Annotated in this window: 52 protein-coding genes and 1 pseudogene (1 of these 53 cut by a window edge); 31 read left to right on the forward strand and 22 right to left on the reverse strand. The window is 62.4% G+C overall.

Annotated features, from left to right (window positions below; translation table 11 throughout):
• Positions 1 to 33: 33 nt before the first annotated feature.
• Both glgB and HMPREF2785_RS10150 read right to left on the reverse strand, forming a co-directional pair.
• Positions 34 to 2,212: pseudogene (gene glgB / locus HMPREF2785_RS10145) on the reverse strand (1,4-alpha-glucan branching protein GlgB).
• Between the two features lie 8 nt (positions 2,213 to 2,220).
• Positions 2,221 to 4,242 (reverse strand): maltotransferase domain-containing protein, encoded by a 2,022-nt coding sequence (locus HMPREF2785_RS10150; protein ID WP_070615304.1) that lies wholly within the window; start codon positions 4,240 to 4,242, stop codon positions 2,221 to 2,223.
• A gap of 139 nt (positions 4,243 to 4,381) precedes the next feature.
• Between HMPREF2785_RS10150 and HMPREF2785_RS10155 the strand changes: the two genes are divergently transcribed.
• From HMPREF2785_RS10155 to HMPREF2785_RS10175, 5 genes are read left to right on the forward strand one after another with little or no spacing between them, the layout of a single operon-like run.
• The gene (locus HMPREF2785_RS10155) at positions 4,382 to 5,176 is read left to right on the forward strand and encodes an ABC transporter ATP-binding protein (protein WP_371440504.1); all 795 of its coding nucleotides are present in this window, start codon (positions 4,382 to 4,384) and stop codon (positions 5,174 to 5,176) included.
• Between the two features lie 18 nt (positions 5,177 to 5,194).
• On the forward strand, positions 5,195 to 6,070 hold the full coding sequence (locus tag HMPREF2785_RS10160) for an NUDIX hydrolase (protein ID WP_070615310.1): 876 nt from the start codon (positions 5,195 to 5,197) through the stop codon (positions 6,068 to 6,070).
• Complete coding sequence (locus tag HMPREF2785_RS10165) at positions 6,060 to 7,199, forward strand: THUMP-like domain-containing protein (protein ID WP_070615313.1); 1,140 nt, start codon at positions 6,060 to 6,062, stop codon at positions 7,197 to 7,199. The genes HMPREF2785_RS10160 and HMPREF2785_RS10165 overlap by 11 nt, the downstream gene beginning before the upstream one ends.
• Before the next feature lie 10 nt (positions 7,200 to 7,209).
• Positions 7,210 to 8,319 (forward strand): cysteine desulfurase family protein, encoded by a 1,110-nt coding sequence (locus HMPREF2785_RS10170; RefSeq protein WP_070615316.1) that lies wholly within the window; start codon positions 7,210 to 7,212, stop codon positions 8,317 to 8,319.
• Positions 8,320 to 8,377: 58 nt separating this feature from the next.
• A complete protein-coding gene (locus HMPREF2785_RS10175) occupies positions 8,378 to 9,424 on the forward strand; it encodes a glycoside hydrolase family 25 protein (RefSeq protein ID WP_070615319.1) in 1,047 nt (348 codons plus the stop codon).
• Here HMPREF2785_RS10175 and HMPREF2785_RS10180 read toward each other — a convergent pair.
• Entirely contained in the window at positions 9,421 to 10,035 is a 615-nt protein-coding gene (locus HMPREF2785_RS10180; protein WP_070820864.1) for an esterase/lipase family protein, read from the reverse strand. The two genes, HMPREF2785_RS10175 and HMPREF2785_RS10180, sit on opposite strands and share 4 nt — an antisense overlap.
• A 20-nt stretch (positions 10,036 to 10,055) precedes the next feature.
• On the opposite strand from HMPREF2785_RS10180, the gene HMPREF2785_RS10185 reads away from it, so the two are divergent.
• Together HMPREF2785_RS10185 and HMPREF2785_RS10190 are read left to right on the forward strand one after the other, a co-directional pair.
• Positions 10,056 to 11,273 (forward strand): alpha/beta hydrolase, encoded by a 1,218-nt coding sequence (locus HMPREF2785_RS10185; protein WP_070615325.1) that lies wholly within the window; start codon positions 10,056 to 10,058, stop codon positions 11,271 to 11,273.
• Positions 11,270 to 13,654: a bifunctional lysylphosphatidylglycerol flippase/synthetase MprF gene (locus HMPREF2785_RS10190; protein WP_070615328.1), complete on the forward strand. Its 2,385-nt coding sequence runs from the start codon at positions 11,270 to 11,272 to the stop codon at positions 13,652 to 13,654. The genes HMPREF2785_RS10185 and HMPREF2785_RS10190 overlap by 4 nt, the downstream gene beginning before the upstream one ends.
• Here HMPREF2785_RS10190 and HMPREF2785_RS10195 read toward each other — a convergent pair.
• From HMPREF2785_RS10195 to HMPREF2785_RS10230, 8 genes are all read right to left on the reverse strand, one after another.
• A complete protein-coding gene (locus HMPREF2785_RS10195) occupies positions 13,596 to 14,390 on the reverse strand; it encodes a spermidine synthase (protein WP_070615330.1) in 795 nt (264 codons plus the stop codon). The two genes, HMPREF2785_RS10190 and HMPREF2785_RS10195, sit on opposite strands and share 59 nt — an antisense overlap.
• 22 nt (positions 14,391 to 14,412) lie before the next feature.
• Positions 14,413 to 15,162: an ABC transporter permease gene (locus HMPREF2785_RS10200; protein ID WP_070615331.1), complete on the reverse strand. Its 750-nt coding sequence runs from the start codon at positions 15,160 to 15,162 to the stop codon at positions 14,413 to 14,415.
• Between the two features lie 3 nt (positions 15,163 to 15,165).
• Positions 15,166 to 15,912, reverse strand: coding sequence for an ABC transporter permease (locus HMPREF2785_RS10205; RefSeq protein WP_070569375.1), 747 nt, complete (start codon positions 15,910 to 15,912; stop codon positions 15,166 to 15,168).
• Complete coding sequence (locus HMPREF2785_RS10210; RefSeq protein ID WP_070615334.1) at positions 15,909 to 16,823, reverse strand: ABC transporter ATP-binding protein; 915 nt, start codon at positions 16,821 to 16,823, stop codon at positions 15,909 to 15,911. Before HMPREF2785_RS10210 ends, HMPREF2785_RS10205 begins: the two co-directional genes overlap by 4 nt.
• Positions 16,824 to 16,904: 81 nt before the next feature.
• Positions 16,905 to 17,585 (reverse strand): response regulator, encoded by a 681-nt coding sequence (locus HMPREF2785_RS10215; RefSeq protein ID WP_070569369.1) that lies wholly within the window; start codon positions 17,583 to 17,585, stop codon positions 16,905 to 16,907.
• Entirely contained in the window at positions 17,582 to 18,688 is a 1,107-nt protein-coding gene (locus HMPREF2785_RS10220; protein ID WP_083308073.1) for a sensor histidine kinase, read from the reverse strand. The genes HMPREF2785_RS10215 and HMPREF2785_RS10220 overlap by 4 nt, the downstream gene beginning before the upstream one ends.
• A 55-nt stretch (positions 18,689 to 18,743) precedes the next feature.
• Positions 18,744 to 19,031 (reverse strand): metal-sensitive transcriptional regulator, encoded by a 288-nt coding sequence (locus tag HMPREF2785_RS10225; protein ID WP_070569367.1) that lies wholly within the window; start codon positions 19,029 to 19,031, stop codon positions 18,744 to 18,746.
• Positions 19,032 to 19,062: 31 nt separating this feature from the next.
• Entirely contained in the window at positions 19,063 to 21,171 is a 2,109-nt protein-coding gene (locus tag HMPREF2785_RS10230) for a heavy metal translocating P-type ATPase (protein WP_083308072.1), read from the reverse strand.
• Positions 21,172 to 21,345: 174 nt separating this feature from the next.
• Here HMPREF2785_RS10230 and mnmA point away from each other — a divergent pair, with 174 nt between their 5' ends.
• The 3 genes from mnmA to HMPREF2785_RS10245 all read left to right on the forward strand — a co-directional run bounded on the left by mnmA (position 21,346) and on the right by HMPREF2785_RS10245 (position 24,969).
• Positions 21,346 to 22,431, forward strand: coding sequence for a tRNA 2-thiouridine(34) synthase MnmA (gene mnmA, locus HMPREF2785_RS10235; protein ID WP_070569423.1), 1,086 nt, complete (start codon positions 21,346 to 21,348; stop codon positions 22,429 to 22,431).
• A 127-nt stretch (positions 22,432 to 22,558) separates the two neighbouring features.
• A complete protein-coding gene (locus HMPREF2785_RS10240; protein ID WP_070569362.1) occupies positions 22,559 to 22,792 on the forward strand; it encodes a hypothetical protein in 234 nt (77 codons plus the stop codon).
• A 1,319-nt stretch (positions 22,793 to 24,111) separates the two neighbouring features.
• Complete coding sequence (locus tag HMPREF2785_RS10245; protein WP_070569360.1) at positions 24,112 to 24,969, forward strand: uroporphyrinogen decarboxylase/cobalamine-independent methonine synthase family protein; 858 nt, start codon at positions 24,112 to 24,114, stop codon at positions 24,967 to 24,969.
• A gap of 7 nt (positions 24,970 to 24,976) precedes the next feature.
• Here HMPREF2785_RS10245 and HMPREF2785_RS10250 read toward each other — a convergent pair whose 3' ends face one another.
• From HMPREF2785_RS10250 to HMPREF2785_RS12020, 3 genes are read right to left on the reverse strand one after another with little or no spacing between them, the layout of a single operon-like run.
• Complete coding sequence (locus HMPREF2785_RS10250; protein ID WP_070423028.1) at positions 24,977 to 25,651, reverse strand: 3'-5' exonuclease; 675 nt, start codon at positions 25,649 to 25,651, stop codon at positions 24,977 to 24,979.
• A 45-nt stretch (positions 25,652 to 25,696) separates the two neighbouring features.
• Positions 25,697 to 26,269, reverse strand: a complete 573-nt coding sequence (locus tag HMPREF2785_RS10255) for a Fic family protein (RefSeq protein ID WP_168163597.1) — start codon at positions 26,267 to 26,269, stop codon at positions 25,697 to 25,699.
• Between the two features lie 38 nt (positions 26,270 to 26,307).
• Complete coding sequence (locus HMPREF2785_RS12020) at positions 26,308 to 26,472, reverse strand: hypothetical protein (RefSeq protein WP_168163596.1); 165 nt, start codon at positions 26,470 to 26,472, stop codon at positions 26,308 to 26,310.
• A 128-nt stretch (positions 26,473 to 26,600) separates the two neighbouring features.
• On the opposite strand from HMPREF2785_RS12020, the gene ligA reads away from it, so the two are divergent.
• Complete coding sequence (gene ligA / locus HMPREF2785_RS10260) at positions 26,601 to 28,628, forward strand: NAD-dependent DNA ligase LigA (RefSeq protein ID WP_070615406.1); 2,028 nt, start codon at positions 26,601 to 26,603, stop codon at positions 28,626 to 28,628.
• Positions 28,629 to 28,670: 42 nt separating this feature from the next.
• Here the strand turns inward: ligA and HMPREF2785_RS10265 are convergent, their stop codons facing one another.
• Positions 28,671 to 29,336, reverse strand: coding sequence for an ACT domain-containing protein (locus HMPREF2785_RS10265; RefSeq protein ID WP_070615337.1), 666 nt, complete (start codon positions 29,334 to 29,336; stop codon positions 28,671 to 28,673).
• Positions 29,337 to 29,437: 101 nt separating this feature from the next.
• On the opposite strand from HMPREF2785_RS10265, the gene gatC reads away from it, so the two are divergent.
• The 6 genes from gatC (at position 29,438) to HMPREF2785_RS10295 (ending at position 34,817) form a co-directional block, all read left to right on the forward strand.
• A complete protein-coding gene (gene gatC / locus HMPREF2785_RS10270) occupies positions 29,438 to 29,737 on the forward strand; it encodes an Asp-tRNA(Asn)/Glu-tRNA(Gln) amidotransferase subunit GatC (RefSeq protein WP_070422994.1) in 300 nt (99 codons plus the stop codon).
• Positions 29,738 to 29,740: 3 nt separating this feature from the next.
• Positions 29,741 to 31,222, forward strand: coding sequence for an Asp-tRNA(Asn)/Glu-tRNA(Gln) amidotransferase subunit GatA (gene gatA / locus HMPREF2785_RS10275; RefSeq protein WP_070615340.1), 1,482 nt, complete (start codon positions 29,741 to 29,743; stop codon positions 31,220 to 31,222).
• A 22-nt stretch (positions 31,223 to 31,244) separates the two neighbouring features.
• Positions 31,245 to 32,531, forward strand: coding sequence for an MFS transporter (locus HMPREF2785_RS10280; RefSeq protein WP_246815356.1), 1,287 nt, complete (start codon positions 31,245 to 31,247; stop codon positions 32,529 to 32,531).
• A gap of 10 nt (positions 32,532 to 32,541) precedes the next feature.
• Entirely contained in the window at positions 32,542 to 33,573 is a 1,032-nt protein-coding gene (locus HMPREF2785_RS10285; RefSeq protein WP_070484362.1) for an ATP-dependent 6-phosphofructokinase, read from the forward strand.
• 18 nt (positions 33,574 to 33,591) lie between these two features.
• Positions 33,592 to 34,110, forward strand: coding sequence for a mismatch-specific DNA-glycosylase (locus tag HMPREF2785_RS10290; RefSeq protein WP_070422990.1), 519 nt, complete (start codon positions 33,592 to 33,594; stop codon positions 34,108 to 34,110).
• 125 nt (positions 34,111 to 34,235) lie between these two features.
• A complete protein-coding gene (locus tag HMPREF2785_RS10295) occupies positions 34,236 to 34,817 on the forward strand; it encodes a GNAT family N-acetyltransferase (RefSeq protein ID WP_070422989.1) in 582 nt (193 codons plus the stop codon).
• 10 nt (positions 34,818 to 34,827) lie between these two features.
• On the opposite strand, the gene nadC is transcribed toward HMPREF2785_RS10295, so the two are convergent.
• On the reverse strand, positions 34,828 to 35,703 hold the full coding sequence (gene nadC, locus HMPREF2785_RS10300) for a carboxylating nicotinate-nucleotide diphosphorylase (RefSeq protein ID WP_070422988.1): 876 nt from the start codon (positions 35,701 to 35,703) through the stop codon (positions 34,828 to 34,830).
• A 6-nt stretch (positions 35,704 to 35,709) separates the two neighbouring features.
• Positions 35,710 to 36,750 (reverse strand): quinolinate synthase NadA, encoded by a 1,041-nt coding sequence (gene nadA / locus HMPREF2785_RS10305; RefSeq protein WP_371325707.1) that lies wholly within the window; start codon positions 36,748 to 36,750, stop codon positions 35,710 to 35,712.
• 58 nt (positions 36,751 to 36,808) lie between these two features.
• On the opposite strand from nadA, the gene HMPREF2785_RS10310 reads away from it, so the two are divergent.
• Positions 36,809 to 37,060, forward strand: a complete 252-nt coding sequence (locus HMPREF2785_RS10310) for a hypothetical protein (RefSeq protein ID WP_141740860.1) — start codon at positions 36,809 to 36,811, stop codon at positions 37,058 to 37,060.
• Between the two features lie 75 nt (positions 37,061 to 37,135).
• Positions 37,136 to 38,140, forward strand: a complete 1,005-nt coding sequence (locus HMPREF2785_RS10315) for a bile acid:sodium symporter family protein (protein ID WP_070484268.1) — start codon at positions 37,136 to 37,138, stop codon at positions 38,138 to 38,140.
• 9 nt (positions 38,141 to 38,149) lie between these two features.
• On the opposite strand, the gene HMPREF2785_RS10320 is transcribed toward HMPREF2785_RS10315, so the two are convergent.
• On the reverse strand, positions 38,150 to 39,103 hold the full coding sequence (locus HMPREF2785_RS10320; protein WP_070484265.1) for a GNAT family N-acetyltransferase: 954 nt from the start codon (positions 39,101 to 39,103) through the stop codon (positions 38,150 to 38,152).
• A gap of 101 nt (positions 39,104 to 39,204) precedes the next feature.
• On the opposite strand from HMPREF2785_RS10320, the gene gatB reads away from it, so the two are divergent.
• The 3 genes from gatB (at position 39,205) to HMPREF2785_RS10335 (ending at position 41,493) form a co-directional block, all read left to right on the forward strand.
• A complete protein-coding gene (gatB, locus tag HMPREF2785_RS10325) occupies positions 39,205 to 40,707 on the forward strand; it encodes an Asp-tRNA(Asn)/Glu-tRNA(Gln) amidotransferase subunit GatB (protein ID WP_070484358.1) in 1,503 nt (500 codons plus the stop codon).
• A gap of 127 nt (positions 40,708 to 40,834) precedes the next feature.
• Positions 40,835 to 41,077, forward strand: coding sequence for a type II toxin-antitoxin system Phd/YefM family antitoxin (locus tag HMPREF2785_RS10330; RefSeq protein WP_070422983.1), 243 nt, complete (start codon positions 40,835 to 40,837; stop codon positions 41,075 to 41,077).
• Entirely contained in the window at positions 41,074 to 41,493 is a 420-nt protein-coding gene (locus tag HMPREF2785_RS10335) for a type II toxin-antitoxin system VapC family toxin (protein WP_070422982.1), read from the forward strand. Before HMPREF2785_RS10330 ends, HMPREF2785_RS10335 begins: the two co-directional genes overlap by 4 nt.
• Positions 41,494 to 41,561: 68 nt before the next feature.
• On the opposite strand, the gene HMPREF2785_RS10340 is transcribed toward HMPREF2785_RS10335, so the two are convergent.
• Positions 41,562 to 42,965: a YkvI family membrane protein gene (locus HMPREF2785_RS10340; RefSeq protein WP_070422981.1), complete on the reverse strand. Its 1,404-nt coding sequence runs from the start codon at positions 42,963 to 42,965 to the stop codon at positions 41,562 to 41,564.
• Positions 42,966 to 43,123: 158 nt separating this feature from the next.
• On the opposite strand from HMPREF2785_RS10340, the gene HMPREF2785_RS10345 reads away from it, so the two are divergent.
• Entirely contained in the window at positions 43,124 to 43,993 is an 870-nt protein-coding gene (locus tag HMPREF2785_RS10345; protein WP_070452316.1) for a DoxX family protein, read from the forward strand.
• 18 nt (positions 43,994 to 44,011) lie between these two features.
• Here HMPREF2785_RS10345 and ilvD read toward each other — a convergent pair whose 3' ends face one another.
• Together ilvD and HMPREF2785_RS10355 are read right to left on the reverse strand one after the other, a co-directional pair.
• A complete protein-coding gene (ilvD, locus tag HMPREF2785_RS10350) occupies positions 44,012 to 45,850 on the reverse strand; it encodes a dihydroxy-acid dehydratase (RefSeq protein WP_070484262.1) in 1,839 nt (612 codons plus the stop codon).
• Positions 45,851 to 45,853: 3 nt separating this feature from the next.
• On the reverse strand, positions 45,854 to 46,399 hold the full coding sequence (locus HMPREF2785_RS10355) for a PH domain-containing protein (RefSeq protein ID WP_070452319.1): 546 nt from the start codon (positions 46,397 to 46,399) through the stop codon (positions 45,854 to 45,856).
• A 326-nt stretch (positions 46,400 to 46,725) separates the two neighbouring features.
• On the opposite strand from HMPREF2785_RS10355, the gene HMPREF2785_RS10360 reads away from it, so the two are divergent.
• From HMPREF2785_RS10360 to ilvC, 3 genes are read left to right on the forward strand one after another with little or no spacing between them, the layout of a single operon-like run.
• Entirely contained in the window at positions 46,726 to 48,525 is a 1,800-nt protein-coding gene (locus HMPREF2785_RS10360) for an acetolactate synthase large subunit (protein WP_070484259.1), read from the forward strand.
• Between the two features lie 2 nt (positions 48,526 to 48,527).
• Positions 48,528 to 49,046 carry an acetolactate synthase small subunit gene (gene ilvN / locus HMPREF2785_RS10365; RefSeq protein ID WP_070615343.1) on the forward strand — a complete coding sequence of 173 codons (519 nt, stop codon included), beginning with the start codon at positions 48,528 to 48,530 and terminating at the stop codon, positions 49,044 to 49,046.
• Between the two features lie 55 nt (positions 49,047 to 49,101).
• The gene (gene ilvC / locus HMPREF2785_RS10370) at positions 49,102 to 50,139 is read left to right on the forward strand and encodes a ketol-acid reductoisomerase (protein ID WP_083279502.1); all 1,038 of its coding nucleotides are present in this window, start codon (positions 49,102 to 49,104) and stop codon (positions 50,137 to 50,139) included.
• 134 nt (positions 50,140 to 50,273) lie between these two features.
• Here the strand turns inward: ilvC and HMPREF2785_RS11870 are convergent, their stop codons facing one another.
• Complete coding sequence (locus HMPREF2785_RS11870) at positions 50,274 to 50,759, reverse strand: hypothetical protein (protein WP_070422974.1); 486 nt, start codon at positions 50,757 to 50,759, stop codon at positions 50,274 to 50,276.
• Positions 50,760 to 51,005: 246 nt separating this feature from the next.
• Between HMPREF2785_RS11870 and HMPREF2785_RS10380 the strand changes: the two genes are divergently transcribed.
• From HMPREF2785_RS10380 to HMPREF2785_RS10400, 5 genes are all read left to right on the forward strand, one after another.
• The gene (locus HMPREF2785_RS10380) at positions 51,006 to 51,917 is read left to right on the forward strand and encodes a cation diffusion facilitator family transporter (RefSeq protein ID WP_070615409.1); all 912 of its coding nucleotides are present in this window, start codon (positions 51,006 to 51,008) and stop codon (positions 51,915 to 51,917) included.
• Positions 51,918 to 51,938: 21 nt separating this feature from the next.
• Positions 51,939 to 53,705 (forward strand): DUF262 domain-containing protein, encoded by a 1,767-nt coding sequence (locus HMPREF2785_RS10385; protein WP_070615346.1) that lies wholly within the window; start codon positions 51,939 to 51,941, stop codon positions 53,703 to 53,705.
• Between the two features lie 34 nt (positions 53,706 to 53,739).
• Entirely contained in the window at positions 53,740 to 54,591 is an 852-nt protein-coding gene (locus HMPREF2785_RS10390; RefSeq protein WP_070615349.1) for a hypothetical protein, read from the forward strand.
• A gap of 66 nt (positions 54,592 to 54,657) precedes the next feature.
• Positions 54,658 to 55,674 carry a 3-isopropylmalate dehydrogenase gene (locus HMPREF2785_RS10395; protein WP_070422971.1) on the forward strand — a complete coding sequence of 339 codons (1,017 nt, stop codon included), beginning with the start codon at positions 54,658 to 54,660 and terminating at the stop codon, positions 55,672 to 55,674.
• Between the two features lie 10 nt (positions 55,675 to 55,684).
• Positions 55,685 to 56,483 carry the 5' portion of a cell wall-binding repeat 2 family protein gene (locus HMPREF2785_RS10400; protein ID WP_070615352.1) on the forward strand. The gene runs 695 nt beyond the window's last position, so only the first 799 of its 1,494 coding nucleotides appear in the window; its start codon is at positions 55,685 to 55,687; its stop codon lies off the right edge, out of view.

A 56,483-nucleotide genomic window follows, 5' to 3' on the forward strand; every position in this document is an offset into this window, starting at 1 on the left:
CAACCGCGGGGCAATGGACCAACTGTTCGGCACTTAGCGCCGGAGGACGTAGTACTGCACGCTCATGGCTGGGATGTGCAGTTCGATGGACTGGTCGAACCGGTCCCACTCGGTGGGTTCGGTGTACACGGTGCGCGGCAGTTCGTTGCCCGCGCCACCGTAGACTGATTCGTCGGTGTTGATCAGCATGTCCCATGCGCCTGCTTCGGGCAGGCCGAGGCGGTAGCTGGGCAAGGAGACGCCGGAGAGGTTGATCACGGCGAGGACTGGGGTGGCGTCGACGCCCCAGCGGACGTAGGCCAGCACGTTGTTTGAGGCGTCGTCGCCCTTGATCCACTGGAAGCCCATGGGGGTGTTGTCTTGGGAGTACAGGGCGGGGGTGTCGCGGTAGACCAGGTTGAGGTCGCGTACGAGGCGTTTGATGCCGGCGTGGTAGTCGCGGTGCAGGTCGTCCCAGTTGATGGAGTGAGCTTCGTCCCATTCGGTGGTTTGGCCCCATTCGCAGCCCATGAACATGAGTGGTTTGCCGGGGTGGGAGTACATGTAGCCGTAAAGGGCGCGTAAGCCCGCGGCTTTGTTCCAGTCGTCGCCAGGCATGCGCTGCCACAGGGAGCCTTTGCCGTGGACGACTTCGTCGTGGCTGAACGGTAGGACGTAGCGTTCGGAGAAGGCGTAGACGAGCGAGAAGGTGATTTCGTTGTGGTGGTGGGAGCGGTGGACGGGGTCGAGTGAGAAGTATTCGAGGGTGTCGTTCATCCAACCCATGTTCCACTTCATGGAGAATCCGAGGCCGTCGGCGTCGGTTTCGGCGGTCACGCCTGGCCATGCGGTGGATTCTTCGGCGATGGTGAGCACGCCGGGGTGTTCGCGGTGGACGGTGGCGTTCATTTCTTGGAGGAATTGGACGGCTTCCCAGTGTTCGCGGCCGCCGTGTTGGTTGGGGAGCCATTCGCCGGGTTCGCGGGAGTAGTCGAGGTAGAGCATGGAGGCGACGGCGTCGACGCGGATGCCGTCGAGGTGGAATTCTTCGAACCAGTACAGGGCGTTGGCGACGAGGAAGTTGCGGACTTCGCGGCGGCCGAAGTTGAACACGTAGGTGCCCCAGTCGCGTTGTTCGCCGCGTCGCCAGTCGGGGTGTTCGTAGAGGGGTGTGCCGTCGAAGCGTGCGAGGGCGAAGTCGTCTTTGGGGAAGTGGGCGGGCACCCAGTCGACGATGACGCCGATGCCGTTGGCGTGCAGTGTGTCGACGAGGCGGCGGAAGTCGTCGGGGCTTCCCCAGCGTGCGGTGGGGGCGTAGTAGCCGGTGACTTGGTAGCCCCAGGAGCCGCCGAAGGGGTGTTCGGCGACGGGGAGGAATTCGACGTGGGTGTAGCCGTTTTCGACGAGGTAGGGCACGAGTTCGTCGGTAAGTGTGGCGTAGGTTGCGCCTTGTTTCCAGGAGCCGATGTGGCATTTCGTAGATGCTCATGGCGGAGTTGGTGGCGTCGCGTCCGGCACGGGCGGTGATCCAGTCGTGGTCGCTCCATTCGAATTCGCTTTGCTTTGCGACGACTGACACCGTCTCGGGTGGTGTCAACGTGCGTTTGGCGAGCGGGTCGGCTTTGTCGATGCGTGTGCCGTCGGCGGTGTGGATGGCGAATTTGTAAGCGTCGCCGTCGCCGATGCCGGGGATGAAGATTTCCCAGACGCCGGAGACGCCGAGGCTGCGCATGGGGTACTGGCTGGGGTTCCAGGAGCAGAAGTTGCCGATGACGGCTACGCCGGTGGCGTTGGGTGCCCAGACGGCAAATGAGGTGCCGGTGACGACGCCGAGTGTGGTTTCGTAGGTGCGGACGTTTGCGCCGAGGACGTCCCAGAGGCGTTCGTGGCGGCCTTCGTTGATGAGGTGGATGTCGAGGGAGCCGAGGGTGGGTAGGAAGTTGTAGGCATCGGCGACGATGATGGGGGCTGCACCGGGGTAGGTGATGCGGTAGCGGTAGTCGGGGGTGTGGGTGTCGTCGAGGGTGGTGGCCCAGATGTCGTCGCCAAGCGGTTGCATGGGTTGGGACGCGTTGTGGATGAGCAGTTCGACGCGTTCGGCACCGATGAAGCGGGTGCGGATGATGGATCCGTCGCCGTGGGGGTGCCAGCCGTAGATGTCGTGGGGTGCGTTGTGGGTGCAGGCGAGGAGGCGTTGGCGGTCCCCGTCCGGGATGAGCAGGTTGGTGTTCATGGTGGTCCTTAGGGGCGGTAGTCGTGGTCTGAGATCTGACGGTACGCGAGTGCTTCTCGACGATCCGGCGCAACCTCGGGCAAACGCAGAATGTGCGCGACGTTTTTCTCGGGTGTGAGTTTGACGTAGTTGCCGGTTTCGGCGGTTGTCCAGGTGTATCGCTCGTTGGTGATCTGGTCGTGGACGTCGAAGGTGCCGGGGCTCAGTCCGATGGCGTCGGCGTCGATGTGCAGCAGGCCTTCTTGGGTGCCGGTGGGGTCCAGATTGACGACGACCAACACCGCGTTGCCGGAAATCGCATCGACCTTGGAGTAGGCGATGAGGTTGTCGTTGTCGATGCGGTGGAAGCGGATTTGGCGCAGTTGCTGCAGGGCGGGGTTGTCGCGACGGATCTGGTTGAGCAGCGTCAGGTACGGCTCGAGGGATTTGCCTTGTTTGAGCGCGGCGTCGAAGTCGCGGTGGCGCAGTTGGTATTTTTCGCTGTCGTGGTATTCCTCGCTGCCGGCGGCGACGGGGCGGTTTTCGTAGAGTTCGTAGCCGGAGTACACGCCCCACAAAGGGCTCATGGTGGCGGCGAGTGTGGCGCGCAGCGCAAAGGCTGCTGGCCCGCCTTCCTGCAGGGTCGCGTGGAGGATGTCGGGGGTGTTGACGAAGAGGTTGGGGCGGGAGACGTCGGCGACGTCGACAAGCAGTTGGGCGAAGTCGGTCAGTTCCGACTTGGTTACCTTCCAGGTGAAGTGGGTGTACGACTGGCTAAACCCTGCCTTGGATAGCCCGTACATGCGCGGTGGGCGGGTAAACGCCTCGGCGAGGAAGATGACGTCCGGGTCGGTTTCGTGGACCTTGGAAATGAGCCAGTGCCAGAAGTTCACCGGCTTCGTGTGGGGATTGTCTACACGGAAGGTGGTCACGCCGAGGTTGACCCAGTACATGAGCACCCGGTAGATCTCGGCGTAGAGGGCCTCGGGCGCGTTGTCGAAGTTCAGCGGGTAGATGTCCTGGTACTTCTTTGGCGGGTTTTCGGCATAGGCGATGGTGCCGTCGGCGAGCACGGTGAAAAACTCCGGGTGCTCTTTCGCCCACGGGTGATCGGGCGCAGCCTGCAGGGCGAAGTCGAGGGCGATCTCCAGACCCAACTCGTTGGCGTGGTCCATCATGTCCAAAAATTCGTCCTCGCCGCCCAGGTTTGGGTCGAAGGCGTCGTGGCCGCCGTATTTAGACCCGATGGCCCACGGGGAGCCGACGTCGCCGTCTTCGGGGGTGAGGGTGTTGTTGCGGCCTTTGCGGTTGACCTCGCCAATCGGGTGGATGGGCGGGAAATAGACGGTGTCGAACCCCATCGCCGCCACTCGGTCCAATTGCGCCGCGGTGGTGGCCCAGGTGCCGTGGATCGGGTTGCCCTTTTTATCCACACCGCCGGTGGAACGGGGAAACAGTTCGTACCAGGAGTTCACAAGTGCCTCGCGACGCTCCACAAGGATATCGGCGACGGGCCCGCGGGTGACCAATTCACGCAGCGGGTGTTCGGCGAGCACGTCGCGCACCTCCTGGGAGCACCCGGGGGTGAGGCGTTGGGAAAGGGGCAGGGTGTCGTCGATAAGCGATGCGCGCGCGGAGGCAAGCACCGGGGAAGCATGCTGAGCAATCGCGGCGTCGAACAATTCCACGCCATGCGCGATATCGTTGGCCAACTCCGCCTCCGACTGGCCGGCGGCGAGCTTCTTTTCCACCGCGTTGCGCCACGTGGCCATGACGTCGCTCCACGCATCCACCCGATAGCGCCACAGACCTTGCTCGTCCGGCACAAACACCGCATGGCAATAATCCGGCCGATAAAACTCGGCGTGCATCGGCACCTCGTACTGCGCACCCGACGGCGCGACAAGTACCAGCGTCGCAGCAATCGCATCGTGGCCCTCGCGCCACACCAACGCGGAAACCGGCACGACCTCACCAACAACCGCCTTCGACGGCAACGTGCGCCCAGAGACCTGGGGGCGGACGTCGTCGATGCCGAAGCGAGCAACCATCATCAAAACCTTCCGAGCGACCATTGATTCACCCGCCAGGGTAGCGCGGGGCAACCACACACGCGGGCCGAAATAGGCCAAGATGGGGGACGTGAATCAGACAGAGGAATTGGTGACAGATCCGGACCTGCTCATCGACATGCGCGACGTGTCCTTCATTCGCGGCGGACACACGCTCGTCGGCCCTGTCGATTGGCAGGTCGAGCTCGACGAGAGGTGGGTGGTCATCGGGCCGAACGGCGCCGGCAAAACCACCTTGATCCGGATGGCGTCGGCGCAGGAGTTTCCATCGGCAGGCCACGTGTTCATTCTCGGCGAGCGCGTCGGCGCCACCGATATGCGCGACTTGCGTGCCGCGATCGGTGTGACGTCCTCCGCGGTGGCGAACCGTGTGCCGGAGGACGAGAAGGTCGGCGACCTCGTAGTCTCCGCTGGTTACGCCATTTTGGGGCGTTGGCGCGAGGACTACGACGAGATGGATTACGACCAAGCCCTCGAAGTACTTGAGCAAGTCGGCGCGATGCACCTGATCGACCGTCGCTGGGGCACCCTGTCTGACGGCGAGAAGAAGCGCGTGCTCGTTGCGCGTGCCGTGATGACCAACCCGGAGCTGCTTATTCTCGACGAGCCCGCCGCCGGCATGGACCTCGGCGGCCGTGAGGACCTCCTGGCCTACCTGGGGGATCTGGCAATGGACCCCGATGCGCCGGCGATCGTCATGATCACCCACCACCTGGAGGAGATCCCGGACGGGTTTACCCACGCGATGCTGCTGGATGAAGGCGAGATTGTCGCCCAAGGGCTCATCGATGACGTGCTGGCGTCCGAGAACGTCTCGCGCGCCTACCACCAGCCGATCGAAGTGACGCGCGATGACGGGCGTTTCTTCGCACGCCGCGCCCGTTCAGCCCGCAGGGGTGCGCACCGGGCGTAGACCGCCGGGGTGGGAGCAATGCCGACGGAGAAGAAGCGCAACGAGGCCGTGTTGTCGCACGACGAGGCCGATTCGATTGACCCGAGCGAGAAGAGCGGGTTTTTCGGTGCGCGTTTATCTGCGACGGTAATTCTGCTGCGTAACAGCGCCGAGGGGATTGAGGTGTGGGTGCAGGAGCGTGTCCTGTCCATGCCGAATTACCCGGGGTTGACGGTGTTTCCGGGCGGCGGGGTGGATTCGCGTGATTTCCCGCCGCGTGCCTGGGACGATGGCGAGTTGTGGCTTGGGCGTTCCGCGATTTCGCTTGCTCGCCAGCTCGGGGTGACCAAATACAAGGCTCACGCGGTGTTGTTCGCGGCGGTGCGCGAGCTGTTCGAGGAGACTGGCACGCTGCTTGCGGTTGACGATGACGGCACGCTTCTCGACGACGCCCGCCCCTTCCACAACCACCGCCTCCGGCTCGAATCTCACGAGCTTTCCCTGACTGACGTGTTGCAGGAGAGCAACCTCAACGTGTGCGCGGACCTGCTCAAGCCGGTGGCGCGCTGGGTCGGGGTGTCCGAAAGCGGCAATTGGTTTGACACGTTTACCTTTGTCGCCGCTAATCCGGAGGGCCAAGAGCCGGATTCGGATACGTGGGAGGCAGACGACGCGAACTGGTTCCCACCACAGTTGATCCTTGACGGCTGGCGGCATGGTTTGGTGCGCCTTGCCCCTTCGACGTGGGCGCAGTTAAGCGAGCTGCGACGCTTTGACACTGTCGACGACGTCCTGCACGCCGCGGAAAGAGCAAGCCTCGCTCCCGTGATCGGTGACCCGGTCGACGATGCGCGATACGAAGAGTTCTTCACGTTCCGACCAGTAGACCGGATTGGAAAACGCTATGACATTTAGCGTCGCAGAGGCACGGTTCCTCGCAGCGAACGCTGACGCGATCTCCGCAGTCGAGCCCGAGATCGCCCTGACTAAGTCGAGCGTGTTCGCCGACCGTGCGGTGTTGGACCAACACTTTGGCGACTACGCCCGAGCCGTCAGCGCGCTTATCGCCGCCCGGCGCGCCGCAACCGGCAAGTTTCCTACCCATTGGCTTACCGATGCCGACGCCGCGCAGCAGGCCACCCCAGCACGCGTAGCGGGGGTACGTGCCGCGCGCATTGCCGAGGCGGGGGCGCAGATGGTGCACGACGTGACGTGTTCTGTCGGCTCGGAAGCTCCGGCGTTTCGTCAGCGTGGCATTGCGTGGATGGGCAGTGACCTGGATATGTCTCGTTTGATCATGGCGCGGCACAACCTTGGTCAGGAAGCGTGGCTAGCGCAGGCGGATGCGCTCAGGCCGGTGACGTCTGACGGGGTGGTGGTTGCTGATCCAGCGCGTCGCGCCGGGGGCCGCCGAATCACCGACCCAGCCCAGTTGCTTCCACCGCTGCCGGATTTGCTCGATGCGCACGCCGGCCGCGAGATGGCGGTGAAGTGCGCGCCAGGCATCGACTATTCGGGGTGGGATGGGCTGGTCAGCGTGGTGTCTGTCGACGGCGGCGTCAAAGAGGCGTGTTTGTATACGCCGGGGTTGGCGGGAGGGGTTCGTCGAGAAGCGGTGGTCCTGCGAGATGGCGAGGAGCGTGTCACCGATCTTGACGACGACACCGTCGACGTCACCGCCCCACAGCGCTACATCATCGACCCGGACGGGGCAGTGGTGCGCGCGGGCCTGGTGCGTGGGTGGGCTGCGCGTCACGGGCTGAGCATGCTCGACGAGCACATTGCGTATCTGACCGGCGAGCAGATCCCGGCAGGCTACAGTGGCTTTCCCTTCCTCGAAGCGGTGCCGCTGCGTGCCCTGAAGAAGGTGCTCGCCTCCCACGGTGCTGGCAGCGTGGAGATCCTCGTGCGCGGCGTTGATGTAGATCCGGACCAGTTGCGCAAGAAACTGAAGCTGCGCGGCAAGGCACAGATGGCGGTGGTGATCGCGCGGATTGGGGATCAGGCGGTGGCGCATGTGTGCGGGCCGCGCGTGCACGCCTAACCTTGGGCGCATGGTCTATTTCGATCACGCTGCTACAACTCCGATGCGCCAGTGTGCGATCGACGCGTGGGTGGAACACGCAGGCGCCCTCAACGCGGGAAGCCAACATGCTGCGGGGCGCAAGGCGAATGCCGTGCTTGCCGACGCCCGCGAGCGCATCGCGGGCGCCCTCGGCGCCGACCCCGTCGAGGTGGTGTTTACCGGCTCGGGCACAGAGGCCAACAACATTGGGGTGCGCGGGCTGTTTGATGCATCCGAGCTGGATCGGGTCGTTGCTACGCCTATCGAGCACCCCGCCGTGCTCGAAGTAGTCAAGTCTCTCGGCCAGACTGGGGCGGATGTGGAGTGGCTGCCGGTGGGGCGCGACGGACACGTGACGGACTTGAGTGCGTTGGATACGCCGGCGGCGGTTGCGACGATGATGTGGGCGAACAACGAAACCGGCGCGATCCAGCCGGTGGGTGAGGCGATCGAGCGCGCCACCGCCGTCGGCACGCCGGTGCACGTCGATGCGGTGCAAGCGGTCGGCCACGTGCCGGTGGATTTTCACGCGCTTGGCGCGACCACGCTTGCGGCCAGCGCTCACAAGTTTGGCGGCCCGCGCGGCACCGGCATTCTGCTAGCGAAACGCTCGCCCGCGCCGAAACCGGTGATTCTGGGCGGGGGGCAGGAGCGCGGGATCCGCTCCGGCACCGTCGACGTCGCATCGGCCGCCGCCACGGCGGTGGCGCTCGAGGAGGCGATCGCAGAACATACCGAGATTGAGCGCCTGCGGGACGCGCTCATTGAGGGGGTGAGGCAACGTGTGGATGGGGTGGTCGTCGCAACGCAAGAGCCCGCGCTGCCGGGGCACGCGCACTTCATGTTCCCCGGCGCGAACGCGGACGCGTTGATCATGTTGCTGGACGTGCAGGGTATTTCGGTGTCGGCGGGCTCGGCGTGCGCCAGTGGCGTGCTGCGCATGAGCCACGTGCTCGAGGCGATGGGGTACAGCGAGCGTGAGGCGATGGGGGCGTTGCGTGTGACGGTCGGGCGTACGAACACGGCGCAGGACGTGGAGGCGTTCCTCAACGCGATCCCGGACGTGGTGGCTAAGGCACGGGAGGCTGGCGCACTCTAACCCGCAACGCGCGTGTCGCGTGTGATGTGTGTGATTTGGGTGCACTAGTGTTGCCCGCATGCAGATGTCTCGCCGAATCCGTTCCGCAGCGGCCGCTGTCGCCGCCCTGCTGTTTGCCACAACCGTCACGCCGCTTGGTCAGGCCGACGCTCAGTCGATCCCGGGCGTGGTCTCCGGCGTCGATGTCGCGGGCCACCAGCGTCCGGGCGGTGCGGCCATCGACTGGCGCTCGGTGGGCACGATCGGCGGCCAGGACTTCGCCTTTGTCAAGGCATCTGAGGGCGAGGGCTGGAAGAACGAGTTTTACGACGAGGACGCCAAAGCCGCTGCCGACGCCGGCCTGAAGGTCGGCGCCTACCACTACGCGCGCCCCGCCGAGGACCCGGTCACGCAGGCGCGTTACTTCGCCTCCGTGATCAACCAGGGCCCGGCAACGCAGTTGCCGCCGGTGCTCGACCTTGAGGTCGACGAGGGCCTCGGCCCGGTCCAGCTTGCGGCGTGGACGCAGCGCTTTTTGTCTGAGGTGCAGGCGCAGACGGGCAAGAAGCCGATGATCTACACGTACCGCTACTTCTGGTACGAGCACATGAACGACACCTCTGCGTTCACGTCCTACCCGCTGTGGCTTGCCGCGTACCAGAATCAGCCCCCGGCGCCGGTTGGTGGTTGGGACAAGCTGTCGTTTTGGCAGCGCAGCGACTCCGGCCGTGTCGTCGGCATCAACACCCCGGTGGACATGAACCTGTTCAACGGCACGTCGGGCCAGTTGAACCAGTTCGCCGCGGGCAACTTGAACGCTGCTGGTGGCGTGTTGGAGCGTTTCCAGGCGCCTGATTCCGGCGAGTTAAAGGTGCTTGAGCAGGACAGCACCAAGCTGGTTATCGCGGTTCTTGCGCTGGCTGCCGGTGGTCTTGGTGTGCAGCAGTTCATCGACGCCGCACGTCTGGCGGGCTTCGACCTGACGGATGCGAACAACATCGCACGTCTGGTCCAGCAGCTCGCAGGCCAGGGCGAGCTGCCTATCGACGACCTGCGCACCATGATGGTCGGCAACTACCAGATCGGCGATCTGCTGATCTTGCTGGATAACGCGCTGAAGCACTAACAGCCCAGGGCGCGCATGATCGGCCCTGTTTGGGCCGGAAGCCTGTTGTGCGCAACCCCGTGGAGGTGCACCACGCGCCCCAAGCTTGACGACGACGCCGGCACCACCCGGTCCGCATCCGAGACAATCGAGACGACCTCAACGTTCGGGGGAACTACCGGCTGCGTGTCGTGCTCCTCGAGCCCGACGAAGGATTCCCCGATCACCCGGCGCACCAGCCACCTGGGCCACCATCCGCTGTCAGTGCCGCGCCAACACGCACCGAGACCGACCAATGTGTGGACGCGCTTGCGAACCTCCGGCACGGCCAGCGCCCGAAGGCCGACGAGCCCGCCGTAGGAGTGCCCGACGATGTCGACGCGTCTGGCCGTTTCGGGCAACGATGTGATGGTGTGGGCGATTTCGGCGGCGCAGTCGTCGAGAAGCAATGTGCCCCTTCGGCCAAAAGCAGGCGCGAGGAGACCAACCCCTTTCCGCTCCAACTCACGTGCAAGTTTGCGGAACGCAAAAGGTTCTCCGAGCGTGCCGTGCAACGCGACAACGACGTGTGGCTGGGAAGATGCTGTGGATGGATCCGGAAGGAACCTCGGGATATAGGACGCAAGCGCCATAGGGAGTAAACATACTCACTGTGGAAACACTTCGATCGATCCCGGTGGTTGGCGGCACAGCTGCTGTCGTCATCTACGTCGCGCTGGCGGTATGCGTAATTTTTGTCGCCGTGCTCGTTGGCCGTCGCCGCTTGAGGTGGGCAGTGCTCGGGGCTGCTGCGCTCATGGGCGTTGTGGTATTTGCGCTGACCGTGTGGCCGAAACCGTTCCCTGATAGCATTCCGCTGCGCGTCTACGCGTCGTGGGCGGTGGGCGTCTTCGCAGTAGTTGCGGCGATAGTCAGTCGGCGGCGGCTGCTCTTGGCCGTTGTTGCGGTGCCAGCGGTAGTTTTCGCATTCTTGGGCACTAACCTGCAATACCAGCAGTACCCAACGCTTGGATCGTTCCACCCCGTGCGCGTGACCGTAGCGATGAGCCTAGAGCAGTTCGAACGCACAGACACCGCCCCACAACTGCACGGCCGGGAAGTAGGAGCCCTTGTCACGGTGCCCGCCCCACCTGAACGGGATGCAGTCGTCTACGTGCCGCCCGCGTATTGGCACGGCGCCACACTACCGGTGCTGGTGCTGATGTCGGGAAGTCCAGGATCCCCAATGGGGTGGTTCACGGACGGGCAGGCGGCAGAAACCGCCGATGCGTACCAGCAGGAGCACGGAGGGGTTTCTCCGATCGTCGTCAGTGTTGATGCGACAGGCTCCGCGACGGGCAACCCCGCATGCGTCGACGGGCCGGACGCTGCCATGCACACCTACCTTTCCAGCGATATTCCTGCGCTATTGAAAGACACGTTCCGCGTCAATCCTGACCAGTCGACGTGGACGATCGGGGGACTGAGTTACGGCGGGACCTGCTCGCTACAAGTCGTGACCAACAGCCCTGAGGCATACGGGTCGTTTCTGGATTTCTCCGGGGAGCCCGAACCATCCCTTGGCAACCACGACAAGACGGTGAACGAGCTCTTCGGCGGCGATGAAGACGCCTTCAAAGCAATCAACCCCGCCGACCTGCTCGCAAACGCGAAGGGGACCGATACTTACCGCGGCATTGCGGGCCGGTTCGTCGCAGGAGAGAGTGACAAGATGGCAAGCACCGCGCTGCCTCACCTGAACGATCTTGCCCGCGCGGCGGGGATGGACACCACCTACACCGAACTACCCGGAGCGCATAGTTACCAAGTGTGGCGGGTAGCGCTGCGCGAGAGCTTCGAATTCGTCGCCCACCGGGGAGGACTGAAATGAAACACGTCCCAGTGACGCTGATCCTTGTCGCCTTCATGTGGGCGCTGTTTCCGTGGCGGGCGCATCTGGGTTACGACCTTCCCGCCGATGTGCATTTGTGGCACCTGATCACGGCGGGCTTGTCAACGCCAAATGTCGCCCAGGCAATCTATGCCACGCTCGCCGCGGTGTGCTTCGCCGTTCCCGCAGAGCATATCTTGGGTTCACGCAGGTTCGTTGTCGCCGCAGCCGCATCGCATGCGCTGGTGTTTCCGTTGGCGTGTGTGCTCGGCGCGATGGTTGAACAGGCAGGGTTTAACAGGTGGGGCGCCGACTTGGTTAACGAGACTTACCTCACCCCGTTGCCGTGGATAATTGGGCCGCTTGCGTTCGCCTCTGCGTCGATGGGTGTGTTGTGGCGTCGCAGGGTCCGTCTCGTACTTGTGGCGCTGACCGGCACGCTTGTGTTGTATTCGGGAACGCTGACCTCTGTTGCTGCGTTTACAGCAGTTGTGGTGGGCCTTGCCTGTGGCGTGCTCGCCGGAGCGCGTCAGTTCACGGCGGCGCGACCGACGCTGCGGGAGTCGCGTGTCCTCGTCGCAGTGTTACTCCTTGCTGTATCGGTCGGGCCCGTGCTGACTGCGCTCAACCCTGCGGCGCAGGGTCCTTTTGCGGCGGAAAGCCTCTTGATGTGGGAGCCTGCGGTGGCCGCGCGCGAGGTTCAGGAGCGTTGTGTGGATCCTTCCTCGCTTGCCTGCCGGGAGGCCATGGCCATTAACCAGCAAAGTGGGTTGGGGCCGCTGTTGCTCAATTTGGTGCCGGTGGTGCTTGCGGTGGTGCTTGCGCTTGGGCTGCGTCGCGGCCGGCGGCTGGCGTGGTGGGGTGCGACGGTGTTGTGTGCGGCGTCGTTGGTGGTTGTGGTGGCGCAGGTGCTCGACGTGCGCAGCGACGCGCTGACCACCGTGAACGCCGGTTTGGTGGTGTTGCCGTGGGTGCTCATGCTGGCGGTGTTGATTGCTCAGCAGGCGAAGTTCCGCGTTGGGTCGAACCTGCGTCCGATGCTTGTTCCAGGTATCGCAGTGCTCTTATCGACGACAACCGCGTGGGTGACCGGCGCCCTTATCTTGCGCGACGGATTCATCGGGGATGTCACCCTAAGCAGTGTCGTTGCGGAGCTTCCTGCACGTTTTATGCCCCCTGCAGTGGCCGTGCAGTTGGGACATCAGATTGTGCCGAATGCTCCGGCGGCGTGGGTGCTCTCCGAATGGGTTGGCGTGGTGTTCTGGGGTGCGTTGCTGTGGATGCTGTTTCGTGTGCTTTCTTCAGCGCCGTCTGCACCGATGCAGGAGGAGCGCGAGAGGGCACGGCGCATGCTCGAATCCGGGACAGGTGATCATCTTGCGTGGATGGGGCTGTGGGATGGCAACCGTTACTTTTTCGCAGGCGACAGCGGATACGTCGCGTACCGTGTGTCGCACAATGTTGCCGTGACGGTGGGTTCGCCTGTCGTGGCTGAGGGGGCGGACGAGACGACAGTCGCCGACGCATTTGAGCATTTCGCTGCGGATCAAGGGTGGCGCGTGGCGTGGTATTCGGTGCCGGAGACGTTCCACCGGCCTGGCTTCCGGACGGTCCACGTCGCAGAAGAATCGTTGTTGCACACCGATAATCTCGAGTTCAAGGGCAAGAAGTTTCAAAACATCCGCACCGCGCGCAACAGGGCGGCTAAGGAAGGCGTTCGCCCGGTGTGGACGACCTGGCGCGAGTGCACGCTTGAGATGCGCGAGCGCATTGCCGCGCTGTCGGAGCAGTGGGTGGCAGACAAGGCGTTGCCGGAGATGGGGTTTACGCTCGGCGGGCTCGATGAACTTGACGACGACGCCACCAAACTGCTCCTCGCCGTCGACGAAGAAGGACGCCTCCACGGCGTGACGAGCTGGCTGCCGGTGTACGAGCACGGCAAACTTGCGGGCTATACGCTCGACTTCATGCGCCGCGACGCCGAGGGATTCAGGCCGGTGATCGAATTCCTGCTTGCCGAGGCGGCCGTCATCGCCGGGAGTGAGGGGCTCGAGTGGGTGTCGCTCTCGGGGGCGCCGCTTGCACGCACGGATGCGCCAACCTCGTTCTTGGAGATCGTGCTGGATAAGACCGGAGCGCAGATCGAGCCGCTGTACGGGTTTCGCTCGCTGGCTGCGTCGAAGCACAAGTTCCACCCGACGCACACTAGTTGGAACTTGGCGTACGACGACGAGATGGCGCTCGCGTCGATTGGTTTGGCCGTGGTGGACTGCTATCTGCCCGATATGAAGGCGACCGACATGGTAGCGGTGGTGAAGGAGTTTATGGCTCGTCGTGGCGTGGGGTCGTCGCAAAGCGGCGCGCCCACGCAAGCCCCTTGAACTGCGCTGGCACTGCGCCTTTGAGCAGCTCGCGGGTGAGCACGTCGCCGGCTTCGATGGGGTGGTTCGCGCCGATGAGCACGATGTTGCCGTAGCGGCGCCCTTTGAACATCGGCGGATCCGCAATCGCTGCGACGTGGGGGAACACCTCCAGCATGCCGGCGAGTTCCTCCTTCGCCTCCTTCAAGTCGGCGTGGGAGCCACAGTTGGCGAGGTAAAAGCCGCGATCGCTTATCGACGACCTCACCGCCGCATAGAACTCCACCGTCGTCAGATTCCGCGGCGTGGTGGCCGACGAGAACACGTCCCGGATGATCACGTCGCGGGTGGCGGGTTTGAAGGTGTTGGTGACGTCGCGGGCGTCGTCGACACGAATCTTCACGGCCGGGGCGCGCGGGATGTCGAAGAGCTCGCGGGCGAGCACCGCCAACTCGGAATCGATCTCCACCACCGTGTTGCGCGAGCCCTTCCACGCGCTGGCAAAGTAGCGCGCCAACGTGCACGCGCCGCCGCCCAGGTGCGTCAGCCGCGACTTCGGCTTCGCCTCATCCGGGTAGTGGGTATCCAGAAAGTCCGCCATCCAGCGCATGTACTCGAAATCGAGGCGCTGCGGGTCACCCGGCACGATATGGGAACTGGGCACCCCGTTGACCAGCAACACCATCGACCCGTCCGGCTCGTGGAGCACCTCCGCGACACCGGTATCGATTTCATAAAACTCACTTTTGGCGGCCATGGCTGGTGAGCGTACCCGGTGCCTAGATGCGCGCGTCGGTGCCCCGTAGATAGGCCACTGCAGCCGCCCAGCCCGCCACGGTCAACGCCGCGGAGGCGGCGAGAACACCCGTAACGGTGCCAGTGCCGAGCGCTCCAGCAGCAGCGACGGCGGAACTGCCCAACCACAGCGTGTGCGACAACAACGCAGGCGCCACGATGAACCGCACGCCAGGCACCCCAGCCGCGAGTGCGCCAAACGATATGAGACTTGCCACCACCGCAATGCCGATGGGTGCTGCAAAACTACGGATGACCATAGACAGCAGTGACTGCCATGACGCCACCGCAACGGCTGGTGCCAGGGCCAACAACGCTGCGACGAGGAGCTCGCCTGGCACTGCACCGGGAATCCCCAACGCCCAACCGACGAACAACGTGAGGCCGATGAGAACAGCGTGCATCGCTGCGACAGTAACCGCGATCGCGGCGATTTTCGATGCCACCAGGTTGCCCACCGAACGCGTCGAGGTGAGCATGGTGAGCCAGTTGTGCCCGCGGTGCTCGACCCGCCAGGCGGCTGCGGCGAGGATCGCGATGCCAGCGGTACAGAACAGCAACCCATAAAACAGCATGACCTGGGAGAAATAGCTACCCCAACCGGCGGTCAGGGTGCCGGTGTTCGCGGCGTAGTTGCCGGCGCCGATCGCGACGGCAACTACGGGGACGAGGAACGCGACCGCCCAGACGTGGGAGCGTCGAAACTTGAGCAGGTCGTTAAGGATTAGGTCCATGGTCTAGATCTCCTTTCGATCCAGGGCTTTGGTACCGGCGACCAAGACCGCTACGGCGAGGACGAGGTAGCCGCTCCACAGCAACCAGCCGGGCTGCGACGGGGTGACCCCTGCTTCAGTGAAGCCGAACGGGAGGATCACAGCGACGTATCCGAAGGGATTGACTGCAGCCAGCCACGGTGGGGACAGCAGTGATGCGATGCCAAAGAACCCGCCGACGACCCCGACGGCGAGCACGACAAGTTGCGACTCGACAAGCGCGGCGAGCAGCAGCATCACAGCGAGGAGCGCAAGTGTGGTGCCCGCGACACCGAGACCGAAGCGCAGCCATGTCTCCAGCATCGCTCCGCGCGGTGCAGGCGCGCCCATCGCGACAGGCAGCGCTATGGCCCCAGCGAACTCAATACACTTTGCGACGACAACTACCACCGTCGCAACACCAAACTTTCGAAGAAGCAGCGCCCCGGGGCGAGTACCTGCGATGGCGTTGAGCCGCCACCCGCCACTGATGTGCTCCGTATCCACGATGCGGCTAGCCACCAGTGCTAACTGCAACGGGGTCAGAAACGCCAGCGCCATGGCGATTCCGATGAGATGTCCCGCCCATGCGGTATCTGGGTTGGCCTGGAATGCGGCGGCATTGTCGCCTGCGAAGAGACTCATGTTGGCGAAGAGGACGATCCCCACCGTCATGAGCAGGCTAAGCCACACGATTTTGGTGCGTTTGAGTTTGGCAAATTCCACCATCATGCGCTTGCCACCTCGTCGTTGGTCAAGCCGATGAAGATGTCCTCGAGGCTGCGGCGCTTGCGCAGGACCTGGTGTAGCGGTACGCCGTGTGTAACCAGGAGGGCGATGGTGTGGGCGAGGTGGTCGTCGTCAAGCCCGGAAAGCTCCACGCCACCCTCGACCCGTTTCGGTTGCAGCGCGCGAAGGACCGAGACGGCAGTTGCAGCATCGGGCGTCTGGATGAACACATCCGGCAGTTGCGCGCTGTACAGCTCGTCTTGGGAGCCCTGGAACACGAGCTTGCCGTGGTTGATGATGGTCAGGTCGGTCGCCATCTTCTCGATCTCTGACAACAGGTGGCTCGACACCAGCACTGTGCGGCCCTGGTCGCGGGCGAGGCTGATGATGAGTTCGCGGATCTCTTCAATGCCGGCGGGGTCGAGGCCGTTGGTGGGCTCGTCGAGAATAAGTAATTGTGGGTCGCGTGCGAGTGCCATCGCGATGCCGAGGCGCTGCTTCATGCCCAGCGAATAGTTTTTCACCAGTTTGTCCATCTGGCCCTCGAGGCTCACCAGTGACACCGCGCGGCGCACCGCTTCGGGGTCGGCGCCGAGCAGACGCGTGACAATGCGCATGTTTTCACCACCCGTGAGGTGTGGGTAGGCCGCAGGTGCTTCGATGAGCGAGCCGACACCGGCAAGGACATGCGCGCGGTTCGCTCGCGTCATGGGGTATCCGAGCACGCTGATGTCGCCGTGCGTTGGAGCGATGAGGCCAAGCAGCATCTTCATCGTGGTGGATTTGCCGGAACCGTTCGGGCCGAGCAAGCCGTGTACGACGCCGGGAGCGACCTTGAGGTCGAGGTTGTGGACGACGTCTGTGCGTCCGTAGGTTTTGGTCAGACCGTGGGTCTGAATCATCGGTGTTTCCATGACCTCAAGGCTCGCGCAACGGAAAGGGGTTTCGCGTCGGCGCGAGGGACGATTTTGAAGGTGATACCGGGGTATGACGCGTCAGGAGTCCAACAGGTCGGTGCGCGATACTAGCCCGGTGCGGTAGGCGAAAAGTGCTGCGTGGACGCGGTCGCGCGACTGTGTCTTCGCCAGCACCCGGCCCACGTGGGTTTTCACCGTGGGCATGGAGATGAACATCCGCTGGGCAATCTCCCCGTTGGACCACCCGCGGCCGATTGCCACGAGCACTTCGCGCTCGCGTTCCGTCAGTTCGCGAAACGCCAGCCGGTCGGCGGGGGACAGAGCGACCGTTTCCTCATCCGGCGCATGCAGCTTTGCGACGACCCTATTCGTCGCCCGTGGCGAAATCACCGCATCGCCGTGAGCCACGGTGCGGATAGCGTCAAGCAAAGCCTCCGGCTCGGCATCCTTGAGCAGAAAACCGCTGGCACCGGCGCCAAGGCCGCCGAGGACGTAGGCTTCGTCGTCAAACGTGGTCAGGATGATCACCTTTGTCGCCGGATGCTTTGCGACGACCTGCCTCGTCGCGGCGATGCCGTCCAGCACCGGCATCTGCACATCCATGAGCACGACGTCCACCGTGGCATTGCCGGATGCCTCGATAGCTTCAGCACCATTGGCGGCGAGCCAGCGCACCTCCAAATCCGGCTGCGAGTCGATGACGTTGCGGATGCCGTGGAGAAACAACGCTTGGTCGTCTGCGAGTCCGAGAGTGATCATGAGTTCAGCGGGATCCTTGCCGTTGTGGTCCAGGTGCCGGCGGGGGTGGCGGATGCGGTCACCGTGCCGCCGGAAAGCGCCGCGCGCTGCCGCATGCCCTCCACTCCGTGGCCCGGACGAGTAGTCGCGCCGGGAGCGACCGGGTTCGTCATTTCTACCACGACGGTATCTGCGCCCCAGCGCACCGAGAGCTCGGCGTGACCGGTGCCGTGCTTCATGGCGTTGGTCAGGGACTCCTGCACGATGCGCTGGACGGTAAGCGCGGTGGCCGGGGCCAGGTGCTCGGGAGGGGTGCCCTCGGCGGTGTATGCGACGTTAAGCCCGCCCGCGCGGCTGGTGGCGACCAAGCCGTCGATGTCCAGTTGCGTTGTTGGTTCAAGGGGGCGCTGTTCAGGGTCGCGCAGCAGCTCCACCACGCCGCGCATCTGGCGCAGCGAGTCGCGGCCGACGTTGCCGATGGTGTGCAGCGCCTCGTCCTTCGCCTCCGGGGTAGCGGCGAAGCGCGCGCCGTCGGCCTGCGCAACAATGACGGTCAGTGAGTGGGTGACAATGTCGTGGATTTCTCGCGCCAAGTGGGCGCGCTGCTCCTGGGCTGCGCGTTCAAACTCGGCACGCTGGCGCGCCAGCTCCTGCTCCGCACTTTCGTCGGCTCGGCGTCGCAGCTCGCCGAAGAGTAACGCCACGGTCAGCAGGGTTACGCTCCACACGACGTATGGGATTCGGTCCGTTGGCTCGAGTTCCCGAAGAGCTGGCACAACGAACCCGATAGCGACGATATCGCCGACGAGCAGGCCAGCGGTTGCGACGTCACGCAACGGCACAGGCAGATGGCGCCTCGTCACATACGCAGCGAATGGGCCAAGCGCGATCACACCGATCGGCAGCACCTCGCTAAACGACGCGACTACCAGGGCCGCAGCAATTCCGACCACAGTTGCCAGCGGCCAGCGCCACCGCGTAAACGGCACCACCAGCGCGCCGACAAGCAACGCAAAGCTCAATGCCTGCGGGGACGACACGACGCCAAGTGCACACATCATCACCAGCGAGGCTGCAAACGAGGCGTTGCGGATCGTGGTTAGGGGTGTCGTCGACAAGCGCATGCTCGCAAAGGCTAGTTGTCGCTCCGCATGCGCGCGTCGTACTGCGGTATGACGTTTAGGACTTCACCATTCGCGCGATTGCGGCGGACGCCTCTTCGATCTTGGCGTCGGCTTCCTGCCCGTCGCTGATCGCATCGGCAACACAGTGCTTCAAGTGGTCGTCCAGCAAACCCAGTGCTACGCCCTTCAGCGCCGCGTTGACCGCACTGATCTGGGTGAGGATGTCGATGCAGTAGGCGTTTTCGTCGATCATGCGGTGGATACCGCGGGTTTGCCCCTCGATTCGTTTGAGCCGGGCGAGGTAGCGGTCTTTATCGCTGATGTAGCCGTGGTCGTTCATCATGGGCCTCCTGAGTAGTGTGGACGGTGTCGAGTCACTTGGACCGGTCAAGCATCCGGTCGGTGCTGCTCTGCGGGGTGAGGTCGAGGCGGCGGAGCAGCTGCGCATTGAGGGCGACGACGACAGTCGAGGCCGACATCAGAATTGCGCCGACGCTCATCGGCATCACGAACCCGATTGGGGCGAGGATACCGGCAGCCAGCGGAACGGACAGCAGGTTGTAGCCGGCCGCCCACCACAGGTTCTGCTTCATCTTCCGGTAGGTCGCACGGGAGAGCTCGATGACCGAAAGCACCGATCGCGGGTCGGAGCTTGCCAGGACGACGCCCGCCGAGCCGATCGCCACGTCTGTGCCGGCACCGATCGCGATGCCGACATCGGCCTGAGCCAGCGCGGGGGCGTCGTTGACGCCGTCGCCGACCATGGCGACCTTGTGGCCCTCGGCTTGCAGTTCCTTGACTTTCGCGGCCTTGTGCTCGGGACGCACGCCTGCGAAGACCCGGTCAATGCCCAGGTCCTTGGCTACGGTGTCGGCGACGGCTTGCGCATCGCCGGTGATCATGACGACTTGGGCGCCCGCAGAGTGCAGTGCGTCGACGGCGTCGCGGGACTCAAGGCGGATCTCGTCGGCAAGCCGGAGTGCTCCGATCACTTCGCCGTCGGCGAGGACGTGGAGAATGATCGCGCCCTCCTTTCGCCACTCGTCGGCGACCGGGAGCTCCCCGGCGGAATGCTTTTCAAGCAGGTAGGGGCCACCGACCTCGATTACCTCACCGTCAACAGTTGCCTTCACGCCCACTGCTGGAGACGAAGAAAAGTCGATTGCCTGCGGGACGGCTACGCCACGGGCCTGAGCAGCCCCGGTGATGGCGCGGGCGAGCGGGTGTTCGCTGTCTGCTTCGGCGGCCGCTGCCAGGGCAAGCACGTCTTCTTTATCACGCCCGCCGGCGGGTTCGATCGCGGTGACGGTGGGCTCACCTTTGGTGAGGGTGCCGGTCTTGTCGAACAGTACTGCGTCGACGGTGCGCATCGATTCGAGCGCGAGCCGATCCTTGATAAGGACCCCGCCGCGTGCCGCGCGCTCAGTCGCGATTGAGACGACCAGCGGGATCGCAAGGCCTAGGGCGTGGGGGCAGGCGATGACGAGCACCGTGATAGTGCGCACTACCGCTTCATTTGGCACACCGACGACGGTCCAGACCACAGCGGTCAAGATGGCGGCGCCGAGGGTGAACCAGAACAACCAGGCAGCAGCCTTGTCCGCGAGACGTTGCGCGCGTGACGACGATTCCTGCGCATCGGTGACGAGCTTTTGAATGCCGGCCAACGCGGTGTCGCCACCCGTGGCCGTGACCTCGATGCGCAGGCCCGAGTCTGTCGCGATGGTGCCAGCGACCACCTGCTCTCCTTCACCGCGGCGCACCGTTTTCGATTCACCGGTGACCATCGACTCGTCCATGCTGGCGCTGCCGTCGACAATTGTGCCGTCGGCAGGCACGGAAGCGCCGGGCCGCACGATCACGACATCGCCGACCTCAAGATCCGCCGGGGTGACCTTCACCACTTCGTCGCCGTCGATCTTCTCGGCCTCGTCGGGCAGAAGTGCGGCGAGCGAATCCAGGGCCGAGGTGGTCTGGGCGAGGGAGCGCATCTCGATCCAGTGCCCAAGCAGCATGATGACCACCAGCAGCGCCAGTTCCCACCAGAAATTCAGCCCGGGGTCTAGCAAGTTCAGGCTCGCACCCCAAGAGGAGACGAAGGCGACCGTGATCGCGAGCGCGATCAGCAGCATCATGCCGGGTTTTCGTGAGCGGATCTCGGAGACAGCACCCGTCAAGAACGGGCGACCTCCCCAGAAATAAATGACCGTGCCCAAAAGCGGCGAGATCCACCGGACCCATTCCGCGTCAGGCAGCTGGTAGCCGATGAGATGGGCGAAGGTTTCGTTAAATCCGACGACCGGGATCGCGAGAACCAGCATGATCCAGAAGAGCGTGCGGAATTGGGCTACGTGATCGCCGTGGCCTGCGTGGCCCGCGTGGTCGTGACCACCGTGTCCTGCATGGGCCTCGTGAGCGTCATGCTCATGATGGCTGGCGTGCCCACCGGGTCTGGTGCCGGAGTGGGCGTGCCTGTCGTTCATGGTTCTGTCCTTTCGTTGCAGTTCATTGTTGTGATCGGTTCGGCCGCGCCGGGGGCTAGCGTGGCGACCGTCTCCCACGTTATTACCCCATGGGGGTATATGTCCAGGGGATTATCTCGATGCATGCAGCCGGACGTTTCGCCTTTCGTGCTCGCGGGACTACACTCCCGCGACATGCGAGTATTAGCGGCCATGAGCGGGGGAGTCGATTCATCTGTCGCCGCCGCGCGCCTGGTGGAGGCCGGCCACGATGTCGTCGGCGTGCACCTCGCGCTGAGCAAAGACGCGCAGCAAACGCGCGAATCCGCCCGCGGGTGTTGTTCGCTCGAGGATTCCGCCGACGCGCGTCGCGTGTGCGACAAACTGGGCATCCCGTTTTATGTGTGGGATTTCTCTGACCGGTTCAAAGAAGAGGTCATCGACAACTTCGTCTGGTCGTACGAAAACGGCGAGACCCCGAACCCGTGCCTGCGCTGCAACGAGAAGATCAAGTTCGCAGCCCTGTTGGACCGCGCGGTGACGCTCGGCTTCGATGCGATTGCCACTGGGCATTACGCAATTATCGACGACGCCGGCAACCTCCGCCGCGCAGAAGACCCGAAGAAGGACCAGTCGTACGTGCTCGGCGTGCTGACCCGCGACGAGTTGGACCGCTGCATCTTCCCGGTTGGTGATACGGAGAAGCCCCAGATTCGTGAGGAGGCCGCCCGTCACGGGTTTGCCACCGCGTCCAAGCCGGATTCTTACGACATCTGCTTTATCCCCGACGGCAACACCCAGGCGTTTCTGGGCCGCTCCATCGGCATGCGTCCCGGCATGATTCGGGACACCGACGGCAACGAACTTGCCGAGCACGACGGTGCCTTCCAGTACACGATCGGCCAGCGCAAGGGGTTGAACCTCCGCGTGCCTGCCGCCGACGGCAAGCCGCGCTACGTCACCGACGTGGACACCGCCACCGGCACCGTGACCGTCGGTCCGCGTGACGCGCTGCGCGTTTCGGAGATCACCGCCGACCGCCTGAAGGTGCTGCACCCTGCGATGTCCGAAGCAGCCGAGTTCGAAGCGAACGTGCAGATCCGCGCCCACGGTGGCGTTGTGCCGTGCACTGCGCGTATCGAGGACGACCAGATGACACTTACCCTCCACCAACCACTCGAGGGCGTGGCCCGCGGCCAGGCGGCGGTGCTGTACCTGCCGGACCCGGACGGTAAGGGCGACATCGTGCTCGGCTCAGGCACCATCTGCGCCACCGCGTAGAGGCCGGGCCCGCCGAGGTCGCGCAAACCTCGTTAGTCGCACCTCGTTTATCGCCGAAAAGGGACCGCGGACATTTCGTTGGAGTGTTGGGGGCTGGAAGGTATTCCGATGCCCGCAAAATTTCCTGATGACGTTCGCGAGGCTGCAGGTAGTCAAAGACGCAACTATTGAAGTGCTCATGGGCGGTGACATCCGGGGAAAAGAGATCGTCCGCGACAGTGCGCTCACTACGGCGGCGAAGGTCGCGGGCGTAGTCGCCATCACGGACGCCCACGGTTTGTCCACCAAAAAGCCTGCAGCCAAGTTGGCATTGTTGATTTCACGTTTTATCACCACAAGGGCAAGCACCAGTGTGTCGTAGCTCAGCGCACCACGCGTCGTGAGCAGTTCAAACCGTTGATCATGCAGGCGGTTGCCGAGTCGAACCAGAGCTACGGCTAACAAACACCAGCTAACCGCCTAACCAAAACCCCCAACTTCATACCGAGCCGAAAGCTAGGCGGCTACACCACTGCACGGGACTTGACCACCCGTCCAGACTAGGATCGCAGAGAACCAAGACGATAAGGGAGTTCTTAGTGCAGCTGCCGCAAGCATTGCTGGTTGTGCTGGTGGCGTAATCGGTTATAATACCATTCCGGAAATTCTGAAATTCTAGAGAAGAGAGTTTCCTACTGGGACTTGGTAAAGTTCCTCGCTAAGAAAATTGGACCAGGACTTGCGATCAGCTGCATTGCCAGTGCAGGTGGCGTCTTTTCAACCTACATAGGGTGGTAAAACATGCGCTCATTGGTAACGATTTGCGGATTTTTAGTGACACTTGGCATATTTCGTTTTTACACTGATATGCCTTGGTTCCCTTCTGTATTCTTTGGAAGCATCGCTGGGCTTATCGCAGGTGTAGCTCTGACAAAATCCGGGTGGCAGGCAGCCCGTCGAATTGTGTATAACTTTTCCCGGGGATGGTCCTAGCACCGAGTGCCAGGATTGAATCAAGGTCGGGTGCAAAACACTCGCACTATGAAAAGGTTGGTGGGCTCACTCGAGCACTAAGCGGTGTGGGTCCGCCAACTATATAGGCCGTTCAGAATGAGAGCGCTATGAGCTCTACCCTGGAGCTGCAGTCCATCTTCTTTAGCAGGGAAGACACCATTCTTTTTACGTCGGGCTCCGAGTAGAACAACGCGTTTGTCCAACTGCCGACAATAGACGTCTCCCCCCTCCTGGGAGGTTATCTACTTCAAGGGTTTGGGAAGTCGCCGAACGTTCCACGGGGGCATTCCACAGCGTTTCTATACCTCAACAGTGGCCTTGAGGCCAGTGCCGAGGGCAAGACTCCGGACGAAAGATAGAACGCCATTGGGGGCACACACCCTCGAGTTCCACTACGTTGGTCAAGACTGCACTCAGACCGAATACTTAATCGAGCGCGATAAAATGTCGGACGCTTACTCCAAAACTGGAATGGTCGCGGTTTGAGCCGGGAGGTGTGGGCTATCTCCGACAGGATCCACCTGCCCTTTTGTGCTATTATGCAAAAGGTCGGCAGGTCTAGAAAGCGGTTGGCGGGGCGTGGGAGCAGACGAAGGCGCGATCGGGCGACAAAAGAAGTAGCGCAGCAGGGACGTGTCAGACTATGCGTTGAGCAGTGCCTAGGCGCTACCGCGTAACATCAGCGCCGTGACAACACTTCCTACCACCGCGTTCGGCCTCGGGCCCCTGCCCGGCACCGACCTCGCGCAAGCCGCGGACGTGGTGCTTTCCGAGTCGCCGCTGCCACACATCCCGCAACTGCCGGACCGCGGCGTCGGCTCCGATCTCATTGGGCGCACCGCAGCGCTGCTAGAAATCCCAATCGCGCCGGGCCCGCGCGGGTGGCGCGTTGCCGCCCGCAAGCGCGCAGACGCCGACCGCATGGCGCGCGACCTCGACCACCTCGAGGAGCTCTGGCACGGCAAGGTAGACACGGTCAAGGTGCAGCTTGCCGGCCCGTTCACGCTCGCCGCCGAGGTGGAGATGGCCAACGGCCACCGCATGATCACGGACCCCGGCGCGCTGCGCGACCTCACCGACGCGCTGCTCGAAGCATCTAATCAGCACCGCAGCGATGTCGCCGGCCGCTTCGGCGCCACGGTGCTGCAACTCGATGAGCCGCGCCTCGGCGACGTCATGGCTGGCACGCTCAAAGGCGCGACCGACTACGAAGCCATCCCGGCTATCCCTGAGCCACAGGAGACCCTGCACCGCTTCGGCGAGCATCTGTTGCACACACCTGTGCTTATCGACGACACCCCGTGGCAGACCACCGACCCCCGCACCTGCAACCGTGATGCACTGGCACGTCTGCTCGATACGGGGGCGCGCATCGCGATCCCGACCATGCAGCCGCGCGAGCTCTACCGCGTGTTCGACGAGTTACAGATCGACCCGGCACAGACCCAGATCGATGTGTACGCCAACCCGGCCGACACACTTCTTGGGAGCGCACGCAACTACGCTGCCGCTCGCGAGATGCACGAAGAACTGGCAAGCCAGTAGTAGCGCTTTAACCCTGCATTGGCCAGGCGGTGAGCACACCCGAGGCGTCGCGACCGTTGGCCTCAAAATACTTCTTGCGGTCGGTCTGCATGCGGAAGTACTCCACGGCCTGCCACTCCATAAGATCGCCAGACTCCATCTCGGCGAGGTCTGGGTAGGCCTTGCGCACCTGCATCCACGCCACACGTGCGGCGGCGAACGCGTCGGCGGTTGCCTCGTGGGCGTTGTCGATGCGCACCCCGTAGTGCTCGCACATCGCGGTCAGGTTGCGCGGGCCCTTGCGGTAGCGGTCCTTCGCCCGGTCGACCACCAGCGGGTCGAACACAGGGCCGGTGACGGTGAAATCACCGGTGAGGTTGCGCAGCACCGTCAGGTCATAGGGGGCGTTAAACACCACGAGTGTCAGGCCGTCTTCCCAGCCCTTCTTGATCGCCTCGACCGTCTCGCGCACCACCTCGTCGTGGTCGCGACCCTCCGCACGCGCCTTCTCCGTCGTAATGCCGTGCACCTTGGCGGCTTCCTCGGGGATTTCAATCCCGGGATCGGCGAGGGTTTCGTTGGCGTCGACCACGCCGTCGTCGATACGCACTAGCGCAGACGTGACCACGCGAGCCTCGCGCGGGTTAGCGGAGGTGGTCTCCAGGTCGAAGGAGAGCATGCGGGAGGCATCGAATGTGGCCATGCCGGTCATTGTAACGAGCGCGCCGAAACGAGTGAGCCAAAGTCGTTAATCGAGCTTGCGGACTCCGATAAACCTGGAGAGCGGAGTCGGATCCCGATTGAGGTCATAAGTGCGCAACAGATCGATGTACGAAGTCTTATCCAGATTCCAGTCGTACTCATGTGTATGAGGAAGATCCTGCGACGCTGCAAAAACGAGATCAGCCATGAGGCGGGTGACTCGCCCGTTACCATCAGTGAACGGATGGATTCGAACTAATTCCGCGTGGGTTGCAATACCTAGCTGCCTGGCTGTGAGCAACGAAGCCTCTGCTTGGTAACCAAGATTGCCGAAGGAAGCATGTAACTCAGTGGAGATGAACTGCGGATCAACACCGATATTGAGCCCAGTGCGACGGAACGCACCAGACCAGGTCCAGATGCCGCCAAATAGCAAGCGGTGAAGCTCAACAAGGAACGATGTTGTCAGTATCTCGTCGAGAGTAAGTTCCGAACTGTCGATGACCTCGAGCATCCGGGCACGAGCAACTGCAAGGGTCTGCTGTTCAAGGCTATGAATTGTGAGCTTGTCAGGGATACGGTCAAAGTATTCGAGCAGCGCCGGTTCGAGCGCACTCATTTCATCTCCGTCGAGCGGAGTTTCGCCGTAGCCGGGGTCTAACCCCATCCGCGTTCCTCGAAAAGCCGGGAAAGAATTTGCTGTTCAAGCTCGGAAGGTTCGTAGTCGCTAGGAACCGCCCGGTCCTCAAGCGCCATTGAGGCACGAGCGGCGCGGTTCGAGGCCTTGGATGCTTCGAAGCATTGTGCGTGTGTTGCGGTCATGGTGTGCCTCCCTTCTTCCAGCGCATTGTAGTAGCAGCTCGGTTACCTTGTGGAATGCAACCTGGTGAAATTGGAGAGGCCGATTGCAAGCGACGCAGAGATTGTTTTAGCACCTACACTTGCTCCTTGTGAGTGAAATTTCCGCTGATCTGCACCGTGAATGGGACGAACTAGCCGCAGAGGTCCGCAAGCACCGCGACCTGTACTACAACGGCCAGCCGGTGATTACCGACGCCGAGTTCGACGAGATGTTCCGCCGCCTCCAGAAGATGGAGGAGGAGCACCCGGAGTTGGCGGTGCCAGATTCGCCGACCAAGCAAGTCGGTGCGCCGACGGCCGATTCCGCGTTCGCGGACGTGACACACCCCGAGCGCATGATGAGCCTGGACAACGTGTTCTCCGAAGAGGAGATGCGCGAGTGGCTGGACAAGACCCCGGGGCCGTACCTGACGGAGTTGAAGATCGACGGTCTGTCCATCGATTTGATCTACGAAAACGGGGAACTGACCCGCGCAGCTACGCGTGGCGACGGCACCACCGGTGAGGACATCACCGCCAACGCACGCGTCATCGAGGACATCCCGCACAAGCTCACCGGCGACGCACCTGCGTTCCTCGAGGTGCGCGGCGAGGTGTTCATCCGGCCTGAGGACTTCCCGGAACTCAATGAGTTGCGCCAAAAGGAAGGCGGCAAACCATTCGCCAACCCCCGCAACACCGCAGCCGGCGGCCTGCGCCAGAAGAATCCGGAGGACGTGAAGAAGCGCAAACTGCGCATGATCTGCCACGGCATCGGCGCGCGCGAAGGCTTCAACCCGGCAACCCAGCACGAGGCGTACGAGAAACTCGCCGAGTGGGGCCTGCCGGTCTCCGAGTACACGCGCCGGGCAGAGACTGCGGACGATGTGCTCAAGGCCGTGAAGTACTGGGGTGAGCACCGCAATGATGCGATCCACGAGATGGATGGGCTTGTGGTCAAGGTGGATTCTGTCGCTGAACAGCGCGGTCTTGGCGCGACGTCGCGCGCGCCGCGCTGGGCGATTGCCTACAAGTATCCGCCGCAGGAGGTGACCACGAAACTGCTCGACATTGAGGTCTCCGTCGGGCGCACGGGCCGCGCGACGCCGTACGCGGTGCTGGAGCCGGTGTTCGTCTCAGGCTCGACGGTGTCCATGGCAACCCTGCACAACCAGCACGAAGTTAAGCGCAAGGGCGTGATGATCGGCGACACCGTGGTGGTGCGCAAGGCCGGCGAAATCATCCCGGAGGTACTAGGCCCGGTTGCGGATCTTCGCGACGGCACCGAGCGCGAGTTCGTCTACCCCGAAAACTGCCCGGCCTGCGGCACGAAGCTCGCCCCCGCGAAGGAGGGTGATGCAGACTGGCGCTGCCCGAACACCCGCTCCTGCCCGGCGCAGCTGGCCACGCGTTTGGAGTACATCGCCTCGCGCGGTGCCTTCGACATCGAGGCGCTCGGGGAGAAGGGCGCGGTCGACCTCATTGCCTCCGGGGTGCTGGAGGACGAAGCGAAGCTGTTCGACCTCACCGAGGAGGACCTGAAAAAGTCCAGCGTGTACACCCGCAAGGACGGCGAGGTCAACGCCTCCGGCAAGAAGCTCCTGGCCAACCTGGAAACCGCGCGGCACGCCGACCTGTGGCGCGTGATCGTGGCGCTATCCATCCGCCATGTCGGCCCCACCGCGGCTCGCGCGCTCGCGTCGCGCTTCCGCTCGATGCAGGCGCTTATCGACGCCCCCGTGGAAGACCTGGCAGAAACCGACGGCGTAGGCGAGGTGATTGCGGAGTCGTTCAAGGAGTGGTTCACGGTGGAGTGGCACCAGGCGATCGTCGATAGCTGGGCGGCCGCCGGCGTGACCATGGAGTCCGACGAAGAGGAACGCGCCCCGCAGACCCTGGAGGGGCTGACCATCGTGGCCACGGGCACGCTTGAGGGCTTTACCCGCGACGAAATCAAGGAAGCAATCTTGTCCCGCGGTGGCAAAGCGGCAGGCTCGGTGTCGAAGAAAACCGACTATGTGGTCGTCGGTGAAAACGCCGGCTCCAAGGCAGCGAAAGCCGAAGAGCTGGGCAGGCCGATTCTTACCGAGGAACAGTTCGTGCAACTGCTCGAGGGCGGCCCAGACGCGCTTGCATAGGTTGCGCGCCGGGCAATGTGCCTCGTCGTTAGTCGCGAGCGGTTAGCTCAGGATCGCGCCGATGATGTAGCCCAAATCGCCGACCTCGCGCACCTCGGAGGCCAAGAAATCGGGACCGCCCACACGGCCGACGACGAGCACGAGGTCGGTGCCGTGCAGGGGTGCCACGGTCAGGGCGGTGTCCAACTGGAACCAAGACTCTGGCACCCATTCGTCGAAATCGGGCTGCAAGATGCGCGCGCCCTCGATTGCGGGCATCTGCGGGGTGGAACCGTCATCCTCGGGCGCGGCGGAGGAGGCAGCGACGCGCTCCAAACCGGCGTCGGTGTTGCTCAGCACCACCGCCCAGGAGGAGGTGACGGCCTTCGGCATGACGTTGACCAACTCTTCGAGCGTGTCGGCCTGTTTGCCGGAATGTGCCGCGATCTGGGCGAGCATCTGGATCTGTCCGCGGCGGTCGACGCGCCCGGTGAAGGGGCGGATCGAGTCCACTTCGGCGCCGTCGACGGATGCGACGGCGGTGATCAGGGTGTCCACCATGACTCCGGTGGGCAGGGTGACCACGATGTCGTCGGTCACGGTGCCGTCGAGTGAGGACTCGACGATGTCCACGGAGTTGATGTCGGCCTCCACGATGCCGAACGCCTCAGCGAGCTGGCCGAGGCTGCCCGGCACATCGGGGAGTGAAACGCGGATGAGGTACGACATGGCCTTATTTATAGCAACTGGGGGTGGAGAGGCGGTGGCACGACGTGACGTAAGATAAGGCGCGTTAATCGCAACCCACGTTATGCCGAAGGGATGGGACTGTGGCTGAGATTTCACGCGACGAGGTGTCGCGCATCGCACGCCTGGCGCGAATTGCGCTGAAAGACGAGGAGCTGGACACGATTGCCCAGCAGCTGGACACGATTGTGGAAGCAGTGTCGAAGGTGCAAAGCGTGGACACCGAGGGCGTGACCCCGATGAGCCACCCGCACTCCATCGACGCCGGTATGCGCGCCGATGTGGAAAAGAAGGTGCTGACGCAGGAGCAGGCGCTGGATCAGGCACCGGCTGTGGAGGACGACCGCTTTATGGTGCCGCAGATTCTCGGAGAGGGAGACTAAACGATGACGCAGTACACGATTCCGGCAGAGGGGCTCGTCGCAAAGCCAGCGCACGAACTTGCGGCGATGATTCAGGCTGGCGAGGTCACCTCGCGCGAAGTTACTCAGGCATTTTTGGACCGTATCGCGGAGATTGACGACGAGCTGGGAGCCTTCCTGCACGTCGGCGCCGAAGAGGCTCTGGCTGCAGCCGACAAGGTCGACGAGCAGGTGAAGAACGGCGAGGAGCCGGCGTCTGCGCTCGCTGGTGTGCCGCTGGCACTGAAGGACTTGCTGGTGACCACGGATGCGCCGACGACGGCTGCGTCGAAGATGCTTGAGGGCTACATGAGTCCGTACGACGCCACCGTGGTGGCGAAGCTGCGCGCCGCTGGCATCCCGATTCTGGGCAAGACCAACCTGGATGAGTTCGCCATGGGCTCTTCCACGGAGAACTCCGCGTACAAGCAGACGAAGAACCCGCACGATCTGGAGCGCGTCCCGGGTGGTTCCGGTGGCGGTACCGCTGCGGCGCTTGCGTCTGGTGAGGCGCCGCTGGGCATCGGTACCGATACGGGCGGCTCGATCCGCCAGCCGGCATCGCTGACCGGCACCGTTGGCGTGAAGCCGACCTACGGTGGCGTGTCGCGCTACGGCGTGATCGCCTGTGCGTCCTCGCTTGACCAGGTCGGCCCGTGCGCGAACAATGTGCTTGATACTGCGCTGCTGCACGAGATCATCGCTGGCCACGACGAGTTCGACGCCACCTCTGTGGACCGCGAGGTTCCGGCGTGTGCCGACGCTGCTCGTGAGGGTGCGTCCGGCGACCTCAAGGGCGTCAAGATTGGCCGCGTGAAGCAGTTCGAGCGCCCCGGCACCCAGGAAGGTGTCAAGGAGGCCATCGACGCCGCCTACGCTCAGCTCGAGCGCCAGGGGGCTGAGATTGTCGAGGTCGACTGCCCGAGCTTCGACGACGTCATGGGTGCGTATTACATCATCCAGATGTCCGAGGTGAGCTCGAACCTCGCACGTTTCGACGGCATGCGTTACGGCCTGCGCGTCGGCGACGACGGCTCCCGCTCCGCTGAAGCAGTCATGGCAGCCACCCGTGGCGAAGGCTTCGGCGGCGAGGTCAAGCGCCGCATCATCCTCGGCACCTACGCGCTGTCGGTGGGCTACTACGACGCCTACTACCTGCAGGCGCAGCGTGTGCGCACCCTGATCGCCCAGGACTTTGCCAAGGCCTTCGAGGGCTGCGACGTGATCGCCGCACCGTCTGTGCCGTCGACCGCCTTCAAGTTGGGTGAAAAGGTCGATGACCCGTTGGCCATGTACAACTTCGACCTGTTCACGCTGCCGCTGAACCTGGCTGGTTTGCCGGGCATGTCGGTTCCGGCGGGCAACGCCTCCGATACCGACCTTCCGGTTGGTCTGCAGTTGATCGCCCCGGCGTTCGAGGACGCACGCCTCTACCGCGTGGGTGCCGCATTTGAAGCCGGCCGTTAATCCCTGGAATACCCTCGCAGCCTTGGCTGCGGGGTATTTTCTTGTCCTGATTGATCAGGGCTTTATGCCCGTGATCACCCCGCTTCTGCCGTACGAGGTAGGCAGCGCGGTGTGGCTGACCAGTGTGTACTTGCTGTGCACGGTCGCGCCCATGCCGGCCACTGGACGGCTTGGCGACGCCTTCGGGCAGCGACGCATGTTCCTCGCCGGCCTGACCGTCTATGTTGCGGCGCTGGCACTAGCGGGCGCGTCGTGGTCGTTCGGTTCCCTGATCGTCGCGCGTGCGCTCCAGGGCTTCGGCGCCGCGGTGTTCTTACCGCAGGCCTTCGGGCTGATCCCACGCGTGTTTGCCGACGACAAGCAAGGCCGCGCGTTCGCCGTATGGGGCGTGATCGGCTCGGTGGCCTCACTCATCGGGCCGGTGGTTGGGGGTGCGATTGCGCAATCCCAGGGATGGCGTGCGGCGTTTTACGCCCAGGCGGGGCTCGGGGCGGTTGCGCTGGTCGCCGGTGTCATTGCGCTGCCGCGATTAACGACGACAGGGGAGCGGGTCACCTTATTACCGATCGTGCTGTCCTTCGGCGGGCTTGGGCTGTTGGTCTACGGCATCCAGTTCGGCTATTGGCCCTCGATCCTGTTCGGTGTGCTGCTGCTGGGCGTGCTTGTGCTCTCGGCACGCAACGGCACCGATGACGGGTTCCTACCAATCGAGCTCCTTTCGGACCGCGCCTTTTCACTGGGCACGCTCGGCGTGGCCTCCATGGGGTTCACTGTCGCCTCGATGTTTATCCCGCTGATGTACTGGCTGCAGACGGTCGCAGGGGCCTCGCCCTCGGCGGCGGGCCTGATCACAGCACCGATGTCGGTGCTCGCGCTGGTGCTCACGCCGGTGGCCGGCTACCTGACGGATCGGCGCAACCCCGGCAAACTCTGCGCGATCGGGTTCACGCTCAGCGCTGTGGCGCTGGTGCTGGCGATCGCGCTCATCAACGCCGGCGCTAGCCTGTGGTGGTTCACCGCAGTCACGGCGCTGCTGGGTATTGGCGGCGCGTTCGTGTGGGCACCGAATGCTGCTGTCACCATGCGCGGCATCACCGAGGGACAGACCGGTGCAGCGTCCGGGTTGTACAACACCGCACGCCAGGTAGGCAGCGTGCTCGGCGTGGCACTTGTGGGGGCAGTGCTCGCCTCCGGGGAGATCGATGTGACGGCGTCGAAGGCGCTGATGTTGCCGGTTGTGGCAATGGTGGTGGGTGTGGTGTCGTCGATACGCATTGCGCCGCGGGCAGTGGCAGGCGCAGCGCGCTAGGCTGGCGTGCATGCGACTTGCCACGTTGACCTCTGGAGGAGATTGCCCCGGACTAAACGCCGTTATCCGCGGTGTGGTCCGCACCGCGAACACCGAATACGGCTCCACCGTCGTCGGTTACCGCGACGGTTGGGTCGGTTTGATGGAGGACCGCAGGGTCGATCTTTACGACGACGCCTACATGGACTCCCTGCTTCTGCGCGGCGGCACGATCCTAGGCACCGGGCGACTGCACCCGGACAAGTTCAAGGCTGGCATCGACACGATTAAGGCGAACTTGGACGACGCCGGCATCGATGCGCTCATTGCCATTGGCGGCGAGGGCACACTCAAGGGCGCGAAGTGGCTCTCCGACAACGGCATCCCGGTCGTGGGCGTGCCCAAGACCATTGACAACGACGTGGCTGCCACGGACTACACCTTCGGGTTCGACACCGCAGTCTCCGTGGCCACCGACGCGATCGACCGCCTGCACACCACAGCCGAATCCCACAACCGCATCCTGATCGTGGAGGTCATGGGCCGCCACGTCGGCTGGATCGCCCTGCATGCTGGCATGGCGGGTGGTGCACACTACACCGTGATCCCCGAGGAGCCGTTCGATATTGCGGAGATCTGCAAAGCCATGGAACGCCGCTTCCAGATGGGGGAGAAGTACGGCATCATCGTCGTCGCCGAAGGCGCGGTGCCCAAGGAGGGCACGATGGACGCCGGGCTTGGCGAGGAAGACGAGTTTGGCCACAAAACCTTCAATGGCATGGGCCAGATCATTGGCGACGAGGTGAAGAAGCGCCTCGGCTACGACGTACGCACCACAGTGCTTGGCCACATCCAACGCGGCGGCACGCCGACCGCCTACGACCGCGTGTTGGCCACCCGATACGGTGTGCACGCCACCCGCGCAGCTCACGACGGCAACTTTGGCAGCTGTGTGGCCTTGCACGGCGAAGACATTGAACTTGTCGCGCTGGAGGATGCGGTAGCGCAACTCAAAACGGTCCCGGAGCGACGCTACGCCACCGCGAAAGCGATGTTCACATAGCACCCGGACGCGCACTCTATGAAAAACCGCATTCCTAACCCCTGCCGCCTGCTCATCGTCGGCATCAACCCCGGCCGCCTCACCGAGGAGGTGGACGCGCCGTTTGCCTACCCGGGCAATCGCTTCTGGCCGGCGTTGGAGGCCGCAGGCATCACCCCATACCGTGTCCACGCCAATGAGGGGTTATCGGAGGAAGACGCGGCCATGCTCAACGAGCGCGGCATCGGGTTTACCAACCTGGTGGGGCGCATGACGCCGAAAGCGTCGGACCTTTCCAAGGCGGAGCTCGTGGAGGGAGGTGAGGTGGTGCGGAGTGTCGTCGAAAAGCATCAGCCCAGAGCTGTGATGTTCGCTGGAATCGGGGCGTACCGCGATGCTTATCGACGACCAAAGGCCACCCGCGGTCTTCAACCCGAAACCCTCGCCGGAGTGCCGGTGTGGGTGGTGGGCAACCCCAGCGGGCTCAACGCGCACGAGACCGTGGCCACGCTCGCTGAGAGCTACCGGGAGGTCTGGGAGGCGACAGCGCCGCTTTGACGGCCGATGGTGCGATCGCCGTGCGCCGTTCACGGGCGCTGACACGCTACCGGCAGGGCGATGATCACCTAGGTTTACAGCTGGGGCGCTCTCATGCCCCTCGTTCACTATTTTCGGAGGCACCGTTGAATTTCTGCGACAACCCCACCTTGAGCAATGAGTGGGTCACTCTCGAGCCCCTTGGCCTGCAGCACGCGGAAGCCCTTGCCGCCTGCGTCGGGGATCTGTCGAGTTTGTGGTACCAGGACCACATTCCGACACCGGGGGGAGTGCCCGAGTACATCGAGACGTATCTCGCTGATCAGCACCGCGGGGTGCGCGCGCCGTGGGCGATTGTCGAACCGGAAGGATCGGCGATCGGCGTGACGACGTTCCTGCACCCGGATCCGACCAATCGCAACATCGAGATCGGATCGACCTGGATTGCCAAAAACGCCCAGGGCGGAAAGTTCAACACGGCGGCGAAGCTGCTCCTGCTTCAGCGCGCGTTCGAGGACCTCGGCTGCCTGCGCGTAGAGATCCGTACGCACTACATGAACCGCCAGTCGCGTGCGGCTATCGAAAGACTCGGCGCGAAGCTCGATGGAGTGTTACGCCGCCACAAAATTCTCGCCAGCGGTCTCGTGCGCGACACATGCGTCTACTCCATCCTGGACATTGAATGGGCGGAAGTGAAGACCTCGCTCAAGGCCCGCCTGAACAGGTGATCCGCCGAGGTCAGGTCAGCGCGTCGAGGCCAATATCCAGGATGGTGACCGAATGCGTGAGCGCGCCGACGGCGAGGAATTCAACGCCCGTGTCCGCGTAGGCGCGGGCGCGATCAAGCGTCAAGCCACCCGAGGATTCGAGCATCGTCGCTGGGGACAGTGCATCTCGCCGGGCGACTGCCACCCGCGTGTCTTCCACTTCAAAATTGTCCAGCATGACCAGAGTCGGCTTCAATTCCAGGACCTCGGTGAGCTGATCTAGGTCATCCACTTCGACCTCAAGGGGGAGGCCTGGGAATGCGTTGGCCGTGCGTCGATATGCGTCGGCTGCGCTACCGACGCTCGCGACGTGGTTGTCCTTGATCAGTGCCGCGTCACCCAGACTCATGCGGTGGTTGACACCTCCGCCGCAACGCACGGCGTATTTCGCCAAATCGCGGTAGCCGGGAAGCGTTTTCCGGGAATCCCTCACCCGCGCCCGAGTGTCGGAAATAGCCTCCGTCCACGCAGAAGTCGCGGTCGCGATGCCGCTAGCGTAGGTGAGCAGATTCAATGCAGTCCGTTCCGCCGACAGAATGGCGCGCGCCGGGCCGGACACCGTAGCAAGACAGTCACCGGCCGTCACTCGATCGCCGTCGGCGGCGTGCACAGACACGTCGACGGCGGGGGAAATCTCGCGCATAGTCCATCCCACAACGTCGATTCCCGCGACGGTCCCGTCCTGGCGGGGGACCACCTGTGCAGTAAGAACCGCGTCCATGTCGATTGTCGCCACGGATGTGGCGTCGGGGCCATGAGCGAAGTCCTCCGCGAGACCGAGACGGATGAGTCGCTGTATGGCCTCCTTATTCAGTGGAGGGAAGATCGGCTGAGCAGGCGTTGTCATCGGTGTCTATTCACCGCTTCCCGGTGTGCCGATCGCGATCATCCGCTCCAATGACTGGCGCGCCTTCGCCGCGACGTCCTCGGGCACGGTTATCTCGTCGCGGAGGTCACGCAGGCTGCGAACCAGCTTTTCTGGGGTGATCATCTTCATGTACCGGCAACTAGCTTGGGGGTTCACGGGCTGGAAATCCGCCAGCGGAGCCCGCTTTCGCAACTGGTGTAGCATTCCCACTTCGGTGGCTACGAGCACAGTTCCTTCTGTGTCGCGGTCTGCTTGGTCGAGCATCCCGCCGGTGGATAGCATGTGCACACGCTCCGGTTGGATCACTCCTTCGCCAGCGAGGAAGATTGCGGAATTCGCACAACCGCATTCTGGGTGGATATACAGCGGCGCATCGGGGTGCGCCGACGCTTGCTCCGCAAGCTCCTTGCCGTTGATTCCTGCGTGGACGTGGCATTCGCCCGCCCAGATACGGATGTTCTCGCGGCCGGTCAGGCGCTTCACGTGGGCGCCGAGGAACTGGTCGGGGCAAAAGAGGATCTCACGGTCCGGATCGATGGATTCCACCACTTCAACGGCGTTCGAGGAGGTGCAGCAGACGTCCGTAAAGGCCTTGACATCGGCGGTGGTATTCACATAACTGACGACGACCGCACCAGGATGTTCGTCCTTCCATTGCTGAAGTTGCGTAGCGGTGATGGAGTCCGCCAGCGAGCATCCGGCATCTTGGTCCGGGATGAGCACCGTTTTGTCGGGGCTGAGGATCTTGGCGCTTTCCGCCATAAAGTGCACACCGCAGAACACGATCACGTCTGCGTCGGTGTCGGCGGCGATACGAGATAGCGCGAGTGAATCGCCGGTGAAGTCGGCGATGTCCTGGATCTCCGGGATCTGATAATTATGCGCCAGAATGACGGCGTTTCGTTCGCGCTTAAGTTTGCGTACTTCATCGATCCACATACGCCCAATGTAGTCCGGGGCGCTCTGTCGGTGACGATGACATCGGTTTTCCACGCTGCTCGCCCGGATTTTCACCGCGCTACTCACACGCTGGCTGGCCGGTGAGCACATGGATGTCAGTGCAGGCCCAATGGCGTGATCGATCGTGAAAATGGTCATTCTGCCGGTCGGCCTCGGCCTCCTCGTCCGTCTCGTCGCACCGCGTCTTGTGGCGGCGGTTGTGCTGGTGCTGCCGTGGGGCTCGGTCATCGCGATCGCAATCATCGTCCCCATTGTCGTGGCCGGTAGCCGCGACAAACTCGCCCAGGCCGGCCTCGTCGTCCTGCTCGTGGTCGAGCTCCACAACGCCCTTGGTTACGCGTTGGGCTACGCCACCGCAAAGGCGATGTTTACCTAAGCCACGCTGGGGTTTCCTAACGTATTCTCCAAAACCTCCCCGAGTGTCCATAGTGTGAGAGTAGGATCTCACGCCATGAGTCAATCGAGTAGTGGGGCGACCACCGCCGAAGATCGTTCGGCCCTGATCGCCTCTGTTGTCTTCCCGATCCTCGTCGTTGTCGGCGGTTGCATCGGGTACTTCACCCCGTCTGTCGTCGCACCGATTACCGGGTGGACAACCTGGCTTCTGGGTGTGGTCATGTTCGGTATGGGGCTGACGTTGAAGGTCGCTGACTTTGCAATCATCGCCAAGCGTCCAATGCCTGTCCTCATTGGCGTGATCGCGCAGTTTGTCATCATGCCGGTACTGGCGGTGCTCATTACGTGGATGCTGAATCTGCCACCGGAAATCGCAGCTGGTGTCATCCTCGTCGGCTGCGCCCCGGGCGGCACGACCTCCAACGTGGTGACCTACTTGTCACGCGGTGATGTGGCGCTGTCGGTGGCGATGACCACGGTGTCCACGCTGCTCGCGCCGATCTTCACGCCACTGCTCACCCTGTGGTTGGCGGGGCAGTACCTGCCAGTAAGTGCTGGTTCGATGGCGATCTCCACGGTCAAGATGGTGCTGCTTCCGGTCCTGCTCGGCCTCGCGATTACGTTCTTCCTACCGAAGATCGCCCAAGCGATCTTGCCGGCGCTTCCGTGGATTTCTGTCGTCGCCATTGGGGCGATCGTCGCGATCATCGTCTCTGGGTCCCGCGACAAGATCGTCGAAGCGGGTCTGCTTGTCTTGGTAGCTGTGATGATCCACAACCTGCTCGGCTACGCGCTTGGCTACTTCACCGGCAAGGGGACCAAGCAAACAGAATCTGCATCGCGCACCATCGCGGTGGAAGTCGGCATGCAAAATTCTGGCCTCGCCGCCACGCTCGCGGTGCAGTACATGACCCCGCTTGCCGCGCTGCCGGGTGTCATCTTCTCGGTCTGGCACACCCTGTCGGGCGGGATCTTCGCTATGGTCATGCGTCTTCGCGATGACCGCGCGAAGCGTGCCGAGAACCCAGCAGCGCCTGCCGCAGAACCCATGGTGGTCTAGGGCCATCCACTACAAGTCGCCGCGACGTGCCACCCACACGAACGCGGCGATCTTTTTACGCCCGACAGCGAGCGCATTGCCTAGCGACGGCCCATTGCCCGCATGAATCGTTCCCCACAACGTATCGCCGGGGTGCGCGGGAAGAACGTCGCACAGGTGCTGCATGGCGGCGGGGGCGAGGCCGCGGCCGCGCGCGTGGTCGTCGAGAAGATTCTCGTAGACCTGAAACCCGCGCATCCCGTTGGCGTCGTCGCGCGCTGCGGCGATAACGCCGGCGCGTTGGCCTCCAACTTCCACTGCGTACAGTGCGCCTGTTTCTGCGCAACTTTGCAACTGCGGCAGTGTCGCTGCTTCGGTCCAGGTCGCCACGTCGGGCGTTTGCTTCACGACGTTGCCCAGCACCTCATCTGCGTAACCCGTCATCTCCTCGGGGGCTGCTGGAACGAGACGCACCAGGTGGCTCTGCGGACGGCGTGGTGCAGCGCGCAGTTCGGAGACGAGGCCAGCAACGATCCACTGATCCACATCGGCGCTCTCCGGCGGGTTGGGCAATTCGAACCGGATTGCAACCGGCGCAAAATCAGCGAACTCGCGGTGCAACTGTGCTGCATACGGTGCTAACCCGTCGTACTGCGGTGATACGGACGTAGCGACGACATGCACAAACGGCTTCTTGGGATCCAGCCCCAAAAAGCGGATGCCGGCGACGCACCAGTGCCCGTCGGCAAACTCGACGCGTCGGTTCGCCCACGCAAGCGGGTCCTCTACGGTCGGCCCGCCGATGCTGTTGAGGTGATCGCGGAATCCGGCGCCGAACTCGTCGTTAGCCACATGCTCTGCTTGCGGGCGCATCTCCTCCGTCGCGAGGCGGAGGCGTTCGTCTTGCGAGTACCAGTCGCGCAGCTGGCTGGGCATCCAGGCCGCATAAGCACTCGCCATTTGGGCAAGCAATGCGTTCGTCATCGTTAGTGCCTTTCCGTCTGAGGGAAGTTTTTATCTTAGGTAAATTTCGCCACGGCGAGCTGGAGCGCGAGCGAATCGGGTAGGGCAGTAGAATGGCCGGCATGACTGCCTACGATCTGATGGATTACGACGAGGTACTGGAAAAGTACGACCCGGTTATGGGGCTTGAGGTGCACGTCGAGCTCGCTACTGAGACGAAGATGTTCTCCACGGCCTCTGCCCACTTCGGTGCGGAGCCGAACTCCAACGTTGACCCGGTTTCGCTCGGCCTGCCGGGCGCACTGCCGGTGGTCAACGCCAAGGGTGTGGAGTGGGCAATCAAGATCGGCCTGGCGCTGAACTGCAAGATTGCGGAGTCTTCCCGCTTCGCGCGCAAGAACTACTTCTACCCGGATCAGCCGAAGAACTACCAGATCTCCCAGTACGACGAGCCGATTGCGTACGACGGCTACCTGGACGTCGTGCTCGAGGACGGCACCGAGTGGCGTGTGGAGATCGAACGCGCGCACATGGAGGAAGACACCGGCAAGCTCACCCACTTGGGCTCCGCTTCCGGTCGTATTACCGGTGCTACCGCTTCGCTCGTGGACTGCAACCGTGCAGGCGTGCCGCTGATCGAGATCGTGACCAAGCCGATTATCGGCGCCGGCGAGCGTGCCCCGGAGGTGGCGAAGGCGTACGTCGGCGCACTGCGTGAGCTGGTGAAGGCGCTCGGCGTCTCCGATGCTCGCATGGACCAGGGCAGCATGCGTTGCGACGCCAACGTGTCCCTGCGCCCAGTCGGCCAGGAGGAGTTCGGCACCCGCACCGAGACCAAGAACATCAACTCCCTAAAGTCGGTGGAGCAGGCCGTGCGCTTTGAGATGCAGCGCCAGGCTGCAGCACTGGAAAACGGTGAGGAGATCGTCCAGGAAACCCGCCACTACCAGGAAAAGGACGGCTCCACCTCGAAGGGCCGCCCGAAGGAAGAAGCCTCCGATTACCGTTACTTCAACGACCCTGACCTGCCGCCGGTGATTGCAAAGCCGGAGTGGGTTGAGGAAATTCGCGCAACCCTGCCAGAGTTGCCGTGGGTGCGCCGTGCTCGCATCCAGGAGGAGTGGCAGCTTCCGGAGAAGGAATTCCGCGACCTGGTCAACGCTGGTGCGTTGGATCTCATCGTGGACACAGTGGAAGCTGGCACGACCCCGGACGAAGCACGTTCCTGGTGGGTGTCCTACATCGCCGGTAAGGCTAACGAGGCAGGCAAGGATTTGGACGCGCTCGGTGTTACCCCGAACGATGTCGCACGCGTGGTTGCGTTGGTCAAGGAGGGCAAGCTGACCACCAAGCTTGGACGCCAGGCGATTGACGGTGTGATTGAGGGTGACGGCAACGTTGATGAGGTCGTCGCAAAGCGTGGGCTCGAGGTTGTGCGTGACGACGGCGCCATCGAGAAGGCTGTCGACGACGCACTTGCCGCCAACCCAGACATCGTGGAGAAGTACCGCGCAGGCAACAAGAAGGTCACCGGCGCAATCGTCGGCGCCGTAATGAAGGCCACCCAGGGTAAGGCAGACCCGGGCCAGGTCAACCAGTTGATCGCGAAGAAGCTCGCGGAGTAAAACCTCAGCGAAGCACCATCCAGCCGGCCCCGACTGATGTACGGGGCCGGCTGGTTCTTCTTTGGTGGGTTGTAGGTAATGGTAACAATGCATATCCTGTAGGTACGTACCTGCAGGGAGGTGTGTTATGACCGCTATTTCCGCCAGAGAATTCAATCGGGATGTCAGTGCCGCGAAGCGCGCCGCGCTCGATCACCCTGTGATCATTACTGATCGTGGGGAGCCGTCACACGTTCTGCTGTCGATCGACGACTATCGTCGGCTCTCATCGTCAGAAACTGGGTGGGTAAAAGCAGTTCAAATGAAGGATGAAGATATAGAATTCGACCCTCCACGAGCTGAATTTAAAGTGCGGAGTCTCGACCTGTGAGGTATTTATTCGATACCAACGTTATTAGTGAGCTGCGGAAGCCGCCCGGCCGAGTGAATCCTCGAGTGGCGAGTTGGGCCGACAACCTGGCAGAGGGAAACGTATACATCTCTTCCATCTCAGTTTTTGAGATCGAAAGAGGAATTCTGCTCAAGCAACGTACGGATCCAGTGCAGGCTGAAAGGTTGCGCGACTGGTTCAATGGTCAAGTTAAAGTTCAATTCAAAGGGCGCATTCTTCCTTTTGATGAGGACGTAGCCTCTGTGGCGGCTGCGATGCACGTCCCGGACCCGAAAGCGACTGCGGATTCTTTTATCGCTGCTACCGCTCAAGTACATAGCCTTATCGTTGCGACACGGAATACCCCTGGCTTTGAGTCGATGGGCGTTGAGCTAGTTAATCCCTGGGAGATGTAACCGCGAAACGCGAAAGCCCCGGCCAGTGTGGTGGATGGCCGGGGCGGGGGAGTCGTCGTCAAGCAGTGCTACTTGTTTTGAGGCTTGACGGCCGGGAACTCGCCAGTCTTGTACATCTCCTCGTAGGACTTCCAGTGGATTTCGTCGCCCGGGGTATCGGGTGCGCCCTCGTAGGACTCAGACTCCGGATCGAGCGCAGGCACGTCCGCGATATCGAATTCGCTGGAAGAGTCCGCGTGCAGATCCGCAGCAACCTCTTCCTGGACGGACTGCCACAGGTCTTGGCCGCCCATGTGGGAATCGCCGGTGAGCTCGTCGACTTCGTTGCGCTCGGCGCGGGTCAGCGGCTCGCCTTCCGGATCGAGCGCGGTCTCGGCAAGCTCTGCAAGCCGCTCGCGGCGTCCCGTCTCCTCCTGGATGTTCTTGCGGTCGCGGAACCAAGCCACACCCATAGCAATGCCAAGGGCAAGACCGAGGTAGCCCAGAACCGGGTAAACCCAACCAAGCAGGTCAGCGAAGCCAATGAAGGACAGGGCGTAGCCGACGAGAACCGCCGCGAAGTAGTACGGGCGGAACTTGCCCGGCTTGTCGTGGCTGAGGCGACGACCGCTGGCGTAGAACATGCCGACGGCGGTGTTGTAAATCATCAGGTAGATGACAATGGAGACGAACACGCCCACTGCCGGGTGCATGTTGTCGAAGACCATCAGCAGCGGCATGTCTGCGTCCATCACGTCTGCCATGTTGCAGAACAGAATGAACGTGAGGATCAGCAGCAAAACAGCGAACATAATGCCGCCCAGCAGGCCACCCTTACCGGCCTGTGCAGGGTTCATGTGGGAGCCAGCAAAGACGAGCATCATGGAAACGTCCATGATCATGACCAGGGTTGCGTAGTTCAACGCGGTGATCAGCCAGTTACCAAACGTGCCTGATGCGCTTTGGTTCTGCTGTGCAATCTCGTTGATGTATCCGAAGTCGGACGGGATGTTCGTCAGTGTGATCACAAACGCGGCGAGCAGGCAGATGATCAGCAGCGGCGTGATGAAGGAGAAAACGTTCGTGAGCCTGTCGATGTCAAGAAGACCGGACAGGAGCAGCAGCACAACCATGATGGTCGATCCGGCCCAAGTTGGCAGGCCGAATTGTTGCTCGAGGTTCGCGCCAGCACCGGCGACCATGACGAAGCCGATGCAGAACAGCGTGAACACGGTGGTGATGTCCATGTATTTAGCAATCCACGGACGCGAGACACTCTTGAACACGGCACTGTGGTCATCGGCCATGTAGTAGGAACCGAGCTGGTAGACCCAACCACTGAAAATTGCGATCGCGGCACCTGCGATGGCGGCGCCGATGATGCCCTTGTAGCCAAAGGCAAGGAAGTATTGGATGACTTCCTGCCCGGAGGCAAAACCAGCGCCGACAGTCAGGCCCACGAGCGCGAGGGCGACTTTGAGCGTTTTACTCATCGATAAACAATCCTTATATAAATTTGCGTAAAAGATTTAGAGCGCGTAGCAGGGTAACACCATTACACGGGCTTGGCTAACTAGGTTTGTTGACATCGGTGCAGCGCACCCCGGCGAGTTGACAAATCACAGCGAAGTTTTCGCCTAAGTTGTAGGCCATGGCTAAAAATCCACGCGATCTCACACCCGACGATCTGAACAACCTGGAAAACGTCGCTGACGTGCCAGAATACAAGGGGGATGCTGCGACGGAGATTTTTCCGCAGACTTCCCAGACGGGCGACGAGGTGCGCCTGAGTGCCGATAAGGCAGCACAAGCCTCTGCGCCGTCCGCAGGCTCTACTGCGGTCCCCTCGGCGTCTGCATACTCATCCGACCCGGCACCGGTGACATCCGCGTTCATCCGTGAATCTGAAACCATCGCACCGGCAGCCCCCGCAACCTATGCGGAGGAGCCGGTCGAGCCGGTTGCGGTGGATCCGGCACCGGTTGCAGTAGAGGAGGAAGACGCCCGCCGTGGCACGACTGATTTCGGCTTGCTGCTGCTGCGTCTGTTCCTCGGCGCGTACCTGATTATTGATTCCGTCGCAGTGTTCTTCCGACTCGGCGGCAACGACGGTATCGCCGGCCTAGAAAATGCATTCGCCAACTACCCGTACGGCAACGGCCTGGCTGTTGTTGTTCCCACCCTCGAACTCACGGCCGGCGTGTTCTTGGTCCTTGGTCTGCTCGGACCGATTGCGGCAGCTGTGGCGATCGCCGTCACCGGCTTTTTGGCGCTGCACGCATTCAACGGTCAGACGGACGGCTTCAACGTCTTCGCCTGGACGCCGGAAACGTGGGTGCCGGTCATGCTGCTGGCAGTGTCTCTCGCAGTGCAGTTCACAGGCCCAGGCCGCTACGGTATCGACGCCTCGCGCGGTTGGGCGAAGCGTCCGCTGGCATCGTCCTGGATCTGCGCCATTGTGGGTCTTGCCGCAGCAGGTGCGGCGTGGTGGTTCGGCACCGGGATTAACCCGTTTGCCTAAACCACACGCACGCTGCGTTTAGTCCACTTGGCGGACGGCGCCCTTGTCGGCGCTGGTTGCCATCTTGGCGTATGCACGCAAAGCCTTCGAAACCTCGCGGACACGGTTCGGTGTCCAGGGGTTGTCGGAGGCTTCCATAGCTTCACGGCGCTTTTCCAACTCTGCTTCCGGCACATCCAGCTTCAGTTCGCGGTTGGACACGGAGATGGCGATGGTGTCGCCGTTTTCGATGAGGCCGATCAGGCCGCCTGCGGCAGCTTCGGGGGAGATGTGGCCAATGGACAGACCGGAGGTGCCTCCGGAGAAGCGACCGTCGGTGATCAGTGCGCACTTCTTGCCCAGGCCAGCGCCTTTGAGGAATGACGTCGGGTGGAGCATTTCCTGCATGCCCGGTCCACCTGCTGGGCCCTCGTAGCGGATGACCACAACCTCGCCTTCGAGCACCTCGCGGTTGAGGATCATGGACACAGCTTGCTCTTGCGAATCGACGACGCGTGCTGGACCGGTGAACTCCCATAAGCCTTCTTCGACGCCTGCGGTTTTCAGGATGGCGCCGTCCGGGGCTAGGTTGCCGCGCAAGACGACAAGGCCGCCGTCGGAGGTAAACGGGTGCTCGACGTCGTGGATGACGCCATTTTTCGCATCCGTATCCAGGCTTTCCCAGCGCGCGCTTTGTGAGAATGCCTTCGTGGTGCGCTCACCGCCCGGTGCGGCGTGGAAGAGCTCGAGCGCTTCCTCGGTAGCGCTTCCGCCGCGGATGTCCCAGTCTGCGAGCCATTGGCTTAGCGACGAGTACGTGATCGAATGCACATCATCATGCAGCAATCCAGCGCGGTGGAGCTCACCCAGGATGGCTGGGATGCCACCTGCGCGATGGACATCCTCGACGTGTGCCTCACCGTTCGGGGCAACCTTGGACAGGCAGGGGATCTTGTGTGACAGATCGTCGATATCTGCCAGGTCGAAGTCGATTTCACCTTCTTGGGCTGCGGCCAGGATGTGCAGGATGGTGTTGGTGGAACCACCCATTGCCATGTCGAGCGCCATGGCGTTGCGGAATGCATGGACGTTGGCCACGTTGCGGGGTAGGACGGATTCGTTGCCCTGGCCGTAGTAGCGCTCGCAAAGGTCCATGATGGTCTGGCCAGCGCGCTCGAAGAGTTCGCGGCGTGCGGTGTGGGTTGCCAGGGTGGTGCCGTTGCCCGGCAGTGACAAGCCAAGTGCTTCGGTGAGGCAGTTCATGGAATTAGCGGTGAACATGCCGGAGCAGGAACCACAGGTGGGGCAGGCGTTGTTGGCGATACTGTCGAGCTCGTCGTCGCTGACGTCGTTGTTAGCGGAAAGCGCGATGGCGTCGATGAGATCGGACTTCGGCTTAGTCACACCGCCGACAGAAAACGCCTTGCCGGCCTCCATCGGGCCACCGGAGACGAAGACGGCGGGGATGTTCAGACGCATTGCGGCGTTGAGCATGCCTGGGGTGATCTTGTCGCAGTTGGAGATACACACCATGGCATCCACGGTGTGGGCGTTGACCATGTACTCCACCGAGTCGGTGATGATCTCGCGCGAGGGCAACGAGTACAGCATGCCGGAGTGGCCCATGGCGATGCCGTCGTCGACCGCGATGGTGTTGAACTCCTTGGGTACGCCGCCTGCGGCGCGGACAGCGTCGGCCACGATGTCACCAACATGTTTCAGGTGAACGTGGCCAGGCACGAACTGCGTGTAGGAGTTCACGATGGCAACGATGGGTTTGCCAAACTCGTGCTCGCCGGTGCCTGTAGCGCGCCACAGGGCACGGGCTCCGGCTGCTTGGCGGCCAACGGTGGTGACACGTGAGCGAAGGGGGATCACGGTTTACTCCTTAGGTTCGTTCGCGGACGGGCGAGGTCCCGGCAGATCGGGGTGTTCTGCGAGGTAGGCATCGTATTCCTCGCGGGTAAGCAGGATGCGGTCGCCGTCTTTATCAATGATTTCGTACTTGCCGTCTGCTGCTTGCTCGGCGGATGCAATGACGTCTGTAATTCGTCCTCCGGATGCCTCGGCGAGCGCGGGCAATGAGTTGAACGTTACGCCAGGCAGGGGATACTCGGTGCCGTTTTTTGCAGCGACGCGTGCGGAAGTTCCCTTGAAAGCGATGCCGGCCAGGTCTTCCCAAGGAAGAAAGGCATTTTTGCGAACGAGGTAACGGGTTTTAATTCCTTTGTTATCCACTGTGGTGGAGGAGCAGAGTACCCATGCGAGCCACACAATGGGGATAAGAAGGAGCCAAATGAGATATTTCGGCGCCCACATGATGCCCATGAGTGCGATGCCGGTTGCGAGCACGATGGCGAGGATGTGCTCACGGGTTGGTTTAAACACTTTTTGGGTGGTCGGGGACGTTCCCTGTGTGGCTGTCATACCCCGGCATGCTAGTCATGTTGATGCCGGGGGAAGTAACGGGATGCGCCGGGGTGTCGTCGATACGCGTGATTTCTGTGAATAAAAATGCGCGAGGGGTGGGCTGGCTCACTATTGTCATGTACGTGATCAATCAGCGACTTGTAATTATTGTACCCACGCGGCGCTTGCCGTAGCGGGTTCGTTTTACACGCCGCAGACACAAGCGCCCTCGAGAGCACACCGCTCGCCGGGGGCTTTTATTTTTAGGTAATTCGAACACAAGGAGTGCAACGGTGGCAGGTTCACAACCATCCCCGTCGACGGAGAGCAATGGACCGGAGCGGATGAAAGGCGCGGACGCGGTCGTTCGCAGCCTGGAGGAGCTTGGCACGGAAATTGTGTTCGGCCTTCCGGGTGGCGCGGTGCTTCCGCTTTACGACGCCCTGTATCGGGCAACGAAACTACGCCACGTGTTGGTGCGCCACGAGCAAGGTGCGGGCCATGCAGCAGAGGGATACGCGGTGGCCTCGGGAAGGGTCGGCGTTTGCATTGCTACGTCTGGTCCCGGTGCGACGAACTTGGTAACACCGATCGCGGACGCTTACCTGGACTCGGTGCCGATGGTGGCGATCACGGGCCAGGTTGGCTCGTCGCTTTTGGGTACCGATGCGTTCCAGGAGGCGGACATCCGCGGCATCACGATGCCGATTACAAAGCACAACTTCATGGTGACCGACCCGGAGCAGATCCCGTTCGCGCTTGCGGCGGCGTTTCATATTGCCTCGACCGGCCGTCCAGGCCCAGTGCTCGTGGACATCCCGAAGGATGTGCAGAACGCGGAGATTGAGTTTAAGTGGCCGCCGAAGATCGATTTGGCTGGCTACAAGCCGAACACGAAGCCGCACAACCGTCAGATTGCCCAGGCAGCGAAGCTGATTTCTCAGGCGAAGCGTCCGGTGCTTTACATCGGTGGCGGTGTTGTGAAGGCGAATGCGAACAAGCAGCTGCTCGAGTTTGTTGAGGCGACCGGGATCCCTGTGGCTACGACTTTGATGGCGCTCGGAGCGTTCCCGCAGTCGCACCCGCTGTACCTGGGTATGCCGGGTATGCACGGTTCGGTACCGGCAGTGGGTTCCTTCCAGGAATCCGACTTGCTCATCGCTGTTGGCACGCGTTTCGACGACCGCGTGACCGGCGATACCGATACGTTTGCGCCGCACGCCAAGGTCATTCACGCTGACATCGACCCTGCAGAGGTGGGCAAGATCCGCGCGGTGGACGTTCCAATCGTGGGCGATGCTAAGCGTGTGCTGTCGGAACTGACCGATTACTTTGAGGAATCCGGAAAGGCCAAGGCGCCGTCGATTGAGCCGTGGATTGAGCGTCTGCAGGATCTGAAGCGTCGTTTCCCGCGCGGTTATGACAAGAACGAGGACGGCACGCTCGCTCCGCAGTTTGTGATCGAGACGCTGTCCAAGGCCGCCGGGCCGGACGCAATTTACTGCTCTGGTGTGGGCCAGCACCAGATGTGGTCTGCGCAGTTTGTGGACTTTGAAACGCCGCGCCACTGGATCAACTCTGGTGGTGCTGGCACGATGGGCTTTTCCATTCCGGCTGCGCTCGGTGCGAAGGCAGCGCACCCGGATGCAGAGGTGTGGGCGATCGACGGCGATGGTTGTTTCCAGATGACCAACCAGGAGATCACCACCGCTGCGCTCGAAGGCTTCCCGATCAAGGTTGCGCTGATTAATAACGGCAACCTGGGCATGGTGCGTCAGTGGCAGACGTTGTTCTACGACGGTAATTACTCTCACACGAAGTTGGGCGGGGAAACCTACGTTCCGGACTTTGTGCAGTTGTCGGAGGCGCTCGGCGCGGTTGCGTTCCGGGTGTCGAAGGAAGAAGACGTGCTGCCGACGATCCAACGTGCGCGTGAGATCAACGATCGCCCGGTGGTCATTGAGTTCATCGTGGGCGAGGACGCGCAGGTGTGGCCGATGATCTCTGCGGGCTCGTCGAATAGTGACATTGAGTATGCGCGCGGAATGCGCCCGTTCTTCGACGATGAGGAGTCGGCTGCGGAGTCGCCGCAGGCAATCAGCGAGGCCATCGAGACCGCTGCGGCGGAGCAGGAAGGGAACTAACAATGACGCAACCAGATGCAATCACTCGCCACACGCTTTCAGTGCTGGTTGAGGACGTCGACGGAATTATCACCCGTGTTACCGCCCTGTTTACCCGTCGCGGGTACAACCTGGTCTCGCTCGTTTCGGCGAAGACGTCGAAAGAGGGCGTGAACCGGTTGACGGTGGTGGTCGATGCAACGGAGCGTTCTGTCGAGCAGATCGTCAAACAGCTCTACAAGCTGATCCAAGTGCTTAAGGTGCAGCAGCTTGACGACGACACCACGGTCGGCCGCCAGCTGCTGCTGGTCAAGGTCAACGCGGACAATCAAACCCGTCCGCAGGTGGTGGACGCTGCCAACCTGTTCCGAGCGCGCGTGATCGATGTTGCGGTGGACTCTGTTGTTATTGAGGCCACCGGTGAGTCACCGAAGTTGAAGGCGTTTTTGGACGTCATGGATACGTTCGGTATCCGCGAGCTTGCCCGATCAGGCACGGTAGCGCTGACGCGTGGCTCTAAAACTTTGGCTTTATTGGACTAAAAACACCCACAAACTGAGGCGGCTGTGTCATAATGTGAAACGCCCGTCTCACAGAATGAAGAAAGAAGCGAGAACTATGGCTATTGAAGTGCTTTACGACCAAGACGCAGACCTGTCCCTGATCCAGGGCAAGAAGGTTGCAATCATCGGCTACGGCTCCCAGGGTCACGCGCACGCTCAGAACCTGCGCGAGTCCGGCGTCGAGGTGGTTGTTGGCCTTCGCGACGGCTCCAAGTCCGCAGAAAAGGCCCGCGAGGCCGGCTTTGATGTGAAGACGAATGCTGAGGCAGCTGCATGGGCTGACGTGATCATGCTGCTCGCCCCGGATACCTCCCAGGCCAAGATCTTCGAAGAGGACATCGAGCCGAACCTGAAGGACGGCGACGCCCTGTTCTTTGGGCATGGTCTGAACATCCATTTCGGCCTGATCAAGCCGGCAGACAACATCACCGTCGGCATGGTTGCTCCGAAGGGTCCGGGCCACCTGGTGCGTCGCACCTTCGCCGACGGCAAGGGTGTGCCGTGCCTGATCGCCGTGGAGCAGGATCCGCAGGGCAACGGTCGTGAGCTTGCGCTGTCCTACGCTGCCGCAATCGGTGGCGCACGCGCTGGCGTTATCCCGACCACCTTCGAGGCCGAGACTGTCACCGACCTGTTCGGTGAGCAGGCAGTGCTCTGTGGTGGCCTCGAGGACCTGATCATGACCGGCTTCGACGTCTTGGTCGAGGCTGGCTACGAGCCGGAGATGGCGTATTTCGAGTGCCTCCACGAGATGAAGCTGATCGTCGACCTGATCTACGAAGGCGGCATTGCCAACATGAACTACTCCGTGTCTGACACGGCAGAGTTTGGCGGTTACCTCTCTGGTCCGCGTGTCATCGACGCCTCGGCGAAGGATCGTATGCGCGACATCCTGAAGGATATCCAGGACGGCACCTTTACCAAGCGCCTCGTCGCCAACGTTGAGGGTGGCAACAAGGAGCTCGAGGGTCTGCGCGACAAGGTTGCACAGCACCCGATTGAGAAGACCGGTGCAGAGCTTCGCGACATGATGAGCTGGGTGAAGAACCCGCTTACCGACACTGCCCGCTAATTCGGCAGGTAAACGTAGCCCTCGGATCAATGTGATTCGAGGGCTTTGTCGTGCTTCTCCCGCACAAGCCCGCACGGCAGAGCAAACCCCGCGCCCGGAGAGTGGGTGCGGGGTAGTCGGATCGCGCCGAATAATTAGTTGGTGGCCGGTGCGTCAGCCGGAGCCTCCTCCTGGGCGCCTTCCGGTGCGATGGAGTCGATGACCTCCTCGACGACGTTTGTCGTCTCGGTCGCGGTAGCGTCGGCCTCGTTGGCGTCAGTGTTGGCGTCCTCAGCGGCGTCCTCGGCCGGTGCGGTTTCGGTAACGGTGCCGTCTTCGACCGTGGTGGTCTCGTTAACAACCTCGGTGGCTGCAGTCGTGGTGGAGGTGTCTACGGTGGCGTCGCCCTCGGTGTCGTCGCCGGTAAACAGGTTCCACAGCAAGGCCAAAAGCAGGAGTGCTGCCAGAATGCCCAGGAGCCACTTCCACCATCCGCCGCCACCGTTATCGTCGTCAGTCACTGCAGTGGAGCCAGCAGCCGGACGCGCCGGTGCGGTGGTCGAAGCCTCAGGGGTAGTGCGCTCGACGCGAACATCCTCGGTCGGGTCGTTCGGGTTTTGATTCGGGTTCGGGGTGGTCATTTGCTAATTCCTTTCGTTATTACTTATCCGCGCCGCTCGGGGCGGATTCATGGTGAACCGCCCGTGACGTGCTCGGATATGCGAACGGTCGCCCACTGTAACAAAGTATGACGATTTGGCTCGGCAGGATTTCGCCCCGGGGAGGCGCGAAGGATTCGTTTCTCCTCGTGAGCGCTGCGGAAAGCATCCCGGCAGCGATTTTCAATAAATTGTCATTAACGTGTTGGTGTTCCTATGGTTGTCGTTATGCACAACCATTCAGATCACGCTCATCATGATCATGCTCATGGCGCACGTGTTGACGCGCCGACGAAAGCGATCGGCGCCGCACTTGCCGTTACCGCAACGGTCTTCGTCGCGGAGTTGGTCGGAGGTGTGATTTCGGGATCGGTCGCGCTGCTTGCGGATGCGATGCACATGTTGTCGGACGCGGCCGGGCTGATCATTGCGATGGCGGCGGTGCTCGTCGGTAAGCGTGCAGCCACGTCATACGCGACCTACGGCTACCGCCGTGTCGAGGTGCTCGCGGCGATGATTAATGCCGCGACAGTGCTGGCAGTCTCCGCCTGGATTGCAATCGAGGCCCTGCGCAGGCTGCGGGATCCAGCCCCGATTGATACGGGTCCGATGATGATCATCGCCACGATCGGCCTTGCGGCGAACGCGTTGTCGGCGTGGATTTTGTACTCCCAGCAAAAGGAGTCGATCAACGTACGCGGTGCATACCTCCACGTGTTGGTGGATATGTTCGGGTCTATCGCCGTGCTGGGGGCCGGCGCAATTGTCGCGCTGACCGGCTTTACTGCGGCTGACCCCATTGCGTCGTTGCTGATCGCGGGCCTGATTGTTCCTCGTGCGTGGAAACTCATGGCGGAGTCGGTGGGTGTGATGCTGGAGCGTGTGCCCGAAGGGTTTGACGCCGAGGAAGTCGAGGCTGAGTTACGTGCACTGCCTGGGGTGAGGGATTTGCATGACCTGCACTTGTGGTCGCTTGACGGGGTGTCGGTGATTGCAACGGTTCACATTGTGGCGGCGGAAGGAGAAGACCGCGATCAGTTGCTGGATCGGGTTCAGGCGGAGTTGCACCGGCTGGGTGTGGAGCATGCGACAGTGCAAATTGAGCTGCCAGAGCACATCGAGCACGAGACGGTGTGCTGATTCTGTCCTACGCTAAGGCATATGGGCTTTACTACGCCGAGCTATTCGCTCAAGGATCTATTTTCCCGCGCTGAGCGCGGCGAGCTGCAGCTGCCTGATTTTCAGCGCTCATACCTGTGGGACGTGGATCGGGTGCGCACGTTGGTCACCTCCGTGCTGCGTGGCTACCCGGTCGGTTCTTTCCTCGCGCTCGATACTCGCAACGCGGAGCAGCGTTTTAAACCACGCCCGCTTGAGGGGGTGAATGTTGCTGGAGTGGAACCGGGCCTGTTGCTTCTCGACGGCCAACAGCGCCTCACGTCGCTCTTTCACGCATTTAAGGGTGATGGGGAGGTGAGCACGGTGGACTATCTTGGGCGACCGATTTCCCGGAAGTTCATGGTGGACGTACGAGCGGCGGTGGCACACACGCCGATGCCGGTGGAAGCCGTGTTTGCTGTCGATGGGGAAGGGAATGTCCGATCCCACTTTGGGCCGGACATTCCAGGTGGCATCCGAAATCGCGATGACATGATCGAGCACGCTGTGATGCCGGTTTCGATGTTGCTCTGGAAAGAGGGCAACGATCTCCTCGTCGATATGGCGGCACATGCACAACACGACGAGGTGCGTACTGCCGTGAAGCGATTTATCAATGCGGTGATGCGTGAACTGCCTGCGTACGACATTCCAATGATCCGCCTGGACCGCGATACTGCACAAGAGGGAGTGGGGCAGATCTTTGCGTTTGCTAACTCGGCAGGTGTGCAGATGGATGTGTTCGAGCTCCTTACCGCGACATATGCAACCCAAGACCCGACGTTCGACTTGGCTAGCCACTGGGAAGAACTCGCAGCCCAGTTTGATTGCTATGACGTGCTCAAGGGCATCGGCCGTGTGGAATTCCTGCGTGCACTGTCACTGTTGCTGACCAGTCGGCAGGGGCCTGCTTTGGGCCACCGTGGTGACATCCTCAACATCACGATCGAGGATTACCGTGCACATGCCGATGAGATGGCCCGCGGGTTCGTTGCGGTCGCCCAGTTCCTGCAGGAGCGACGTATCGTCGCTGCGGATCAAGTCCCTTACCCTGCGCAACTCATCCCGCTCGCGGTTATGCTTGCGCGCCTGGCCGAACGTCCCGAACTTGCAGGAAAGAAGGAAGTCGGTGACAGGCTCAACCGTTGGTTCTGGTGCGGCGTGTTCGGTGAGCTTTATGCCGCGCACGCGCCGACAATCCGCATCGGCGTAGACGTCTCTGAAGTCATCCCGTGGGTCTGCGGAGAGACCGACGCCGAGCCACGTACGGTCGCCGATGCACGTTTCCACGAATCCCGTCTCTATACCGCAACCGCGGACAGTGGGATCTACCGTGGGCTGTATTCGTTACTGATGGCACGCGGCGCGCGTGACTGGCGCACTGGAGAGCACTTCGACAAATCCACAGTGGCCGAACTGAAACCTCGCTTCGGCCAGATCTTCCCGTGGGAGTACCTACGCGAATTCGGTGTCGACGAGCAGCTGGCCGACAGCGTGCTCAACCGCACGCCGATGGGCCGTCGTACCGAGGTCGTCATTGAGCAAAACGAGCCGAAACGCTACCTGCCCAGGCTGCAGTCCAAGTCGCTGCTTGACGACGATGACTTTGACGCCCTGCTCGAAAGCCACGAAGTCGACCCAGAAGCACTGCTGACATCTAACTGGGAGCGATTTATCGCTGATCGTCGTGAACGGTTCATCGGCATGATTGAATACGCGATGGACCGCAACGTTCTCGGCGACGAAGGATTGTGCGACGACGCAGAATAGGAACAGCACAGGGGAGAGACACGAAGGAGGACCGGTGAAGCATTCCGGGTACGCATCGCTTGCCGTGCTATCGGCGGGCGTACTGCTCGCCGCATGCACTCCGGATGTCCAACTTGGCCCTTACGATCGCGCCCGTAGCGTCAACGTCGCAGGGCATGTCTCCAAAACGTTTGAGCCTCACCCGGTGGTGCTCGACGACCCACTTGGCATGGAAACCGCGAAGTTGTTCTTCCCGCGCTCCGAAACGCTCGTGCTTTCCGACGACACCCCGGAGGCGCAACTTCGCGCAGCCTCCATCGCAGTGACCGCACATGCCCCGATGATGGTCTACGACGGAGCACGCCACGCCGAATACGTCTCCATGATCGCCGACATGCACACGGTGACCGTCTTAACTGTCGGTGATGTCGCTATGGCTCCCGCATCTGGTGCAGTACGTATCCGACGCGACCCCGGCGGGATGCGCGCGCTCGGCGAGATGACTTCGCTGCGCTTCGTTGAACGCACTATCGATGACCCTGCTGACAGTGCCCGCGCAGTCGCCGAACTCAACGGTAACGATCCCACTTGGCTACGTGCTACCTGGGCAGATCCCGTGGCTAAACCCGGCGCCCAAGCGCAACCGTTTCCCGTCCAATCGCGCCGGGATGCGCATATGTCGCCGAAGGTGGTGGCCACGTGGCAGTCGTCGATACCCGCGATTGCGAATGCGAGGAGTTACGGTGCCGCGGTGGAGATCGTGCCGCTGCCGGATCCGCGGAAAGCGGAAGCGACGTTGTTCGCCATGGCGGGGCTTTCTGATAAGTCGCTTATTGCGCTGGGGACGCAATTCGGCTCGAGTGAGGAGTTGGCGTTTCGTATCCGTCAGTCGGAGCGGAATCGTTAAACCCAAGCGCTAAGGAGTGCTAATGTGGGCGCCAGAATCTACACAGTGAGAAAGGTGTCCCAGAATATGAAAATCGCGGTGATTGCTGGCGACGGTATCGGCCAAGAAGTTATGGCGGAGGGGCTCAAGGTCCTCAACGCGGTGCGCGATGACGTCGAGACCACCGAATATGACCTCGGAGCGCGCCGCTACCTGCGCAACGGCGAGCTGCTGACGGACGAGGACTTGGAAAGCCTCGCCGAACACGATGCGATTCTGCTCGGCGCGATCGGCGACCCGGCGCGCGTGCCTGCGGGTGTGCTCGAGCGCGGCCTGCTGCTGCCGCTGCGTTTCAAGTTGGACCATTACGTCAATCTGCGGCCGTCGAAGCTCTACCCATCGTCGACGAGCCCGCTCGCAAACCCTGGTGAGATCGACTTTGTTGTGGTCCGTGAAGGTACCGAGGGGCTCTATGCTGGTAACGGCGGTACCTTGCGTCGGGGCACCCCGCACGAAGTTGCTTCCGAGGTTTCTCAGAACACGTATTTCGGCGCTGAGCGTGTTGCTCGGTACGCGTTTGAGTTGGCAATGACGCGCCGCAAGAAGGTCACGCTCGTGCACAAGACCAACGTGCTGGTCAACGCAGGTGGCTTGTGGCAGCGCGTGGTCGACGAGTTGTCGCAGGAGTTCCCGGAGGTCGAGGTGGACTACAACCACATCGATGCTGCAACGATTTACATGGTGCAGGACCCGTCGCGCTACGACGTGATTGTCACCGACAACCTTTTCGGCGACATCCTGACTGACCTGGCAGGTGCGGTTGCGGGCGGTGTGGGGCTGGCGTGCTCCGGCAACATCAATGCTGCACGTGAGTTCCCATCCATGTTCGAACCGGTGCACGGCTCTGCACCGGATATCGCGGGCCAGGGGATTGCTGATCCCACGGCAATGATTCTGTCTGTGGCGATGATGCTGCGCTTCCTTGGCGACGACACCAACGCCGCCCGCATCGAAGAAGCAGTCGAGCGCGACGTGACCCAACGTGGAGACACGCCGGTGCGTACCACCGAGGTAGGTGAGCGCATCGTCGACGCCCTCGCGTAGGGTCGAGCGCATGGTTTCTTCCCGGAAGATCACACGTGCGTCCCTTGCCATTTTCTGTGCTTCTACGCTTGCCCTGACTGGCTGCGGCGCAGGCGACGGAGGACTCGGTGGGGGCTCTCAGTCCGATGCTGGCGCCAAGAACGCCCTTGCCACCGATGGTGACGAGGTGGTTCAGGACGCCGACGGCACGGGTGTGGAAGTCTCGCAGCGCTTCTTCGAGTCTTCGGACACGGTGGTGGTCTCTGCGAAGGATCGCGATCAGCAGCTTCGGGCTGCCGCGATTGCAGTGGAACTAGGTGCGCCGCTTCTGGTGCGCCTCGATGGCACCGACGCCGCGATTGATGCAGAGGTTGAACGCCTTGGCGCGTCCCGGGTAATTGAGGTTCCGGGCGATGACGACGCGGTAGCAGCGACTGAACCGGTCGTAGCCGAGCGTGCCGAAGAAGATGTGGCGGCGATTGCGGCACTCGAGGCAAAGAACCCGCGTGACTTGCAGATGCCGCCAGTGTTTGCCACGGCGGTCTCCTCGCGTGCGTCGGTGGCCACAGCTCGCGCAGCAGGTGCGGATGTGCAGGTGTTGGCGGCTGCGGACCCGCGGGCGTCGTCGCAAAGCATGCGCGATGTTATGGAACAGGACGTGCTCGCGCTTGGCCGCCAGTGGGGCTCGAACGAGAACTTCCGTGCGCGTGCAGCACTCGCCGCCAATGGTGAACTGCCTGGTGGCGGCGGACTGGTGTTCCCAGGCCGGCGCATGATTGCGCTCTACGGCCATCCGTACAGCCCAGAGCTCGGAGTGATGGGGGAGCAGG

Source organism: Corynebacterium sp. HMSC067D03 (assembly GCF_001811185.1).
GTDB lineage: Bacteria > Actinomycetota > Actinomycetes > Mycobacteriales > Mycobacteriaceae > Corynebacterium > Corynebacterium coyleae.

What these genes read in the sequence shown, in the direction of transcription:
- HMPREF2785_RS10150 (WP_070615304.1), bottom strand. Translation starts at nt 4,242, where the DNA reads ATGGTTGCTCGCTTCGGCATCGACGACGTCCGCCCCCAGGTCTCTGGG.
- HMPREF2785_RS10155 (WP_371440504.1), top strand. Translation starts at nt 4,382, where the DNA reads ATGCGCGACGTGTCCTTCATTCGCGGCGGACACACGCTCGTCGGCCCT.
- HMPREF2785_RS10160 (WP_070615310.1), top strand. Translation starts at nt 5,195, where the DNA reads ATGCCGACGGAGAAGAAGCGCAACGAGGCCGTGTTGTCGCACGACGAG.
- HMPREF2785_RS10165 (WP_070615313.1), top strand. Translation starts at nt 6,060, where the DNA reads ATGACATTTAGCGTCGCAGAGGCACGGTTCCTCGCAGCGAACGCTGAC.
- HMPREF2785_RS10170 (WP_070615316.1), top strand. Translation starts at nt 7,210, where the DNA reads ATGGTCTATTTCGATCACGCTGCTACAACTCCGATGCGCCAGTGTGCG.
- HMPREF2785_RS10175 (WP_070615319.1), top strand. Translation starts at nt 8,378, where the DNA reads ATGCAGATGTCTCGCCGAATCCGTTCCGCAGCGGCCGCTGTCGCCGCC.
- HMPREF2785_RS10180 (WP_070820864.1), bottom strand. Translation starts at nt 10,035, where the DNA reads ATGGCGCTTGCGTCCTATATCCCGAGGTTCCTTCCGGATCCATCCACA.
- HMPREF2785_RS10190 (WP_070615328.1), top strand. Translation starts at nt 11,270, where the DNA reads ATGAAACACGTCCCAGTGACGCTGATCCTTGTCGCCTTCATGTGGGCG.
- HMPREF2785_RS10195 (WP_070615330.1), bottom strand. Translation starts at nt 14,390, where the DNA reads ATGGCCGCCAAAAGTGAGTTTTATGAAATCGATACCGGTGTCGCGGAG.
- HMPREF2785_RS10200 (WP_070615331.1), bottom strand. Translation starts at nt 15,162, where the DNA reads ATGGACCTAATCCTTAACGACCTGCTCAAGTTTCGACGCTCCCACGTC.
- HMPREF2785_RS10205 (WP_070569375.1), bottom strand. Translation starts at nt 15,912, where the DNA reads ATGATGGTGGAATTTGCCAAACTCAAACGCACCAAAATCGTGTGGCTT.
- HMPREF2785_RS10210 (WP_070615334.1), bottom strand. Translation starts at nt 16,823, where the DNA reads ATGGAAACACCGATGATTCAGACCCACGGTCTGACCAAAACCTACGGA.
- HMPREF2785_RS10215 (WP_070569369.1), bottom strand. Translation starts at nt 17,585, where the DNA reads ATGATCACTCTCGGACTCGCAGACGACCAAGCGTTGTTTCTCCACGGC.
- HMPREF2785_RS10220 (WP_083308073.1), bottom strand. Translation starts at nt 18,688, where the DNA reads ATGCGCTTGTCGACGACACCCCTAACCACGATCCGCAACGCCTCGTTT.
- HMPREF2785_RS10225 (WP_070569367.1), bottom strand. Translation starts at nt 19,031, where the DNA reads ATGATGAACGACCACGGCTACATCAGCGATAAAGACCGCTACCTCGCC.
- HMPREF2785_RS10230 (WP_083308072.1), bottom strand. Translation starts at nt 21,171, where the DNA reads ATGAACGACAGGCACGCCCACTCCGGCACCAGACCCGGTGGGCACGCC.
- mnmA (WP_070569423.1), top strand. Translation starts at nt 21,346, where the DNA reads ATGCGAGTATTAGCGGCCATGAGCGGGGGAGTCGATTCATCTGTCGCC.
- HMPREF2785_RS10240 (WP_070569362.1), top strand. Translation starts at nt 22,559, where the DNA reads ATGACGTTCGCGAGGCTGCAGGTAGTCAAAGACGCAACTATTGAAGTG.
- HMPREF2785_RS10250 (WP_070423028.1), bottom strand. Translation starts at nt 25,651, where the DNA reads ATGGCCACATTCGATGCCTCCCGCATGCTCTCCTTCGACCTGGAGACC.
- HMPREF2785_RS10255 (WP_168163597.1), bottom strand. Translation starts at nt 26,269, where the DNA reads ATGAGTGCGCTCGAACCGGCGCTGCTCGAATACTTTGACCGTATCCCT.
- HMPREF2785_RS12020 (WP_168163596.1), bottom strand. Translation starts at nt 26,472, where the DNA reads ATGACCGCAACACACGCACAATGCTTCGAAGCATCCAAGGCCTCGAAC.
- HMPREF2785_RS10265 (WP_070615337.1), bottom strand. Translation starts at nt 29,336, where the DNA reads ATGTCGTACCTCATCCGCGTTTCACTCCCCGATGTGCCGGGCAGCCTC.
- gatA (WP_070615340.1), top strand. Translation starts at nt 29,741, where the DNA reads ATGACGCAGTACACGATTCCGGCAGAGGGGCTCGTCGCAAAGCCAGCG.
- HMPREF2785_RS10285 (WP_070484362.1), top strand. Translation starts at nt 32,542, where the DNA reads ATGCGACTTGCCACGTTGACCTCTGGAGGAGATTGCCCCGGACTAAAC.
- HMPREF2785_RS10290 (WP_070422990.1), top strand. Translation starts at nt 33,592, where the DNA reads ATGAAAAACCGCATTCCTAACCCCTGCCGCCTGCTCATCGTCGGCATC.
- nadC (WP_070422988.1), bottom strand. Translation starts at nt 35,703, where the DNA reads ATGACAACGCCTGCTCAGCCGATCTTCCCTCCACTGAATAAGGAGGCC.
- HMPREF2785_RS10315 (WP_070484268.1), top strand. Translation starts at nt 37,136, where the DNA reads ATGAGTCAATCGAGTAGTGGGGCGACCACCGCCGAAGATCGTTCGGCC.
- HMPREF2785_RS10320 (WP_070484265.1), bottom strand. Translation starts at nt 39,103, where the DNA reads ATGACGAACGCATTGCTTGCCCAAATGGCGAGTGCTTATGCGGCCTGG.
- gatB (WP_070484358.1), top strand. Translation starts at nt 39,205, where the DNA reads ATGACTGCCTACGATCTGATGGATTACGACGAGGTACTGGAAAAGTAC.
- HMPREF2785_RS10330 (WP_070422983.1), top strand. Translation starts at nt 40,835, where the DNA reads ATGACCGCTATTTCCGCCAGAGAATTCAATCGGGATGTCAGTGCCGCG.
- HMPREF2785_RS10340 (WP_070422981.1), bottom strand. Translation starts at nt 42,965, where the DNA reads ATGAGTAAAACGCTCAAAGTCGCCCTCGCGCTCGTGGGCCTGACTGTC.
- HMPREF2785_RS10345 (WP_070452316.1), top strand. Translation starts at nt 43,124, where the DNA reads ATGGCTAAAAATCCACGCGATCTCACACCCGACGATCTGAACAACCTG.
- HMPREF2785_RS10355 (WP_070452319.1), bottom strand. Translation starts at nt 46,399, where the DNA reads ATGACAGCCACACAGGGAACGTCCCCGACCACCCAAAAAGTGTTTAAA.
- HMPREF2785_RS10360 (WP_070484259.1), top strand. Translation starts at nt 46,726, where the DNA reads ATGAAAGGCGCGGACGCGGTCGTTCGCAGCCTGGAGGAGCTTGGCACG.
- ilvN (WP_070615343.1), top strand. Translation starts at nt 48,528, where the DNA reads ATGACGCAACCAGATGCAATCACTCGCCACACGCTTTCAGTGCTGGTT.
- ilvC (WP_083279502.1), top strand. Translation starts at nt 49,102, where the DNA reads ATGAAGAAAGAAGCGAGAACTATGGCTATTGAAGTGCTTTACGACCAA.
- HMPREF2785_RS11870 (WP_070422974.1), bottom strand. Translation starts at nt 50,759, where the DNA reads ATGACCACCCCGAACCCGAATCAAAACCCGAACGACCCGACCGAGGAT.
- HMPREF2785_RS10380 (WP_070615409.1), top strand. Translation starts at nt 51,006, where the DNA reads ATGCACAACCATTCAGATCACGCTCATCATGATCATGCTCATGGCGCA.
- HMPREF2785_RS10385 (WP_070615346.1), top strand. Translation starts at nt 51,939, where the DNA reads ATGGGCTTTACTACGCCGAGCTATTCGCTCAAGGATCTATTTTCCCGC.
- HMPREF2785_RS10395 (WP_070422971.1), top strand. Translation starts at nt 54,658, where the DNA reads ATGAAAATCGCGGTGATTGCTGGCGACGGTATCGGCCAAGAAGTTATG.